The following is a 56,595-nucleotide window of genomic DNA, read 5'->3' on the forward strand; positions in this document are numbered from 1 at the left end:
GCCCGACACCCCGTCACGCCGGAGCACGACGAACTGCCGAGTCAGCATCATGACCAGCGGCAGTCCACGTCCGTGCTCGTCATCATCGCCGGTCATCAGGTGAACGAGCGGGGGTTTGTGCGGGGCTTCGTCCCCGACGTCGATGAGCAGAAGATCGTCACGCCGTATCCACTCCACTGTCACCATGCCCGAACCTACGTGGCTGACCGCGTTGCTCACCAACTCGGAAACCACCAGCACTGCGGCATTGATCTGCTCATCGTCCATGCGGGCCGCGCGGCACACGCCGCGAATGTGTATACGGGCCAGCCCCGGCGCTTGCCGCGACATCGGCAGTTTGACCAAGGATGCAGGTTGGTTCGACAGTGCGAACTGCGTGGACATGGCGGGAACTCCCCTTGCTGAATGGTGCTCAGGGCATGTCGAAAAGCGGCGGACGGTGACCTACCGCGCCGATCGAGATGGTCTTGCGTAGGCGGAGATGTGCGCTCCGTCACGTGGTTCAGGTTGGTTCCAGCCGAAGGTTCCAGTCAAGCGCATGCCAGGCATTGCCGGGCATTGCCAAAACTTGCCGGCACAAGCGAACATCCAAGTACGCTCAAGCTGGCCCCGTGATGGGCACGCTAGGAGTGTTCAAGAGATGGGGGACTCCGTGGACGAGCTGGCAGCCGACGGCGCACTCGCCAACGCCAAGAAGCTAGGTCTACTCCTGCGCACTCTTCGTAAGAAACGAGGCTTGACGGCCGCACAGGCGGGCGCGGAAGTGGGTTGCCACGCCTCGCAGATCAGCCGCTACGAGACCGCCACCCGCGTAGTGGGCGTGGCGCACTTCGAAAGGCTGATGGAGGTCTACCGCGTTACGGACGTCCAGCGCGACGAACTGGAAGCGCTCGCAGACCAGGCCCGGGACGCCGAGAAACCGTGGTGGTCGGACTACGGCGATGCCATCAACACGCGATACGCACGCCTACTCGACGCGGAGTCCACAGCCACGAGTTGCTTCGACTACCAAACGGTGCTCGTCACCGGGTTGCTCCAGACGGAGGGCTACACGAGGGCCGTTACGGCAGTCGGTTTCGGAGAGGTGGGCCCCAGTCAGGTTGACGCCCTGGTCGAGGTCCGGATGCGTCGTCAAAAAAGAGTCTTCACCCACGAACGGCCGCTGGAACTCAGCGTTGTACTGACTGAGGCGGCGCTGTGCTTCCGCGTTGGGGGCGCGAAGGTGCACCGGGCCCAACTCGTGCGCCTGATCGAGGCACCGAAGAAGTTTCCGAACGTCACCGTCCGCATCATCCCGTTCGACGCCGGCGAAGACGGAACTCAAACTGGTGCCTTCAACATCTACCGCTGCCCACCCGAGCCTGACGTCGGGTTCAGCGAATCAGTCTCCGGCGGCTCCGTGTTCAAGTCAGGGCTGGACCTACGCCGGATGAACCGATTGTCCAAGACACTGACACGGGTGTCTCTGGAACCCGGAGCAAGCGCTGACTTGATCCGGAAATACCTCTAGAGAAAGATGATCAAATGGAATTTATCGGTGCGACGACCTCGATAGAACCCACCTGGCGCACGAGCACCTATACCGGCAACACCGGGCAGTGCGTGGAGGTTGGACCGCTGCCGAGTGCTGTCGCCGTTCGTGACACCAAGCGGCGGACCGGTCCCGTACTCATGTTCCCCAGCGAGGCGTTCGAGCAGGCTGTGAGGGCTCTGGCGAACTAGCACGCCGTTGCCATCCGGGGTCCCGTGTGTATTCGACCGAGATCCGAAGGCCGTGCGGGACGCGAAAGGAGGCCGCCCCCGGTGAGTGGGGGCGGCGTCCTTCGCCTCACGGTAGTACTCGCATCCGACTCGGAGGGCAAGGATCCAAGAGGCCCCAACCGTTGCAACAGGTGACTTTGGGTTGCGGATTGCGAGCTGATCGTGATTGACGTTCGTGCGTGTCGCCCGTACGTTGCGAAGGAGGGACACCCGTGCGGCGCCCGAGGGGTTCGGTCGCCGTCACCGAGGGAGGCGCACATGGGAAACCGAGGCAAGGGCCCCGCCCCGCTCCAAGAGCCCGTGCCCGACCCGAAGCCAACCGGTCCCAACGACCATCCCGACGGCAACACACCCCCCGGGCCCGGCCGGCATCGCGACGACAAGTGACCGCGCCCACCGGCATCGCACGGTTCCTCGCCGACGTGGACGCCCTTCCCGACGGTTGGAAAGATGCCTTCGAGGGAGTCGACCGCGCGGACTTCGCACCCGATCGCATCTGGGCGTGGGACGGCACCCGGTACACGACCGTCATCGAGCGCACCGAGACCGGCAGCCACGGCCGGGACACCTGGGACGAAGCCGTGCATGGAAACAACGCGCTCGTCACCCAATGGGACGACGGCAACCACACCGGCGACGAGCCCGGGAACAACCCCTCGTCGTCCGCGTCCATGCCGTCCGCAGTCGCGAGCATGCTCGGCGATCTCGACATCACCGGCGGCGAAAACGTCCTCGAGGTGGGCACCGGTACGGGATACACCGCGGCGCTCCTCGCCGCGCGCGGCTGCCGCGTCACCACGATCGAACTCGACACCGACCTGGCCGAACAAGCCCGCAAGAACCTCGCCCGTGCCGGACACCGGGACGTCACCGTCGTCACCGGCGACGGCACGCTCGGACACCCTGAACACGGGCCCTACGACCGCGTACACGTCACCGCCGGGGTACGGCGCACCCCGGCCGCGTGGATCGAACAAACCCGCCCCGGCGGCGTGATCGTCATGCCTTGGGGCACCGACTACTCCACGTACGACTGGACCACAGTGCTGACCGTGACCGACCCCGGCCGGGCATCCGGGCCGTTCACCACGCCACTCGCATTCATGAAGCTCCGGTCCCAGCGTGCCCGTTACCCGCAGTCGCCCTTCCCGCCCGACTGGACGGCGACCGCGCGCACGTCCGAGCCGGACATCGACATCACCGACATCACCGGAGCCCTGTACGATCCCGCCGAGTTCGTCATGGGACTCCACGTCCCGCACTGCGTACCACGGCTCGTCCACGGCGCGGAGAGTACGAACCTGTGGCTCTACGGCGCCGACACCGGCAGGGGCCCGTCCATCGCCGTAGCCGCGTTCGGCGACGGTTACGATCCCCAGGCGCGCGAGACCGGGCCCCGCCACCTGTGGGCCGAGGTCCAAGCCGCCTACCACCGGTGGGACGACGCCGGGAAGCCGAACACGGACCGCTTCGGCCTCACCGTCACCGTGGACGAGGACGGCCGGGTGGAGCAACGACCCTGGTACGAGACACCCAACCGGGAACTACCGTTACGCCACTGAACAGATGGGCGGAGTGGCCTAGAGTCGCCCTGCAGGACGTCTTGAGCCCAGTTGCGGTCACTCTTGCGGGCAGTTGCCATCGCAGTTCACACCGCGTTTGCCCTCGAATGGCAGCGGATCACGGGGATCGGCCTCCAACGTGGGGATTCCTCTGCTGCGATGTTTGCGCCGGGTTTCGACCCCGCCTGACCGCTCCGTGCCGGCATGGTGGGAGCCGGGGACCGTTGTTCGTGCGCCCTTGTGCGCGGTCGCTCTCTACTCGCGGGCTATGGCGCGGTCTGCGAGGCGCCGGCTACGGGTGGGCTCCTACACCTCGAACAGGTGCCAGCCGCCTGTGCGTACGGTCGTGGTGGCGATCATGTCGTGAACGCCGCCGTCCTCGTCCACCACGCGGTGCGACTCCACTCGTGATCGGTTCAGTGCATGATCAACGCAGCGGAGATCATGCGTTCGCCCCCGAGTGGCGCAACCGCAGCTTCGACCGCGACGGCGCGCTCCGAGGAACGAGTTGCGGGGGGCTTCCCCTTGCGACCCTCGCGCCACGAGTCCACGCGCCCCCGCGCACGGCGGTTCGCGTCAGCGGAGGTCGAGGGGGATCACCTTGTCCACCTCCGGCTTCAGGCACGCGTTCGCACTGCACGCGCCGTAGGTGACGACCACTTCGGCACGGTGGCTACCCGTTCGGCGCACCGGCAGGGTGAACGTGACCGGACCGTCCGGGTAGACGGGGAGTTCGGTCGTGAGACCCGTCAGCCGCAGGAGCCGGGTCGAACTCCCGGTCGCAGGCGGGCCGTCGGCGGCGAGGTCGCCCCGGACTCCGATGCGGGTCGGGATGCCCAGACCGTCGATTCCCTCCCCCGGGAGGTCGACGCTGTAGATGTGGAAGCCCGGTTGGGGGGCGAACGTCACCTCGAGTTCGCGTCGGTCCTCGCGTGGCGGGTGAAGCGTGGCGGTAACGGTGACGCCGCTCGCGGCGACAGTTGCCGTGGGCGGGGCTGAGGCCGGGGCCCGCGTCGATCCGCATCCGCACAACGCCACGACCGTCGCCGCCACCCACGCCGACGCCATGGCGGACCGGTGCCGGCGCGGGCGCGTTGTCATTCCCGCCCCGCGTTGCCGGGTGCCCAGCGGGTCAGGAATTCGGCGACCTGCCCCGGGTCCAGCTTGCGGGCGTCGGCCACCGACCCGTCGTTGGTGGCGGTGCGTACGCTCCCGTCGGGCGCGAGTACGACCAACGCGGGGATTCCGCTCGTCGCGAGGTTGACGTAGCGGGCGGCGACATCGAGATTGTGGTCGAACTTGCCGACGTCGACCCGGACGACGACGTAGTTCTTCGCCAGCAGCGGTTTCACCTGCGGGGATCGGAACAGGTTGTGCAGGATCCGACAGTCCGGGCACCAGTTGGCGCCGAAGTCGATCAACACGGCGCGATCACCCTGTGCGGCGGTCGCCAGCGCGGCACGGATGTCGGCGTCCGCGTCGCGTGTGGAGTCGAACCCGTCCGGCACCGTCGGGGTTCCGGGGCGCGGCGTGTTACCGGCCCCGCCGACAGGACCTTTGGATGCCGTCGGAACGGACGTGGACGGGCCCGCCGCGGCGTCGTCCTCGGCCCGTGGGTTGTCGGCGGACTCGTTCGCGCCGCATCCCGCAGTAAAAAACACCGCCGCCAGGACGGCTGTCAGGCATGGACGCAGGCCGCGCACGTTATCCCCCTTGCTGAGATTGTCGCCGGAAACTACCAGTACCACGAGTGGAGTTCGCACCTGGGGCCCTGGCCCGGACGGACGCGGGAGTACGGGACGTCGGGCTCTGGTGGCCTTTTCCCTTCACCGACGCGCCGCGCGTCACAAGAGTCCGGAAGTCCGTCGGGGCTGGGCCGGTGGACCGATGGTGTTGTCGGTCGAGTGGGGCGCAGTGCCGCCGATGTGAACAGGGTCGCATATCGGACTGCCGGCGCCGCGGCGGTCGAAGCGCTCGACGTCGGATACCGGAGCCGACCCAGGCGCAGGACGGCGATCCGGCCGGCCGGCACGTGACCGTCGATCCGGGACGCGGCGACACGGGCACAGCGCGCATCGCCCCGCGTCCAGGTCGGCGCGCAGGTGCGCGTCCCACCAGGCGACGAGCACCGGATCGCGGCGGACGAAGTCGCCGGGGCATCGGGGACCGGGTGAGACCCTTGAGTCTGCGACTTGCCGTTCCGTTGAGCCGGACAGTGCCATCGCCGAGTGGGACGTGTACTTCGAGGATTCCTCGGCCGCAGCCCCGCCGCTTGAGCGGCTCCAAGGGTGGGCGGGGCCTGCGTGGTCGACCGGGCCCGCTGTACCGCCGGCGCCGGTGCCGACGCCCCCGTTCGCGGGGCCGGGCAACTCCTCGCCGAGTGGATGGCCGTGCACCTGGACCACGTCACGTTCGCTGCGGCCGCGTCGCGCTCGTGAGGGACGCGCCGGATGCGGGAGTCGGTGTGGCCGCGATGGTTGACCCGGGGCGTCGGGACTCGCGAGGATCGACCACCATGGGCGGCAATGACGTAGACGCGGCGGTGACTTGCCCCGTGCTGCTGGAGACTCGCCACTGGCTGACGATCGACGGGACGCTCGACAACGAGGTGAAGAGCAGGGCCGACCGCGGTGACAGCGGTGGCGTCGAGTTCGGTCGCGGTATTCGTCGGGCGGGCTGGGAACAGATTCCCGACTGGCCGCGCACCGCGGCGGGCTTCGCGACCTGGCCGGCCGCCGGTCGGACGTCGATGGTGGCCCTGAGCGCCACGCAGTGGGCCCTGGTCGTCTCCGGCCTCGAGTTTTGGGCCGACGTCGACGACAGTCTCGACATCCCCGAACACACCGCCATGGCACAGGAGAAGCGGACCATCGCGGGCCTGGTTCGCGCGCGACTCGCCGAACAGGGATGGTCCTCCCCCTGAGTCGGCCCGGGACTTCCGGCCCGCCTGCTCCCCCGGCCGCGTCGGCAACGTGCCGAAGGCATGCTCACGAGCCGGCCTGCCCGGGTGGCCTCGTCCCGCCGGGCGACGAGAGGGTGTGCGAATCTCCGTGCGAGCGTGGGTACTCGGGTGGTTGACTGGCGTGCACCGGTCACGGCGACGCGAACACCGGGGGAGGAGCACCGGCGGCATGAGGTTCCGTCGGTCGCTCCCGAGAGTTCGCGCACCAGCGGCCCGCGCCACCGCGTCGATGGCCGCAAGGCGGCGGGTATTCGCGTTCGCGGCCGTCTCCCACGAGCGGCCGCTTCCGCCGGCTGCCCGGCGGCCCCAGGGCGCGAACCGGACCACACGACGGTCCCACCGCGATGCCGGCGCGAACACGCCGCACAGTCCCGAACACCGAGCGGGCGCGGCCGCCATGCGGGCGCCGTGCCGCCTGGGCGGGCCGCCGGCTGTTCGTCTTTCGAAGTGTCCCCACGGGAGGAAATGCCAGTGATCGATTGTCCGCGTTGCCGTCGGGTCGATCAGGTCGTCAAGGTCCGGGCGTTGTACGAGAGCGGGGTGACGGTGACCAGGACCCGCGGAACGGCGTCCGTACGCCTGCACGGCCCGCGCGGCATGGAGAGTGCGTCCGGTTCGGTGCGCGGTTCGGGGAGGGCGCAGACCTCGTTGTCGCGTTCGCTGGCGCCGCCGCGACGTCCGTGGGCGGCGCGCGGGTGGCGGCAGGCGATCCTGGCGGCGTTCGTGGTCATGTCCGTGTCGGCGCTGCTGATCAACGCGACCCTGGGATCGGCGGCCTCGTGGGCGGGACTTGCGTTCGCCGCCGGGTTCCTGTTCGCCTACCGCAAGCGGTACCACGTGGCCCATCCACTGTGGCGGCAACGCCGAACGGTGTGGGCCCGGTTGTTCTGCTGCCGCCGGTGCGACGGGGTGTTCCTGCCCTCGGACGACGCCCCGGCGCACCTGCGCGGGCGATTCGTGGAACGCCACGCCATGCCCGCGTTCCTCGCCGAGTGCGCCCCACCGCGATAGCCGCATCGTCTTCGGCCCTTCGGCGATCGTCACGCACGACGCGGCCGGCGCCCCGGGGGAGGGGCGGCCGGCCGCGTTGAGTCGACGGGGACATTCGGGCCCACACACGAACACACCGCGACACCACCCACGATCACCCGTCCGGGCCCGCCGCCCGCCGCGCCGCGCCGGACCCCGGACGCGCGTTCACCCGATGGGGCGCGCCGGCCCCCGCGACCGCGATGTCGGGCAACGGCGTGCACCGGGTGATCACGGTTCGGCATAGGCCTCTTCTCCTGGTGTGGCCGGCGGAGTACTGTTCCCGGTCCCGATCCTGGAGGTCCCGAGTGTGGGTCATCCGTGAATGGACGAACGACGAAGGCCACCTGTGCAGGGCCGTCGTCCGCGAGGAACTCGCCGCGCTGCACGACGAGGAACTGCGCGCGACGCAACGCCACTTCGCGGACCGGGCAGGCGGATGCGTGGCCGCCATGTACCCGATCAACCGTGCCCTGAACACCAACCCGGACGCCTTCGTCCTCGAAGCCCTCGAAGCCCTCGAAGCCCTCGAAGGCCTGCACGCCCACGGCCGGCGCGTCGGACTGAACGACCTGGTCCCGGGACTGCTGCTGCGCCCGGACCTGGACCCGCAGTTGGTGGCGACCCCGAACCGCATGTTCGGCCGCCGGATCGAGACGGTCGCGGACCGGATCAGACACGGCGAACGCTAGGGGACCCGTCCACGGGCACTCCGGTCTCCCCCTCCGCCGGTCGCCCGCGAGACGACAAGGGGCGGCTCCGACCACTACGCGCACTACGCGCGGTCGGAGCCGCCCCGTTCTTTCGCGTCGCGACGCAAGGTCGGACGAGTGGACCGGCCCCGTGAGGGTGTGCGATGCCGACCATTGCGTTCGTATCGGATGCGCTCGGGCCGTGTCGGTGGAGTCGACCAAGCTCGGCCGCCATCCGGTCCCGGGTGGTGGCGTGGTGGGGGAGATCGGGGCACGACCGGTCGTCGGAGATCGGGACCGTCACGCACGAACTCGGCCCGCCGGTGGACGAGGTGCCGTGGATGCGGCAAGGTCGACGACGACGGCGCCGGACTCACACACGCTGGACTGGACCGGAGCTTCGACCCACCCCCGACGTCCCGGGTGTGACGATCTCCGGGCGTACGCCGAGGGATCGGCCGACGATCCGCCGTTCCGAGACCGAGTCGCACATCCCTTCCATCGAGAGGCCGTGCATGGACACGCGGAACCAGCGGACGGTCGAACTGTTGCGGGTCGGGAGCGCGCGGCAAATGGTGGCGGTGCGCGTCCTGCCGGACCCCGTGATCGGGGAACCGACCTGGCGCAGTTTCACCGCGACGGTGTCCGTCTCCAGCGACTGGTTCGACATCGAGACGGACACCAACGTCGACCTGGACGACGACGCCGCCGATACCGACGCCCTGGACTCGTGGGAGACCATCCTGGACCTGCTCGCCGAGTGGGAGGCGTCCGACACGGCAACCGACGTGGCCTTCGACTGGCCGCCCATGGGACCCACCGGCTACCTGCGCGTCAGCGGCACCGGCCGGGACGGACTGCTGTCGATACGCGTCTGCGACGGACCACGCACCGGCATCGGCGTCCACGTACCCCTCGACCCCGCTCCGAACCGGATCGAGGAGAACCGGGCCCTGCCGGCAGCCGCACGCCGATCGCTCGCACGCCGGACGCCCCCTCCCACAGACGACCCCGCGGGGCCGTGACGGACATCGCGTGAAGGCCCGCGACCAGACGTGACCCGGCCGAGCTTCTCGTGGCGCAAGCCCGGGCTCGGGCTCGGCTCGGGCTCGGCCCCGGCTCGGGCCCGGGCCCCGGCTCGCGCCCCGGCTCGGTGACCATGCGGGAGCGTCGGTCGTGTCGGTGCGCCGTCGTAGTGTGTCGAGCCCACTGCTTCCGGACACCGAGGATGTGGCATGGGACTGACCGACCCCGATCCCTCTCCCACCGACCCCGACGAGTGGTTGCGGCGCGAGACCGCGCTCCGGCGGCTGCGTGATCACGGCGTCGCACGGATCCAAGGCTGCGGAGGCGTCCCCGTTTCGGTCGAGACGCTGGAACGCTTCGCCGCGCACCTCGATCTGTCCCCCCGCGAACGCGAGGCGGTCGAACGACGGTCGCTGGACGTCGACTTCGCCCCCGCACCCGTGTCCTTCCGGAGTGCGGATCCGTCGGACGCGACCCGACGGTGACCGCGACGGCGTGCGCTCCCGGCTCCGGATGACGGGGCCGGGCCCGGGGTACGGGCGGGGATGCCCGCCCTCGCGCTCCCCGCCGACGTCGCCCTCGCCACCCGTGTCGACCAAGTCCCCACCGAGCCGGGCCCACGAGGCCACGATGGACGGCCGGCGGGCAACCCTGCGCACCGGTCCACGACCGCGCGTGTTCAGCCGGCCCGGCACCGATCTCATCCGCGCCTTCTCCGACATCGCCGACGCGGCACGATCGCTGGACACCGCCGTGCTCGACGGTGAGCTCGTGGCGATCCTGGACGACGGGAGCGTCGCCTTCGGCCGCCTGCAGACCCGAAGCGGGAAAGGACCCCGACGTGGCGCGGACTTCCGGGTCGTCCTGGTCGCCTTCGACGTGTTCTCGCTCGACGACGCCGACCTTCGCCGACGACCCTACCGGGACAGGCGCGAACACCTGATCGAACTCCTGGAGGGCGCGCCCGGGCCCGTGCTGATCCAGCCGGTGCGGTGGTGAGGTCCTGGCCCGCATCCGCGTCGACCGCACGCCGGGTGGCACTCCTGGACGCGTGTGACCCGTGACACACGTGGCACCTGTCAGGAATCGGGCCGCCGTCTCGCTCAACTCGCGAAGACCAAGCGATCCGATGGGAGCGAGACATGAAGCACCGCATTGTTGTTCTGGGTGCCGGGTACGCCGGGGCCTACGCGGCCGGGACCCTGGCCCGCCGGCTGTCCCCGGCGGACACGCGGATCACCGTCGTCAATGCCGTGCCGGATTTCGTCCAGCGGCTGCGCCTGCACCAACTCGCCGCCGGCCAGGAGATCGATGCTCCCCAGCTCACCGACGTCTTCGTCGGTACGGGGATAGAACTACGCGTCGCCCGGGTCACCGCGGTCGACCCCGCGCGCCGGGTCGTCGCCGTTGCGGATGCCGACGGCGGCGGCGAACTGGCCTACGACACCCTCGTGTACGCGCTCGGCAGCCACGGCGACGACCGCGGCGTGCCTGGTGTGGCCGAGCACGCCTTCGACGTCGCCGCGCGGCCCGCGGCGCTGCGGCTGCGCGGGCGCCTGGACGGCCTGGAGGAGCAGGGCGGCGGGAGCGTGGTGGTGGTCGGCGACGGGTTGACCGGCATCGAGACCGCCACCGAGATCGCCGAGTCCCGGCCGGGCCTGTCGGTTTCGCTGGTCGCCCGCGGCGAGCTGGGGGCGCGGCTGTCCGCGAGTGCGCGCGGCCACCTGCGGCGGGTCTGCGACCGGCTGGGCGTCACGGTCGTGGACCACGCGAGCGTCGAGCGCGTCGAAGCGGCGCGGGTGGTGTGCGCGGACGGCATCGTCCTGGCGTCCGACGCGACCGTGTGGACGGCCGGTTTCGCGGTCGACCCGATCGCCGCCGCAGGCGGGTTGGAGGTCACCGAGGACGGCCGGATCGTCGTCGACCGCACCATGCGCTCGGTCTCGCACCCGGACGTCTACGCGGTCGGCGACAGCGCCCACGCCGTCGGCGACAACGGCCTGCCGCTGCCGATGTCGTGCGCCTCGGCCGGCTACACCGGTCGGCAGGCCGTGGAGGCGATCGTGGGACGCCTGACCGGCCGCAAGGTCGCGACCGTCAAGCTGGGGTACCCGGGCAACCACATCAGCCTCGGGCGCCGGGACGGGATCTTGCAGATGGTCGACGACCGGGCGCTGGCGAGGCCGAAGCACGTGGGCGGCCGCAAGGCCGCGCGGATCAAGGCGGGCATCGTGCGGATGTCGCTGTGGGCCACCGAGCACCCCACCTTCGGCTTGCCCAAGCGCAAGCACCGCATGGCCGCCGCACCGGACGCGGCGCCCGTCGCGACACCGGATGCACCCGCCGAGCAGGCGGCCGCGTAGCCGCCTCCTAGGGTGATCCGCATGGACAGCACCGCCGTCGACGGCTTCGACACCAGCCGGTTCGAGGCCAGCCGGACCCGGCTGGCCTCGCTGGCCTACCGGCTGCTGGGCTCCGCGGCCGACGCCGAGGACGCCGTCCAGGACGCGTTCCTGCGCTGGCAGGCCGCCGACCGGCAGGTGATCCAGGTGCCCGAAGCGTGGCTGACCAAGGTCGTCACCAACCTGTGCCTGGACCGGCTGGGTTCGGCACAGGCCCGCCGCGAACGCACCGCCGGCGCCTGGCTGCCCGAACCCCTCCTCGACGGCGACCCGATGCTCGGCCCGGCCGACACCTTCGAGCAGCGCGAATCGGTCTCCCTGGCCGTGCTGACCCTCATGGAGCGCCTGACGCCGGTCGAGCGGGCCGTCTACGTCCTGCGCGAAGCGTTCTCCTACAGCCACGCCGAGACCGCCGGGATCCTCGACATCACCGAGTCCGCGAGCCAGCAGCACCTCCACCGGGCCCGGACCCGCGTCACCGCCGCACGCCGCCGCGGCAGCGAGGTCGACCCGGCATCAGCCCGCCGGATCGTCGAGGCATTCCTCGCCGCCGCATCCTCAGGGCGCACCGAACGCCTCGTCGCGCTGCTCACCGACGACGTGACCGCGATCTCCGACGGCGCCGGCCTGACCGCCAAGCTGCTGCGCTACGACACCCCGCAGCGCGTCGCAGCAGTCGCACGGGGCGGCTTCAGGCCCTCGGAGGGGAAGCGGCGGCTCGCCGGAGGCGCCCCCGCCATCCACTACGCACTCGTCAACGGCACCCCTGCCATCCTCACCGTGGTCGGCGACCGGGTCGTCGGGTCCGTCACCTTCGACATCGCCGACGGCAAGATCGCAACGGTCCGCGGCATCGCCGCCCCCGCCCGCCTGGCCCGCCTCACCCAAGCGTGGCAGCGGCACGGACCGGACGCGCCGCCCATCGCCCAGTGGTGACCCGACCCCGCCGGCCACCGGCCGCAACACCCGCCGAAGTCAACAGAGCACGGAGGCGATCGTCATCGGCGTGACGGGAGGAACTCCCGGCATCCAGGCGGCGGGTACGCCCGAGGCCACAGGCGAGCACTGCCCGGCAATGGTTCACCGCCGAGCGCGACGGTCTTCAAGCGGCCCTGGACCATGCGGCAAACCAGGGCGACCACGACACCGTCATCACGTTGGCATTCGGACTCGACCCCTACCTCGACCGCATCCGCGACTTCGTTCCCAACCTGCGCAATCTTCACCTTGCGCTTCAGGCCGCAGAAGCCCTGAGCCGTTCCCACGACGCGGCGCAGGCGCTGAGCCGACGCGGGATCGGGCTGCGGGACGTGCGTCGGTTCGAGGAGGCGATCACCGCCCACGAACGCGCCCGCGACCTCTACCAGGCCACCGACGACACCCACCTTCGCGCGCTCGGGGGTCGTGGCGACCTTGTGCTCGGGGTGGAGCGTGCCGAAGCCGTCGTGTCGAAGTTGTGGATCACGTCCCGAACGCGGTCCGGGCCGGTGAAGTCACCTCGGCGATCCCGCCTCGGGCGTGCCCTGCGCGGACAGCAGTACCACCCGAGCCCGCCGCCGGGTCACCACCGACCCGGTGCCTGTGTGGATGATCCTCGGCAATCGCCTGCCCTCGCCGTCCTCGATCTCGCGGACGCCTGCTCGTTCTGCCACCCCCATACCCCGGCGACACCGCGCCGCCCGGACCGGCATCCGAACGGCGCGTCATGTCACACCAGCGGTATCGGCGCCGGCCTCGCTATGCGTTGGGGTCACGCAGGCCGACTGCGTCATGCCGCCAGAACGGCTCCGCATAGACCAGCGTCCCCGTCATCCACGGCTCGTACTTCGGGAGTTCGACGACCTGGAAGGCACCGTCCGGAATACGCAGGGATGGCTTTCGCAAGCCCAGGCCCTCACCGGGAACGAAGCCGAAACGCGAGTAATAGCGCGGATCGCCCTCCAGGAAGACGAGGGGAACAGCGCGCTCGGCGAGGATCCCCAGTCCCTGTCGGACCAGGGCCGAGCCGATACCGTGCCTGTGGAGTTCGGGCATCACGCCCAACGGACTGAGGACTTGGACGTCGACCAGCCGCCGCGGGGCATCAAGGAGACTGCGGGTGAACATGACATGGCCGACGACCTGCCCGTCGTGCTCGGCGACCAGCGAGAGGCCGTCCTCGGGCGCGATGGTGTCCCGCAGGCTATCGACCAGGTCGGCCACGACAGGGCCATGGTCGCCGAACGCCCGCAGGTGAACAGCCCGTACGGCCGGTCTGTCGTTCGGCAGTTCTTCGCGAAGATCCATGCCTGGAGGGTAGGGACCCTCCGGGCGGCTTGCACACGGATTTGGAACCGGAAGGACACGCGGTCGGGGGCCGCCCGGCTGCACACCGGACCAGCAGCCGAACGCCCGTCTTGCTCCGCCGCGCCGCTCGACTGCGTGGTGACGTGACCCCAACTGCCCTGGACCACGGACGTGTTCCGTCGGCAACACGAAAGCATCCGAGTTCGTCGCGCTCCCGGGCGTCGGTGGTCCCGGCCACGTGATGGACGCGAAAACGCGTTGGCCGGCTGCCGCCGATGTGCGAGGATCGGGGCTGTTTCCCAGGCGGAGGGCCTTTGTTCGAACGCCGGGCGGTTCTCAGGAGAGCGGCCAGTTGCGTAGGGCGGCGTCAGCCATCTCCTGGAGTTCATCGCGGCCGACACCGCTCGCGGCTTGCACGGCGATGCCGAATGCCAAGGTGGTGACGTAGCGGGCCAGCAGCCCAGGATTGGTTTCCGGAGGCAGGTCGCCGTCGTCGACGGCTCGTTGGAACCGCTCCCGGACGCAGGAGCAGCCGTTGGTACGCCAGGCGACGAGTAGGTCGCGGACTCCATGCGCGGAGTCGCCGGCGGCCAAGGCGCCCTGGACGCCCAGGCACCCGTGAGGGTGGGCCGGGCGGGTGGTGGTTCGAACGGTGCCGGCCAGAATCGCGGTGGCGACGCCGAGGGCGGTCGGCTCCTCCAGGGCCCGGGTCAGGTATGCGCCCGGGCCTTCGGTGTAGCGCTCCAGGGCCTTGCGGAACAGCTCCTCCTTGTTGCCGAAGGTTGCGTACATGCTGGTGGTGGAGATGCCCATCGCGTTGGTCAGGATGGCCAGGCTGGCTCCCTCGTAGCCGTGCTCCCAGAAGACCAGCACGGCGCGCTCGAGAGCTTCGTCCGCGTCGAATCCTCGGGGTCGACCGATCGGGCCGCTCTTCTTGGTCTCCACTCGCGCAGTCTACCTCTTCCGCATCGATCGCTACAGAAGTGCTACGTTCAACTTCCGCATCGATCGATGCGGAAATCGAAGGAGGCTGATCGCATGGGACTGCTCGAGGGTAAGACCGCTCTCGTCACCGGGGGCGGCACCGGAATCGGCCTGGCCAGTGCCGTACGGCTGGCGGCCGAGGGCGCGCACGTGTTCATCACCGGCCGGCGCAAGACCGAACTCGACGCGGCCGTCGACGTGATCGGTTCGGCGGCCACCGCCGTGATCGGCGACATCTCGAACCCGGCCGACCTGGACCGGCTCTACGAGACGATCCGCAGCCGGGGACGGGGCCTGGACGTACTGTTCGCGAATGCCTCCGTCGCCGCGTTCGTGACGCTTGAGCAGGTCACCGAGGAGCACTTCGACACCCTCTTCGATATCAACGTCCGGGGCACGCTGTTCACCGTGCAGAAGGCGCTGCCGCTGCTCAACGACGGCGCCTCGGTGATCTTGAACGGCTCCACCAACGTGGACGTCGGCGCGGAGGCGTTCGGCGTGTACGCGGCGACCAAGGCCGCCACCCGATCGTTCTCCCGGACCTGGGCCAACGAACTCAAGGGACGCGGCATTCGGGTCAACACCATTACGCCCGGCCCGACCGATACCCCTGGTCTGTCGGGGCTCGCTCCCGACCCGGAGCAGGCGGCCGGACTCAAGCGGCAACTGGCCACGCATGTGCCGCTGGGCCGGCTCGGGCGCCCGGAGGAGATCGCCGCCGCCGTGGCCTTCCTCGCCTCCGGGCAGAGCAGCTTCATCACCGGTTCGAGCCTGTACGTCGACGGCGGCCTGAACCAGATCTGAGTTCCATGGCCGCGCATCCGGCGAGGATGGCGGCGCCCGGCCGGCCGTGCTCGCTCGGACGGGCGGGCCCGGCGGCCTCTCTCTCCGATCGGGGCGACCCGTCACCCTGGTCGGCGAAAAGTACCGACCGCGCACCCCGGTTGCGGCGTCCTCGCTCGACTCGTACGACACACGAGCGAATCCACGCCGGCCGACGACGCGACAGTCTCACCAGAGGTTGAGGTAAAGGACCCATGCCAATAATCGGCATCATCGGCGCAGGAGAGGTCGGCAGCCAGATCGCGCGTGCGGCGATCGCGCAGGGCTACGACGTCGTTATCGCCAATTCACGAGGACCCGAGACCTTGCGGGACCTCATCGACGAACTCGGCCCGTCGGCGCGGGCCGCAACCGCCGCCGGCGCCGCTGCCGCCGGTGAGTTCGCAGTCGTGGCAGTCCCCCTCAAGGTGGTCAACGACATGCCCGCGGAGGAGTTGGCGGGCAAGATCGTGCTTGACACGAACAACTACATGGTCTGGCGCGATGGCCATATCCCGGTCGTCGACTCGGGTGAGAAGACAGTCCACGAGCTACGCCAAGAGCACCTTCCGCACTCCAAGGTCGTCAAGGCCTTCACCCACATCCAAGCTCCCCGCATCACCACCGCGGGTAGCGCGGCGGGCACCCCCGGCCGACTGGCGCTGTCGGCCTCGAGCGACTTTCCCGAAGCCGTGGAACTCGTGACGCGACTGTATGACCGGTTCGGATTCGACACCGCCGACAACAGCCCGCTCGGCGAGTCGTGGCGCAGCGGGCCCGGTCAACCCGCGTGGGTCGCGCACGAGCACCAGACCCGTGCCGAGCTGATCGCCAACCTCGCCAGGGCGCGACGGATCGTTCCCGCCGCCACTGCCACTGCCACCGCCGAGGTCGAGGGCGGGTAACCGCGCTCCACCCGCAAGCCCACCGACACGACCGGCACGGTCTGGGACGACCCGTCCGGCTCGCCCGCGCGGCGGGCGAGCCGCTTCGTCACCGACCCGAGCCGGCGCGGGCACGCGGGCCGTACGGCCGGAGGCGTCCCGGGACGAGAAGGAACGCTCTCGCCCGCCCCTCGTGAGCGTCAGCCGGGGCTTCCGGGACTGCGATGGCCGAACCGGGTCAGGTCGGCGGAGCGTTGTCCGGGGGGTTGGAGGTCGGCGTAGGGGTGTTGGAGTGCGCCGGTGCCGTGGACGAGGACGCGCCGTGGTTGGGCGGGGGTGGGGTGTGGGGTGGGGGCGCCGAGGAGGTCGAGTGCGGCCTGGGGTCCGTGGTCGCGGCGGAGGGTGGCGATCTCGTCGAGGTCCCAGGCCATGGTGCCGACGACGGTGCGCCGGCGGCCGCGGACCTGGACCTTGCCGCGGACCAGGAGCAGCCCGGAGTGGAAGACGGTGTGGGCGCAGGCGGGGTGGGAGTCCTCGAAGAAGGCGAGGTCGACGAGGCCGGAGCCGTCCTCGAGGGTGACGAAGATGACGCGTTTGCCGGAGGCGATGGGTGGGGTCTGGGTGGAGGCGCGGACGCCGGCGACCAGGACCTGGCGGCCGGGTGGTTGTTCGGCGAGGTGTACGGCGTCGACGGCGCCGATCTCGCGGAGCAGTCGGTGGTGGTGTTCCATCAGGTGCCGGGAGAGGTCGATGCCCAGGACGTGGAGTTCGGCGCCGACGGCTTCGCGGGTGGTCATCTCGGGGAGGCCGCTGGGGGCGGTGGCGTCGAGTCGGCTGTCGGCGAGGGGGAGTTGGCCGTCGCCGACCCTGCGGGTGCGGCGGTGGAGCTCGGGCAGTTGCAGGAGCAGGTCGCGGCGGGTGAGGCGTCCGTCGTGGAGACAGTCGAGGGCGCCGATGCGGGCGAGGTGTTCGGCGGTGGGCAGGGCGGGGCGGGCGCGTTGCCACAGGTCGGACAGGGAGGTGTAGGGGCGGCCGGCGTCGATGCGGGCGCATTCCTCGTCGGTGATGCCGCGCACCGCCGACAGTGCCAGCCGCACCCCCCACGTGCCGTCGCCGGTCTGCTCGATGGTGTGGCCGGGGCGGGAGTGGTTGACGTCGACGGGCAGGATCGGGACCCGGTGGCGGCGGGCGTCGGCGACGATCACCCGGCGCGGCCACATCCCCGGATCGTGCTCGAGCAACCCCGCGTACAGCGCGGCCGGATGGTGGGCCTTGAGCCACGCACTCTGCAACGCCGGGACGGCGAACGCGACCGCGTGTGCCCGGCAGAAGCCGTACGCGCCGAAGCTCTCGACGATGCGCCACACCTCGTCGCGGACGTCGGGGGTGTAGCCGCGGGCGGCGGAGTGTTCGTGGAACCAGTCGCGGACCTGTGGCATGCGGTCGCGGTCGGACAGGGCGCGGCGGGCGACGTCGGCGAGCGCGAGGTCGCAGCCGGTCATCGTGGCCAGCAGGCCCATGATCTGCTCGTGCCAGATGGTGACGCCGTAGGTGTCGGCGAGGACCGGTTCCAGGTCGGGGTGGGGGTAGGTGGGGGCGGCGCCGTGTCGGGCGGCGATGTACTGCTCGGGCATGCCGCCCGCGACCGGCCCGGGTCGGAACAGGGAGATGTCGGCGATGACGTCCTGGACGTCGCGCGGTTGCAGGCGGCTGAGCAGGTCCTGCTGTCCGGGGCTCTCCAACTGGAACATGCCGATGGTGTCGGAGGCCTGGATCATCTTGAACGCGAAGAAGTCGTCGAGCGGCACCCGGCGCGGGTCGTCGAGGTCGATGTGGGTGCCGGTGGTGCGTTCGACCTCGGCGACCGCGTGCGCCATCGCGGACTGCATCCGCACCCCGAGCACGTCCAACTTGATCAGGCCGAGGGCCTCGACCTCCTCCTTCGCCGCCTGCACCATGGGGAAGGCGTCCCCGGGCGTGGGCTGCACCGGCAGCCGGTCCAGCAGGGTGGCGTCGGTGATGATGACCCCGCACGGGTGCATCGCCATCCCGCGCGGCAACGCGTCCAACCTCTCCGCGAGTTCGAACAGCGGCCCGTACCGTCCCGCCTCGGCCGCCAACGACCGCAACTCGGGCAACTCCGCCAGCGCCGCGATGATCCCCCGGGCGCGGATGTGCGGGAAGGACTTCGCGATCCGGTCGATGTCGGGTACGGCCAGGCCCAGGGCCAGGCCGACGTCGCGCAGCGCGTGCCGGGCCCGGTAGGTCTCGGGCATCGACGTCACCGCGACCCGCTCGCTCCCGAACCGCTCGAAGATCCTTCGGTAGACGTCGAGGCGCCGGGCGGACTCCACGTCGATGTCCACATCCGGCAACGACGACCTGCGCTCGGACAGGAACCGTTCGAACAGCAGGCCGTGGTCCAGGGGATTGGCGGTGGCGATGTCCAGCGCGTGGCACACCATCGACCCCGCTCCCGACCCGCGCGCCGCCACCCGCACCCCCATCTCCCGCACATCCGCCACCACCAGGCCGACCGTGAGGAAATAGGTGTCGCACCGCAGCCGCGCGATCACCTCCAACTCCCGCGCCAACCGCCCCATCGCGACCTCGTCGCGGTCCAGACCGCGCCGGACCATCCCGGCCTCGCAACGCTCGCGCAACACCCGCGCCGCCGAGTCGGCCGTGGCGCCCACCACCACCGGCTCGGGGAAGAACGTGCCGCCCAGACCCAGGTCCCCCACCGGATCCACCCGGCACTCGTCCGCGGTCGCCACGGTCCGCGCCAGCAGTGTTCGGGCACGGTCGGGCCCCGCCCCGGCGGCGTCCGCGACGCGCGCCGCGATCGCGGCCATCGCCGCCGGGTCCTTCAACCAGCGTTCGCGCGGATCGAGACGCTCCGGGCGGTGGAAGCGGATCGGGCGCAGCAGGCGGGCGGCGTCCAGGACGTCGGCGACCTTGTGCTGGTCCGGGTCGGCGTAACGCACGGCGTTGGTCAACACCGCCGCCGCCCCGACCCGGTCGGCGAGCTGCACGGTCCGGGCGGCCAGACGCAGCGAACCCGGCCCGGTCCCCGACGACCCGTAGTACAGACACTCCAGGCGCAGCGCGTCCCCGAACAGTTCACGCCACGGGGCCAACAACCGCTCCGCGATGTCCGGGCGGCCGTCCGACAGCGCCCTCACCGGTTCCGAGATCGGGCCGAGCAGCACGATCAGCCCCGGCCCCGCGTGCTCGCGCAGCGCCGACCACGGCACCACCGGCGGCCCTTCGACGGCGTGTGCGGCCGAGACCAGGCGGCACAACCGCGCCCAGCCCTCGCGGTCCCGGGCGAGGAGGGTCACGCGCAGAGGGGGTTGTTCGACGTGGGCCCCGCCGCGGACCGGTGTACGGCGCCGCCCGGCGCGAGGCGTGTCCGGCGTGGTGGGGGCGACGGCGACGTCGACGCCGAAGATCGGGCGCACCCCGCGCTTCGCGCACGCCTGCGCGAAGCGCACCGCGCCGCCGACGGTGTCGCGGTCCGTCAGCGCCAGTGTGGTCATGCCGCGCTCGGCGGCCCGCGCCACCAGGTCCTCGGGGTGGGAGGCGCCGTACCGGGCCGAGTAGCCCGACGCGGCGTGCAAGTGCGCGAAACCGTCCACCGCGCACCTCCGCCCGCGTCCACCCCCCTGTCCGAAAACCACCTCTCATTCGGACAATAGTTCGAATAGATCAACTTTGCCAACCGTCCTCCTTGTGACGACGACCGATAGATGGCCATCTCGATTGCCGGTTGGCCGGTCGTCGGCATGCGAGGCCCCGGACCGCCCCGCGCGGACCGGGGCCGCAGGCTTCCCCGCCCGCAATCTATCGACTATCGTCGATGGACGATGAATGAGAACGCCGTGCGGCCCCGGCCGCTGGACGCCGACACCGCCGCCACCTACGCCGCCTGGTTCAAGGCGCTCGCCGACCCGACCCGGGTCCGGCTGGTCAACCTGCTCGCCGTGGAGCGCCGCCCGATGAGCGTCGGCGAGATCGTGGAGCGCTCCGAGGTCGGCCAGTCCACCGTGTCGCACCACCTCAAGCAGCTCGCCGAAGTCCGGTTCGTCATCGCCGAGCGGCGCGGCACCTCGGTGTTCTACCGGGTGAACGAGAACTGCCTGTCCTGCTTCCCCAGCGCCGCCGACGCCGTCATGGGCCACCCCGCCCCCGACCCGGCGGCCGTCCCCTGCCAGGAGACCTGACATGAGCGACGACAGCACCGTCAAGGCGGAGGTCGTGGAACGCGTCCGCGACCGCTACGCGGACGCCGCCACCCGGGCCGCGTCCGGCCGGACGCTGGTCGACCCGTGCGCGACACCGGTGTTCGGATTCGGCCTGTACGACGGCACCGCCGCCATCGCGGACATCCCGGTCGGGGCTGCCGCGGCGAGCCTGGGCTGCGGCAACCCCCTCGCCGTCGCCGACCTGCACGAAGGCGAGACCGTGCTGGACCTCGGCTCCGGCGGCGGCATCGACGTCCTGCTCTCCGCGAAACGGGTCGGCCCCACCGGCCGCGCGATCGGCCTGGACATGACCGACGAGATGCTGGACCTCGCGCGCCGTCACGCGGCCGAAGCGGGCGCGGACAACGTCGAGTTCGTCAAGGGCCGCATCGAGGACATCCCGCTGCCCGACGCCTCCGTGGACGTCGTCATCTCCAATTGCGTCATCACCCTGTCCACCGACAAGCCGGCCGTCTTCCGCGAGATCTCCCGCGTCCTGAGGCCCGGAGGCCGACTCGGCATCAGCGACCTGGTCGCCGACACCGACGCCACCCGCACCCTCGACGTCGACCCGACCGGCTGCGGAACCACCGCCGTCACCACCGAGGAGTACACCGCACAACTCGCCGCAGCCGGACTGACCGGGATCGCCATCACCGCGACCCACCAGGCCGGCCCCGGACTCACCGCCGCCGTCGTCCGAGCCCGGCGCCCCGGGCGGGAGTGAGAGGACGACCCACCGCTGCCCGGCCCCGCGGCACACCGCACGTGGCGCGTCAGGTGCCGCGCGGCGCGTACATGATGACGCCGACCCCCACCAGGCAGATCAGCGCGCCGGCCACGTCGAACCGGTCGGGCCGGTAGCCGTCCAGGGCCATGCCCCATGCCAGGGAACCGGCGACGAACACCCCGCCGTACGCGGCCAGGATCCGCCCGAAGTTCGCGTCGTCCTGCAACGTCGCGACGAAGCCGTAAGTCCCCAGCGCGAAGACCCCGGCGCCGATCCACGCCCAGCCGCGGTGCTCGCGGACGCCCTGCCACACCAGCCACGCGCCGCCGATCTCCAGGACGGCGGCGGCCAGGAACAGGGCGATGGAACGGAAGATCGTCACGGGCGCGAGCCTACCGAGACGTCGATGGCGGACCCGGCAGCGGCGGTGTTCCCGCAGCCGCACGACGACCCGGTGCACCCGTGCGCGGCCTCGGTGGACCGGCGGCGACGCCACCAGGCCCGGCCGACGAGCAGGACCGCGGCCACGGCGAGGACGACAGCGACGGTCGGCAGCCACGCGGCGACCGCGAGCGCGCCGCCGCCGAGCAGTCCGGCGGCGACGAGCTTGGTGGCGGCGAGTTCCTGGAGCCCGGCCTCGGCGCGGCGGCCGGCGCCGTGGTGGTGGCCGCCGGCCTCCAGCAGCTCGGCGACCTCGTCGAGGGTGAACCCGAGCCGCTGGGCGGCTCCCTCGAAGACCCCCAGGTGAGGGTGTGGTTCGACGGTAAGCCTGTACCCGGGTACCGGACGCAAGCCCTTCAGGTCCTCGGTTCCAGCGCGATGCCCGCGTCGCGCAGCAGGGCGGCGAGGTCGTCGGGGACAGGCATGGGGGTGGTCAGGCCGGCGCGCGTGCGGCCGGTGTTCCCGCTCGGGTACCTGCCTGCGGCCGAGCCGGGGGCGGCGACCAGCAGGCGCACCACCTGGCCGAGGATCTCGCGCGCGTCGCGGTCGCGGACCGCGAGGCGCAGCATCACCGCGTGGGTGCGGGTGTGGGGGCCCGGCCAGGGCTGGGACAGGATGTGCGCGCGCTCCGCCGCGCGCCACGGGTCGGCCGTGGGGCCGGATGCGCGGGCGGCGGCCATCTCGGCGTCGTAGACGGCGCGGAGCCTGTCGGGCATGGCGCGCATGCGGGTCTCCTCGAATCTTGAGTTCACGATTCCTTGGATTCAAGCAGACGTGTACTCTCGTGGCCATGCCGCATCTCGCCGCCGACATCGACGTCCTCGCCCGGTTCGGGCGCGCGCTGGCCGACCCGATCCGCTGCCGCATCCTGCTGAGCCTGCGCGAGGCGCCGGCGCATCCGGCCGACCTGGCCGACGCGCTCGGCGTCTCGCGGACGCGGCTGTCGAACCATCTGGCGTGCCTGCGCGACTGCGGCCTGGTCGTCGCCGTCCCCGTCGGGCGGCGGACCCGCTACGAACTCGCCGACGCCCGCCTCGGCACCGCGCTGGACACCCTGCGCGCCACCGTCCTCGCGGTCGCGGAGGACCCGACCTGCCCGGACACCGACTCCCAGGGCTGCTGCCGATGACCGCCCCGATCTCCCTGTCGCCGGGCCCCGGTCCGGCCCGGCGTGACGCGCCGGTCCGCCGCATACGGCTGCTGGTCGCCGCGACCATCGCCTACAACGTCGTCGAAGCCTTCGTCGCGCTCACCGCAGGGACCATCGCGTCCTCCACCGCGCTGGTCGGGTTCGGCCTGGACTCGGTCATCGAGGTGTCCTCGGCCACGGCAGTCGCCTGGCAGTTCTCCGCCCGCGACCACGCGCTGCGCGAGGCGCGCGAGCAGCGCACCCTGCGCATCATCGCCGTCTCGTTCTTCGTTCTCGCCGCGTACGTCGCCGCGGACGCCGCCCGCGCACTGGCCGGGGACGGCGAAGCGGACCGGTCGATCACCGGCATCGCGCTTGCCGCGCTCTCCCTGGCCGTGATGCCGTTCCTGTCCGCCGCGCAACGCAAGGCCGGCCGCGAGATCGGATCCGCGAGCGCGGTCGCCGACTCCAAGCAGACATTGCTGTGCACCTACCTGTCCGTCGTCCTGCTGGTGGGCCTTGTGCTCAATGCCGCCCTCGGATGGACCTGGGCCGACCCGATCGCCGCCCTGGTCATCGCCGCCGTCGCCATCAAGGAAGGCGTCAACGCCTGGCGTGGGGAGGGCTGTTGCGCCCCCACCCAGGCCGGCACCGCCCGCACGACGGACAAGGCGAGCGGCGACGCGTGCGGGTGCGCGGCGGGCTGTTCCTGCTGCTGACCGCTTTCACGGAGCCGGATCGACCGGCCGGTGCGGGAGCTGGCGGCGGTTCCGGTGTGGTGCCCGAGCTTGGGCACCCCGGCCCCTCCACCGTCCGAGCGCGAGAAGCACAGAGGCTTTGGCCTGTCCGGTGCAACGCAGGTCAGCGGCGGGGTAGCACGCCCAGGAGGGTTGCGGTCAGGGCCGGCTTCAAGGAGTCCTTCAGGTCCAAGTCCAAGCTCGCCAACCTGATGTTCACGTACGAGCTGCAGCGCCGGCTCGCCACGCACGGCACCACCGTCGCGGTGGCCGCGCACCCCGGCATGTCCAGCACCGAGCTCGCCCGCAACACCCCCGCGGCCCTCCGGCTTCCGCTCACCTGGCTCGCGCCGCTGATCACCCAGACGCCGGCGATGGGCGCGCTGCCGACCCTGCGCGCCGCCACCGACCCCGCCGCACTCGGCGGCCAGTACTACGGCCCCGGCGGACGCAACGAGGTCAAGGGTCACCCCCGGCTGGTCACCTCCAGTCCGCAGTCGCACGAGGTAGCCGTCCAGCAGCGGCTGTGGGGCCGTATCCGAGGACCTCACCGGGGTGAAATTCCCCGTCGATCAGTCCAAGCAGAACTCGATTCCCTCCGGATCGGCCATCACGATGTAGCCCACCATCCGCGGTTGTTGCCCCTGCCGGCCCCGTACCGGGGCGGCGGCGACCAGGCCACCGCACCCGAGATCGCCCGCAGACTCCCGGACACCGCACCCGACGTCCGCCTCACGCTGCCCGCCGCCGCCGAGACCTCCAGCCACGGCGCGGCGATCCGCTGGGCCTGGACCGGCACCACCCCCGCCGGCACCCGCATGGCCGGCCTCGTGTCACGGCCGCCGACGTCCTGGAGGACATCGCCACCGCACGGCGGCGTTCGCCTCTGGTCGACGTCCGCCCGTGGGCGGACCCCGACCTCGAAGCCCTCCTGGACGCGGCGATGGCGCTCGAACCCGGCGAGCGCACGACCGCCGGCGCGCTTGCCCGCCTCGACCCCCGGCACGTCCTCACCACGGGCATGGATGCCCACGGGCCCCGGTCGAGAACGACCGGGGCCCGTGGAAGCAGAACAGCGTGCCCGACGCTCCAGCCCCTGATGGTCACACTCCTTGTGACGTCGACCGATGGGTGGCCGTTTTGATTCCTGGTTCGCCAGTCGAACCCGGTCGATCACGTGACCTGTGGTTCTGCCGGCGGAAGGGGCCGCTCCAGAACCCCCGGGTGGCCATCCATCGGTCGACGTGATGGATGACGAAGGTAGTCGGACGACTACAAACGGATACCTGTTGTTTCTGCGGCAGCTTCGGGAAGACCGGGCCATCTCCGGTTGCGGCCATGGACCGCCCGCAAGACCTTGGAAACAGGGGCCGTGTCTCAGACCACGCTGCGGAGGCAACCGTGACCGTGTCCGGTGGCAAGAGGAAGCTGACCGAAGAGCAACAGAAGGTCGTGGACGACGCCGTGACGAGTGTCGCCGAGGCCTACAACGACGCGCGGTCCCGGGTGCGTGCGGCGGGCGTGAACCCCGACGGGGGTGGCGGGACGCCGTGCCGCCTGTGCGGCTGCGCCTCCTTTGTCCTCGGCGGGGATGGTCTCGACGAGTGCAACCGGTTCTCCCCGACCCGATGCGGCCACGACTGGGGGGTCCACGACGTCTTCTGACCTCCCGGTGGGAATCGGGAGCGACTCCCGCTCCGATCTCCGACACGACCCGGCCGTGGGGACGATCGCCTGGACGACGCTGCCGAGATCCACAGCCTGGGCGCCGCGTACCGCTGGGCCTGGACCGGCCGCAACCCGGCCACCACACGAGGGATGGAAACCGGCGTCGACGCCCGCGACATCATGGAGGGCATCGCGACCGGCCGACACCGCGTCCCCCGGCTCAGGCACGCCCCTGGCCGGCCCCGGAACCCGAAGGCCGAGGCGACGTACACGGACACCCCCCCGTTCTGAATTCCGAATGTCGAAGGACTGCGGTGCGGCGACCGTCAGGACTCGGAGATCGTCTTGAGTCCGGTCAGCCACTCCTTCAGTACCGTCCGCAGTTTGGTGTTGTCGAAGATCAGGATGAAAAGCGGGCCGCCCATCGACTCCTCGGTGCGGACTTCGGTCGCGCCGTCCTCCAACTCCCGGAGCAGGTGACGGTGTACGGCGTTGGCCCCCGCCGCACGGCCGGTCCAGGTGATCTCACGCCGGGGATCGACGACCGCGAACCGGGACCTCATTCGCGCTCCGCCCTTCTTCCACGTGAAACGCGTATCGACGGCGACGGGACCCTCGAGACGAACATCGTTGATGCCCGGGTCGAGCGACGCCCACGTCGAGGGATCACTCAGCAACCGCCATACCCGCTCCACAGGTGCTTCGATGCGCACCGTGAAGTGCCCGGTGATCGGCGCCTGATCGTCGAGCCGACCCTTCTTTGCGTACTCCTCGTGCAGCACATCGATCGAGGGTCCGCGATACAGCAAACGGCTCGCCATGGCGATCCTTCCGAATACCGGCCGCCGTCCTGGCCTACCAGGGGCGGCTTCCGCCGACGAGTATCCCGACCGGCGCGCCGTGCGCGCCATGCCAGGATTCACGTCCCACCCGTGAAGAATTCACAGTGCGACGTGTGAGCTGCAGGGGAGAATCCCAGGGCCTCGCTCCGGACGGGTGGCCACCCGCAACGACATCATGCGGGTGTTCCGCGGAAACCCGGGTCGGGACACGGCCTTTGCGCTCCGAGCCACTCGGCGCGAGGACGAGGACCGCATCGGGTCGGATCGTTCGGTGGCCGCAGCGTGTGCCCGAGCGCGAAGTCCGAACCGTCATCGCGCTCGCGAACATGAACGAGCTGCACCGGGGTCGCCCTCGCCCGCACAACTGCCGCCGCGATTCGGCGGACTTTCCGGCTCTTCGGCGGGGTGCGCTCGCCCGCGCCGGCGGGGCGGGCAGGCTGCTGCGAGCCCCGCTCCAAGGCGGACCGACGAGACGACGGCCATCGTGGCGATCGGACCGCGCCAGTCGGCGGGGACCGCTCCAGCCGGGCGGCCGACCCCGGCGTGGTCCTCACCCGCAACCCGCCGACGCTTGGCCCGCGACCCGCCGTTTCCCACCCGGTGCAGGATCGAGGTCGTTCCGTTGCCGGGAGGAAGACGCTCAGTCGACGCTCGATGTGAGGCGCACCCCGTGCAACGCGCGATGGCCGGCCAGCAGCGACGCACCCCATGCGACTGCGGTGCAGACCGCCGTGACAACCAGGACCGGAGCCCACGGCAGCACCACGGTGACCCCGCCGATCGCGCCCTCCAGCGCGAACCACTGCGCGGCCGAAACGGATGCCGTGGCGAGCGCCGCACCGATCGCGCCCAGCAGGACGACCAGCGCCGTCTCCGCGGCGACATAGCCCAGGATCTGGCGGCGGGACGCTCCCACGAGCCGCAACGAGGCGAGTTCCTTGCGGCGGGTGGTCGCGCTCATCATCAGCATGTTCGCAATGGCCAGGCACGAGTAGACGAACGCGATCCCCACGATCGTGTACGTGGCCAGCCGGCTCTCGCGTCGCTCTTCGGCACGCATCCGCGCGCGGTCCTCGGCCGCGGACACGACTTCGGCAGCCCCCGGAGTGACCGCCGCGCGCAGCGCCGCGCCCACGGACACGGCGTCGGCCCCCTGCCGCACACGCACGTCGACGCGGTCCGGCAACCCGCCCGCGGCGTGGCGCCCGGAGATGAACGTGGTCTCACCGGCCAACGCCGTACGGACCACGGCGGACACGCGCAGCGGGACCCGTGCGCCGTCGGGCAGCCACCCGGACAACTCGTCCCCGACGGCGATTTCGGCGCTGCGGGCCGTCTTCTCGTCGACGACGACGTAGTCCGAGGCGTCTTGTCGGGGAAGCGAACCATCGACCAGCGGGAGTCGTCGAACGGCCGACAGTTCGGATGGTTCCACGGCCCGGGCGGCGAGCGTGTCGACGATGCGACCGGTGTGATCGGCCACGTAGATGCGGGTGGGCACGAAGGTGGCGACATCCACACCGGGCAGCGCGCGGATCGCGGCCACGGTCCGCGCCCCGATTTCGCCCGTTCCGGCGGGCCGGACCACGAAGTCGGCGGTCGAACGCTGCCGAGCCTCCCTGTCCTTGGCCTGACCCACGGTCGCCTGCGCGGACAGCGCCGCGGCGGCGAGCCCTATCGCGACGACCACGGGGGCTACGGTGGAGGCCGTGCGCCGACCGGCCCCAGCGGCATTGCGGCGGACCAGGGTGGGGCCGAGACCGCTCCGGGGTATGCGGGCGAACGGCAGGGTGACCAGCCGGGCCAGCGGCGCCAGGAGCACCGGCGCCAGCAGCGCGAACGCTCCGACGAAGGCAAACGGGACGCTGACGAACTTGCGCAGGTTCGCGGCGTCCAACGGACTGTCGGCGGTGATCACCGACGCCGCGCCGACACCCGCCACGGCCAGGCCCAGTCCGATCAGCCACCGGGACGTCGTCATGGCACCGGTCTCGACGACGGCCTCGCGCAACGCTTCGATGGGACGGACTCGGGCAACGCGGACCGCGACCGCCGCGACGCCCGTGACGGCCGCCGCGATCCCGGTCAGCCATGCCACGAGTAGGGGCAGCGGGGCGAGTTCGATGCGGAACCACTCGGGTACCGCGCCCTGGTCGATCAGCCAGTCGTCGACCGGCGCGGCCACGAGCGCCCCCAGGAGGCATCCCACGAGTGAGGCCGCCGCGCCGATCAGGGCGGCCTCGGCCAGGAGCATCCGGCGCAGTTGACCCGCCTCCACACCGATCGCGCGCAACAGGGCCAGTTCGCGGCGACGACGTCCGGCGACGAAGGAGAACGTGCCGACGACGACGAACAGGGTGACCGAGACCACCGCGGCGGTGGACGTCGCGGCCATGCCGCGGACGGCGGTGAGCGCGTCGCGCCCGCCGGTGGGGTCGGGTTCGGCACGGACCCGTTCCGCGCCGGTCAGTACCTCGACGCGGGGTAGCCCCGCGACGGCTCGGCGGACGACTCCCGCGTCCGCGTATGCGACGACGGCATCCACCCGTGGGGACAGCCGCGCGGCCTCGGCATCGGTGAAGAACACCGGCTGTTCGAACCATCGGTGAGCGGTCACTCCGACAACGGTGTACGTCTCCTGCCCGTCGACCCCGGCCGGCCGAACCCGGCGGTTCAGCAACTCTCTCGCTCCGCCGACCACGACCTCGTGATCGGCCATCGGCGCACGGCCGGCGACCAGCCGATGGGGCGCGAGGGCCGCCGACGACCAGCCGTGCCCCTTGCCCGTCGGTCCGTCCACGAGGGCGACGGCGAAGCTGCGGTCGACGACCGTACGGCCCGTCGCGGCCAGCCGGCCGACCACTTCGTGCGACAGGCCGCCCGGTCTCGTCAGCGGGCGGTCGTCCTGGCCGGGGATTTCGAGCGTCGGCGTGACGACGACGGGTGCCGCGGCGAATCGTTGCGGGCCGGGAAAGGGGGTACCGAACGTGGACGCGAGGGTCATCGCCATGAGCGTGATCACGCCCACCCCGAGCGCGAGGGCGGTGAAGGCCCCCATGAAGGTGGCCCATCGAGCGCGCAACCCCGCGATAGCGATCTTGAACATGTTCCCGCTTCCCGAACGACTGTCGTACACGAAACTCACGAGCGAGCCGGGTGTCGGTCATCCCGTTGTCGCACCCCCGGGGTTCCGTCACCGAACAAGGTGGGCGCTTGGGCCACAGACGTGGCCGGCCGGGATTTCCGTCGTCTCGCCGCGTCCCACACCAACAGCGTCAAGGCGGTCCACACCATGGCGAACCCGGCCCAGCGCCCGCCCGACATCGGCTCGTGGAACAGCAGGACGCCGAGGAGGAACTGGATGACGGGCTCGATGTACTGGAGCATCCCGACAGTCGACATCGGCAGCCGTGTGGCGGCCGCCGCGAAGCACAGCAGTGGCATGGCCGTGACCACGCCGCCCGCGACGAACAGCAGCACGTGGCCCGGGTCGTGGACGGTGAAAGTGCTTTCCTTCCGCCAAGCCAACCACGCCAGGAACCCGGCTGACGGCAGGAGCATGAGAGCGGTCTCGATCGCGAACGACTGTGTCGCCGGGAGTGGTACCGCCTTCTTGACGTAGCTGTAGAACGCGAACGTGGCGGCAAGAGTCAGCGCGATCCACGGCGGCCGTCCGTGCTCGACGACCAACACCGGGACGGCGATCAGGGCGAGCCCCACGGCGATCCACTGGACCAGGCGCAGCCGTTCGTTCAGCACGACGACGCCCGCCGCGATCAGCAGCAGAGGGTTGATGAAGTACCCGAGTGAGGCCTCGACGACCTGGTCGTTGTTGACGGCGTGGATGTAGACGGCCCAGTTCACGCTGATCGCCAGCGTCGCGGCGGTGATCTTCAGCAACTTCACCGGTTCGCACAGCAGTTCCCGAAACCATCGACCCTGCCGCGACACCGCGAGCAGCACCGTCACGAACACGAGCGACCACACCACGCGGTGGGCGAGTATCTCCACCGCGCCGGCGGGTTCGAGGAGCGGCCAGTACAGCGGGAAGAGCCCCCACATCGTGTAGGCGGCGATCCCTTGCCGGTAGCCCCTCCGGCTTTCGCTCATCGCCACTCGAAAGTGCGGTGTCCGGCGGGAGCGGTTCGCCGCGCCCGTGGCGTTTCGCATGCTCTTCGGCAATCGGGCATGCCCTCGCCTCCTGGTCCGCACGATTTCCGAGTCCTGACCATCGCCGCACGACGAAGGTGTTTCCCTGACCGCAGGTGCTCTCGCGGCGTCGTCTTCGTTGCCTGCGAAGGCAAGCCGATCCCGCCGTGCAGGTGAATCGACGTCGTCCGGGAGATATCGACCGTGCCGGTCGAAACCGCGAGCCGGGTCACCTCGGCCGGCCCGGAGAGGGCGTGTTCCTCCGAGCCGGCCGAGGTGGTGAACCGATTGCGCGACCCCATGGGAAGAGCTGTCGCGGATCTCTCGTCGTTCGGATCCGTCAAGGGGGCGAGGCTTTCGCAGACGGCCCGACTGCTGTCACAGCACACCGGGCGTATCCAGCGGTCACGTGCGCCGCGTCGACTCCGGCCATTCGTTCGCCATGGGGCGCATGCGCACCGCTTCGCCGGCTTGGCCCGAATCCCGCGGCGCGTCGGGGACGGACGCCCGAGCAGGCAATTCCCGTGCATCCACCGCACGTTCGGCCCGCGAACGGGACTTGGCAGCTCGCAGGACCACGACCACGCACGCGAGGAACGTCGCATACGCCACTGTTGCGATCGTCAACCAGGTCCACACGGTTTCCTCCCGGCGTGATCTGCGCACGTTCCTTGGAGCGACGCCCACGCGCATGACGGGGCCGTCGACGGATGCTTCCGGGCGGATGTGAGCACCGAGTCGCGTGGTCGATGGGATCCCGTGTGCGAGGAGTCCGCGCCGCGGCCGGTGCCCTTCGCCGAAGGGAGGGCGTTGTCGGCGCGACGGGGTCAGGCCGGGACCTTGTCCAGGAAGCCGCTCACACTCTTGAAGCGGTTGTCGCCGTCGAGGACCGCGACGTCGAAGCCGATGACCGGCGCGTCGACGCCGGCGGGGCCCAACTCCCACGTGAAGCGGACGATGTCGTGGTGCGCGTCGGGAGTGCCGAGGAGGCGGAAGGTGAAACCGGGGAACCGGTCCTGCACGCCGGCGACGAGCGCGTCGAGTTGGTCGTGGCCCGCGATCGAGGCGAGCGGGTCCACGTACACGATGTCCGCGGCGAAGACCTGCTCGATCGCGGCACGGCGGATCGACGGGTCGGTCTCGTTCCATACGGCGAGGTAGCGCTCGACGGACCGGTGGATCTCGCTCATGGTGTCCATACCTTTGTTCTCCGTAGGGGTGGTGGTTGGTGACGTCGCCCAGTCTTCTCGTCACCGGAACCCTGCGGCAGTGTGGATGATCATGACCTCGAGGTGAAATATTCACGTCCCTCATCGCGATGGTGGGACGCCGACACACCACGTGCCGCCGCGCGTACGTCGTCCGCTCCGCGACGGGCCGCCTCGATCGCCTCGGCCAGGTGGGCCGCCGCCGCTTCCGACCCGATCGCGGCACCCTCGCGGGCGCGAGCGGTCGATCGGGCCACGGCGAACAGTTCGGAGCCGAGCCGGTCGCGCAGATCCCGACCGAAACGCAGCCGTTCGGCCATGACGGTGGCGCGAGCCAACTGTGCGCGAGAGGCCCCCAGTTCGTTTCGGAGCTCGGCGAGCACGAACAGTATGAGAAGCAGGAACTGGACGTACAGACCCTGCAACAGATCGGAGCAGAACCAGCCGACGAACTGATCCGCTCGGAATGCCTCCCAGAACACCCCCTCGACGGTGACGACGCCGAACAGGACGGCCGTGTCGACGACGGCGCAGACCGCGAAGATCACGACCGCGAACGGACGGCGAAACAGGAAGAGGACCGACGTGGCCAGAGGATGAAAGGCCGGGAAGTACCACTGCCAGCCCAGGAGTACGGGAACGCACGCCAGCAGCGTCTGCACCACGAGCGCGGACCTCATCAGGCCGGGGCGCGCCCCGTTCGGTCGGGGGCGGCACAGATGAAACAAGACCACATGAGCCGCGCACGTCAGCAGTATCTGCCGGCCCACCGCGGCGGAGGGGATCAACGACCAGAACGCCGGCCGAATACACAGCGTCGTCACGAACACCGCCAGAACGGCACCGAGCCAGACGGTACCGTGTGTGGCATATCCGCCGAGCCGGCTCCCTCGTGTCGGTGGCACCCGGGCCGACACGCGGAACAGGCTCCCGTTGCGCTCCATGCGAACGGTGCCGCCGACGGCGGCGAGCCGTGCCTGCAGACCTGTGAGCCCCGATCCTTTCGACTTTGCGTCCGACGAGCCGCTCGTGCTCTCGACGGAAGCAACGGGGACCGCGTCCACCCGGGCCCCGGATACTTGCCAAGGTGCGAGGTGTTCGCCGCCCGACCGGTCATCGGGTGGGCCGTGCCCGACACCGTCGTTGTCGATCGTCAGGACGACCTCGGCGCGCGGGCGCGTGGCGGTCACCTCGCAGCGGGTGGCGGTGCTGTGCCGCAGTACGTTGGTGATCGCCTCGCGCAGCACCAGGGCCAGGGCGGCGTCCGTGTCCGGCGGCAGCGTGCCGCATCCCACCGTGAACACCGCGTCGACACCGGCCCACGCGAGCACCGAGCGGGTGGCCTCTATCTCCGCCCCGAGCGTCGTCAGGCGTTCCCCGGCCGTGACCGCACGCACATCGGCCAAGGCACGGTTGGTCTGCGCCCACACCGCGTCGATGTGTTCCGTCGGGCATCGACCGTCGACGACCGCGCGCCGGGCGAGTTCGAGCCGCAGGACGATCGCGGTCATGCTGAGCCCCAGGACGTCGTGAATGTCGCGGCCCGCCCGCAGCCGTTCGACGGCGAGCGCGGTCGTCGCCGCCTGCTGTCGGGTCTCATGGAGCAGAGTCAGTACTTGGCCGAACCGGGTGATCGCGTAGACCTCCACGCCCATCGCGACTCCGACGACGGCCCAGGTGACCACCTCGGCGCCGGGGTGTCCCAAGCCGGTGGCGGGTGGGAAGCACCAGTTCACCCCGGCGACAAGCCCCAGTTGGGCGGCCACCAACAGCCAACGCAGACGTCCGCCGATCAGGATGAGCGTACTCGCCAGCGGGAATCCCACGCTCGCCTGCAGGTGGAGCGGCGTCACCACGGGGGCGTACACGATCAGCAGGTCGAGCACGAGCAGCCGGCCGCCGTATCGGGCGCGGACGTGGGCGAAACGGGGCAGGGATATCAGGATCTGGAGGGCGGGAGCGAGGGACATCGCGGAGATCCAGAACAAGAACGACGCGGATGACCTGTCCATGCCCGGGAAAGGACCGCTCAGGAGATTCCCGAACAGACTGAGCGCCCACAGAGCGGCAAGATTCGCCAGGACGAGGAACTCGGCGGTTCGCGGCGTCGCGGTCATCCGATGGTGTCGCGTGCGCACAAGGACTCCCTGATGTGCCGGATTGCCGGGGCCGGCCTCTCAGCGGTTGACGGCCCGCGCCGGTGAGGTCCGCGCGGCCCTTTGTGAGGAGTCGTCAGATCCAGTCGGCCTCGCGCGCGATGCGTATCGCATCCACTCTGTTGCGGGCGTCGAGCTTCATCAGCACCGCGGTCACATAGTTGCGTACGGTGCCCGCGGACAGGTGCAACCGGCCGGCGATCTCGCGTGCTTCCGCGCCCTCGGCGAGCAGACGCAGGACGTCGACCTCGCGTACGGTCAACGGGCACGGCGGCAGGTTCAACGTGGCGGCCGCGAGCGCGGGATCGACGACCCGTTCCCCGGCGGCGACGCGGCGGATCGACTCGGCCAGACGCTCGGGCGGCGAATCCTTCAGGACGAATCCGGCGATCCCGTCCGCGATGGCCCGGCGCAGGACTCCGGGCCTGCTGATCCCGGTGAGGATCATGACTCGACATTCGGGTAGCCGAGCCATCACCTCGCCGGCGGCCATCAGGCCGTCCATGCCGGGCAGATCGAAATCCAGGACGGCGACGTCGGGTCGATGCTCGAGCGCGGCGGCCAACACCGCGTGCCCCGTCGCCACTTCGGCGACCACCTCGATGTCGGTCTCCTCCGCGAGCAGCCGGATGAGGGCGCCGCGGACCATATGCATGTCCTCGGCCAGCAAGACGCGCAGCACAGTGCCCCTCGATCCATCGATCCCGCACATGTCGGCCCGCTGATTGAATCAGTACGCGGAGGTCTTTCCGCCGGCAGGGCGTCGCCAGGGGCGGATGCGCCCGATCCAGGGTGGATCGGCGAGAGGCCCTCCACCCCGGCCCGGAAGGCGCTCGGCGCAACCGGCTCCCGGCCGATCCTGGACGCATCGAGTAGCGGTTTGCCGCGAGGTAGCGCCGAGGCCGTCCGCGTGGGGCGGGGCACGCGGTTCGTTCAGAGAGCCGGAAGTATCGGAAGCGGGGAGCCCGGCGTCATCGAGTATTCGCACCAGCGGAATCCGAGCTGTCCTGCGCGGGTCAGATTGTCGGGCCGGTCGTCGATCAGCAGACTGCGGCCGGGGGTGACGGTCTCGGCGGCGATCTCCAACAACCCGCGCCCCGGGCTGCTCTTCTCGACCCCCCAGTGATGGGAGACGAAAACGAACTTCGGGTCCACGTACCGATCCAGGCCGAGCGCGGACCACTGCTTGGCGAACCAGAACGTCGTGTTGTTCGAGGCGATACCGATGCGATATCCGGAGTCCCGCGCACTGTCGAGGAGTTGCCGGGCATGCGGATTGGGGCGAAACAATGCGCTCTCCAGCGCCGCGACATCGTCGGCGTGCACCCGGACGCCCAGCGCCCGGGCGAGATCCTCCCAATAGCGCTTTTCCGTGGTTTCGGTGAGGCTATAGCGCCGCCACAGTGCGGTACCTATCTCGGCCACGCGCCCGCGATCGAGCCCGTACCGATCGGCCAACCCGTGCTCCGCCGTGAGCAGCAGCGTCTCCCACGGGTCACAGAAGAGCACATTGCCGATATCGAACAACACCACAGGGGAATCCACGCCTCGGGCATCCTCGTCGTTCACGTAGGGGCCGACGCCGCGACCGATGCCGGTGAGCCGTGCGAGCATAGAGCGCCCCTCGGTCGGTCTGTCAACGAGCCCGCCGGATCGGGGAGGGCGGCGGTCCTCGACGACGCCGGGATCTCCCGGTCGCGTGTCGGCACCGGCGTTCCGTCCCGGTCCTCCGGATCGAGAACCCACGGTCGCCACGGCCGGCCGGGCCCGTCGCGGTGGGGTAGACGCGGTCGATCCGGCCAGGGCGGTCGCGCCGGCCCGCTGCGCCGCACCGAGGGGCATGAATTTTTCACCCCGAGGTCGTGATCGGCCGTACTGCCGCGGGATTCCGGTCGCCGGAAGACTGGGCGGTGTCACCAGCCACCCCCCCGACTCGGGAGACGCCATGCGCGACATCGATCAGACCGTCAAGCGCTATCTCGCCCTGTGGAACGAGACCGACGCGTTGATCCGCCGGGCCGCGATCCACGAGATCCTCGCCACCGACATCGTGTACATCGACCCGCTCGCGTCGGTCGTGGGCCACGAACAATTCGACGCGCTCATCACCGGTGTGCAAGTCCAGTTCCCCGGCTTCATCTTCGGGCTTCTCGGTGTGCCCGACGCGCACCACGACATCGTCCGCTTCACGTGGGGACTGGGCCCCGCAGGCGTCGAGCCGCCGGTCGTCGGTTTCGACGTCGCGGCTCTCGATTCCGACTCCCGGATCAAGCACGTGAGCGGCTTCCTGGACAAGGTCCCGGCCTGAACACGAGGCAACACCCGGTCGCCCGCATTCCGTTACACGCCACCGCCTGCTCTGACGCGCCTTGCCGGAACGGCCCCGCCCGGTTGCCTCGCCCGCTCGACGCACGCGTACGGCACTCGTTCCCCGGATCGCCACCACGACTGCCGGCGAATCTGCGGGACGAAGCGGATCGCCGATCGAGCATTGATTCGCCCACAGCGCGGGGTGCGTCGCGTCCTTTGTGTCGAACCAGGCCCGTGCAGACGAATAACCCCCCAAGAGCACCTGATCAGGAGACATCATGTCGGTTTACGCGATCGCCCAGCTCAACGTTCGCAATCAGGACCCCGAGATCCAGGAGTACATCGAGCGGATCCAGGCGACGATGGATCCGTTCGAAGCCCGGTTCATAGTCCACGGCGGCAAGCAGGAAGTCGTCGAGGGTACGGGGCCCGACTACATCGTCGTCCTCGAATTTCGTTCCATGGACGACGCGCACGCGTGGTACGGATCGGATGCCTATCAGGCGATCCTCCCGTACCGCACCAACCACATCGACGGCAGTGTCGTGTTCGTGGAGGGGGTACCGGACGGCTACCGCCCCGGTTCCTGATCGTGCGTCACCAAGCCCTAGCGATCCGGTCGTTGCATGCCACACCCGATCCCGGCCGGACGCGTCACGATCGGCGGCCGGGATCGCCAAGTGGGGGCGAGACGGTGAGGATCGTGCGTTCACGGACGAGAGCGCTCTTTCCGTTTTTGCAACCATTCGCCCATTCACTTTCCATCACCCGTGTTCGTGACGGCCGACGGTGAGGGCGGCAATGCCAAAAACACTCTGTAAACCAGTTGGATTCGCTGTGGCGGGGACGCCACCCGATCCCGAAGCCACGCCTGGGAGACCCCGGTGCAGGCGCCGGTGGAGGCCGTCGCCCGCCGCCCGCCACAGCGGATTGTTGGTGGCGTGCGTGGCACTCGCCGCGTACGTCGGGTTCCGGCCGCCGAGCGCGTGGACCGCCACGTTGCAATCCATCTCGTGGCAGGACGGGTTCCATCGGCGATTCGTGGTGGGGACGGTCCTGCGCCCGCTCGCCGAGTGGTCGGGATACGCCTACGGCGTGTTCGCCGCCGCCTCCTACGCGGTGCTGGCAACCCTGGTCGCGGTACTGGTGGTGGCGGCGGTCCGCACCCGGGTGCCGGCACGCCGGGCCCTGGTCGCCGCCTGGTTCGTGTTGCCCACCGGCGGCTACCTCTTCCACGAGGTCGGCTACTTCGAACAAGTCTTGTTCCTGGCCTTGTTCGGCGCGTGGTGGCTGGTGGCGCGCGGACGTTGGGTCACAGCCGCCGCGGTGATCGCGATCTCCGTGTGTGTGCACGAGATCGCACTGCTGACCGTGGTGCCGCTGTTCACGCTGATCGTGCTGCGAGCGCTGCCGCTCCGGCAGGCCGTGGCGGCGGTCGTGCCCTCGGTCCTCGTGGGTGCTCTGGTCCTGACCCTGCCGCCGACGACGAACGGGGCCACTCGGCGGCTGACCTTGCGGATGAGCGGCGCGGATTTCCCGGCCCGCTCGGACGTACTGGAGATCTTCGACCGCTCCCACGCGCAGAGCATGCGGATGTACGCGCCGTTGGACGTGCTCTCCTTCCTGGCCCCGTCGGGGCTGCTGCTCGCCGCCGCGTTGGCGATCGCGTTCTCCCCGATCGTGGTCGCCGGCCTCCACCGACTGGCGGCGATCGGCGCCGCCACCGCACCGGTGGCGGCTGCGTTCGCAGGCTGGGACGTGCACAGATGGGCGTTCCTGCTCATGGCGAACTCGGCCGTGGTGGTGTGGTGGTGGCTGGGCGTGGAGGCCGCCGGGGCGGTACGGCCGGCTGTGCGCTATCGGGTACTGGTAGCGGCGGCCATGCTGTCCGTCCACGTCCCGCTGACCTACTTCGACGGCTTCACGCCCCGCGGGCTCACCGGCACCCAGGTGAGCGCGTTCGTCCAGGACGCCACCTCCGGCGACCTCCTGCGAATCCCCCGACGCTGACCGTGAACACGACCGGGACCGAGATCGTGCCCGGCGTCGTCCCCGGCGAAAAGTTCGTCACCGATCTGATCGCGGCCCCCACCGTTGTCGAGACCGGGCGGCTCGCTCAGTCCGAGATCCACCGTGCGACGGGCCGATACGTCGCTCTCATGCTCACCACCGGGGATCCGCGTGAGATGAAGAGGGTCGCCCTCTCCTTGGTGCACTGGTTCCGGTTGCACCCGGAGATGGAACTCGACTGGTTCTGGGTGAAACCGATGGAAAGGGACCAAGCGCAAGCCTCCTATGGCTCTACCACCCAAGTAATCCTCAATGCCCATCTCTTCGGCGCCGGGCGACCCACTCGGGAGCGGGGCTCGCGGCGCCTGGGACGAGAGCCGCGGAATCCGCGACCCGGGGAACCCTATCGCCGGGCCGGGCAACCGAAGCGGTACGAGGACACGACAGGACCGGCCGTGCGCATGGACGCCTTCGGTGACTCGGCGACTCCCCAACCTCGCGGGTCGCCCGCCGGACGCGCAGGCCGACGGCGAGGGCGATATCGCCACGGCGACGGCTGCGGATCCTGGTGATCCCGCGCGCCGACTTCATGGACGCCGCACCGAGCCGTCCGCGCCCGGGCCCCGCGCTCAGGCGCGGGGCGACGCTCCCGCTCACCCCCGTGACCCGGGACCGACTGCACGCGGTGAACACCGAATCGCCCGCCCGCGTACCGGCCGTCGACTACACCTCGACTCGCCGTCGGGCGGCGGTCCCTCGCGTGGGACGATCACTGACGTTTGCGAGTCACACGGGGGGTTCGAAGTGAGTACGAGTCGCGCGATTGAGGGCGGCGCGGGTGCCGGTTGCGTGCTGTTCGTCGGATGGCCGCTGATGGCGGCCCGGTGGTTGTTCAGTCCACGCACCGAGCCCGACCGGGAGATAGCCGCCCTTCAGTACGTGCGCGCGGTGATCGGGCTGCTCGTGTCGCTGACGGTCTGGTTCCGGGAGGGGCATTTCGAGCTCGACCTGGACGCCGCCCTGTTGAAGATCGCGAACGGCTTGCTGTTCGCGGTTCCCATCTGGGTGGTCGTGACGGTGTTCCTCGTTGCCGCGTCGTCGGGCGACCGCATGGGGACCTGTAAACGCCTGGCCGCCGGCTCGGGCCTGCCGCTCGCGGTGCTCGGCGTGATCGTCTGGTACTTCCTGTACGCCGGCGACCCGTTCGGCGGGCTCGGCGGGGGCGGCGGCACTTCGTGGTTCATCGCCGTTCCGCTCTTCGTCGGCGGGTTGGTTCTTCCGCTCTGGGGCGTCCTGTTCGCCCTGGGGGCCGCGTTCTTCGCGTACAAGAACATGTTCAACGCCAACGACGGGCATCCGCTGCTGCCCGCCCTGCTCGCGCCGGGGTTCGCGATCGCCTCGACGGGATACGAATTGTCCGCTCCGACCGGCGGCGACCACAGCCCGTTGTCGATCGGCTTGTCGGTGACGGGGTGTCTGGCGGTCATCGGCTGCTCGATCTTCGAATACCGCTTCGTCGCCCGCGTACATCGGGTCGGCCTCAAGAGCGGTCCGCCCCCGCGTCGACCGGCCTCCGAGCCCGGTCGATTCGTGTGGGGCGCCCACTCGGACGATGTTTCACCCTGGGCTCAGGCTCCGCCTCCGTTCTATCCGCCGCCGCGTCCGGTCGACCCGGCGCCCTGGACGCAGGTGCCGCCGCCCCCGTCGTTTCCGCCGCCCGGGCCTCCCCGTCAGGACAGGACCTGACCCTTCGTTGGCCATTTACGGCGAGTTCGTCACGGTTTCCGCACGGTTTCCGCACGGTTTCCGCACGGTTTCCGCCCGGCTTCCGCCCGGCGCACCGTTGCCGCCCGGTACTGCGTCAACGCGGACTACGCCGACCACGCCGTCGAATTCTCGGCGCGACCGGCGTCCCGGACGACGGCCGCCCCGATGTCTTCGACCGGTGGCCAAACCGCCGACTCGCCGATCCGGCAACGGCGTTCCGGAGCGAGGCCGAGCACTGGTCCCCGTCCGCGCGACGGGGGCACACGTCACCGGGCTCGTAGCCCCGGTCGTGGGCCGATCCTGTTCCGGGATCGTCCTCCCGAGTCGACCATGTGACCACGACCGGTAGTTGCGAAGGGACCCCGGTTCCCTTGTCCGGGAAGCGAGGGTGCTCGGCGTAATCGGGAGGCGATACGAGCGGGGAGGCGGAACACTTCTCCGAGTGATCACGATGCAGCCGGTCCTGGAGATCCACACCCCTGACGGCTTCGACCTGTGGCCTGTCGCCCAGATCGAGCCGTTCGGCTTCCTGGCTCTCGGCGGTGGGCTCTCACCCGCCGAGGTCGGAACGGCCGTGATGCGCATCGCGGGTTGCAACGACATCGACCCCGACGGCGATCGCCCGGCTCGTCCGGCCGATGCGCTCGGCTCGTTCCTTCACGGACTGCTGACCTTCGACCACCTCTTCGCGGCCGGCGGCCTGCGGGTCACCGACGACGCCGCGGGTGTCACCTTCCTGCCCGGTTGCTGCGACGGGCTGGAGGACTGGCGCGACTGGCACGGGCTTGTCGACGGCAACGCTCTACTCGGTTTCGGTCACGACCCCGTGTCACCGGTCGCGGAGCGCTTCGGCGACACCGTTCGGCTCACCGTCGACGCCGAGATGAGCGACAGTCCGGTGATCGAGCTGTCCGTCGCGGAACTCCGCCACCTGCTCGCCGGTGCGGAACGCGATATGGCCGACTTCCTCGCGCTTGCCACCGATTGGGCCTCCGGGCACCTGCCCGGTCGGCGCGCTGCCGTCACAGCCGCCCTCGCCCGCGTTCTCGACCTGCCCGCGCCGGCCATATCGCCGAGGTTGTAGGACGGCGGGCCCCATGCTTCGACGGCCGTCGCGCACAGGCTCCGCGCCTTCGCGGTGTAGCGCGGCGACCAGCTTGCCCCACGCCCACGACCGCACCCAACTCGTCGTCCTCGCCCACGAATCCGGCCTGGTCACCGCACGGACATCCTGAGCTTCCAGGACCCGGCCGACCGCCCACGAAGGCCGCTTTTCTCCGGGACCGCAAAGGGCGGGCACCCCGTTGCCATGGCCGTCGTCGACGGTGCGTCGTGGGGATGCGCGGCGCCGGTCCGCGCCGCGCTGCGTGCCGGTGGGTTCGCGCGAGCACGCGGTGGGCAGTTGTCCGACAGCCTGTCCCCGCTTCCCGGTTCTGCGAGGCAACGGACACAGTGTCGCGCGCTTGCCCGATCTTCTGACTCATTGTCGGTTGTGAGCCGACTCGATTCGGCGGGAAGCTGACGGCCCGTCGGATCGCGTTCGTCCTGTTCAACGAAGAACCGGAGAACAGGCGTCCGTCAGACGTGGCGTGCCGTTTCCGGCCGCACCCTCAAGGAGGTGGGATGTCCACCCAGCAACAGCCCCTCGACAGTGCCGAGGTCGACGTGGCTCTGCCGGTTCCCGGCGAACAGGTCAACCGGCTCAAGGCCAACTCCGTCGGCCTGGTCGGCGTCGTCTTCATGGCGGTCGCCACCGCCGCCCCGATCACCGCGATGACCGGCAACCTGCCGATCATCGCCGGGTCGGGCAACGGCATCGGGGCCCCCGCCGCGTACCTGTTCGCCACCCTCGTGCTGACCGTCTTCTCGGTCGGATACGTTGCAATGGCCAAACACATCACCGCCGCCGGCGCGTTCTACGGCTTCATCTCGCACGGCCTCGGCCGCGTCGCGGGCATGGCCTCGGGCCTGCTCGCGGTCCTGGCGTACGTCGTCTTCGAAGCCTCGATCATCGGCTTCTTCGCCGCCTCGTTCAAACAACTCGCGAGCGACCAGTGGGGTCTCGACCTGCACTGGGGCTACTACGCGATGTTCGGGCTGCTGGCCATCGCGGCGATGGCGTTCTTCGACATCCACCTGACGGCCAAATTCCTCGGCGTCGCGCTGATCCTGGAGATCGCGGTCCTCGCCGCCGTCTCCTTCGCGGTGTTGTTCACCGGCGGGGGACCGGACGGCATCGTCGGCGAGGCGATCGACCCGCTCAAGGCCTTCGACGGGATCAACGGCAGCATGGGCGCCGCCGGGCTCGGACTCTTCTTCGCCTTCTGGTCCTGGGTCGGCTTCGAGTCCACGGCGATGTACGGGGAGGAGTCCCGCGACCCGAAGAAGGTGGTCCCCAGGGCCACCCTCATCTCGGTCGTCGGCGTCGGCCTGTTCTACATCTTCGTGTCCTGGATGATGGTCTCCGCCGCCGGCAAGTCCGGTCTGGCCGAAGCGGCCTCCGAGGGCACCCTGTTCTTCGCGCCGCTGGGCGAGCACTTCGGCGACACCTCGGTCAAGATCTTCCAGTGGCTGGTGGTCACCGGTTCCTTCGCCTGTGCGATGGCCTTCCACCAGTGCGCCTCGCGCTACCTCTACGCCATCGGCCGCGAAGGCTTCATCCACCCGGCGCTCGGCAAGACCCACGTCAAGCACGGCTCGCCGTACATCGCCTCCTTCGTCCAGTCCGTCATCGCGATCGTCCTCGTGGTGGCGTTCATCGCCGCGGACATGGACCCGTCGGTGCACCTGTACGGCCTCCTCGCGCTGCTGGGCACGATGGCGATCCTCATCGTCCAGACCCTGTGCTCCTTCTCCGTCGTCGGCTACTTCCACGTACAGCACAAGCACCCCGAGACCAAGCACTGGTTCGCCACCCTCACCGCGCCGATCGTCGGAGGCGTCGCGATGGCCGCCGTGGTCGGACTGCTCGTCTACAACATGGACACGGCGGCGGGCGCGGCCGCGGACACGCTGCTGTTCGAGCTCATCCCGTACATCGTCGGCGGCTTCTTCGTCGCGGGCATCGCCCTCGCCCTCTACATGAAGCACCAGCGCCCCGAACGCTACGAGCGCATGGGCCGCATCATCCTCGAGGACGCGGCCGAGCGCTGATTCCTCCTTGTGCGGATCCCGCCTCGCGTGATCTCGCCCCCAGGCCCCGGGCACCACGTACTTCCTTCCTGGTTCTGCGTACCTCCCGGGGCTTTGGCGTGCGCACCTCTTGTTCCGGCCAGGAACCGACCTCTTCCCAAGGAGCGCCACAATGAATCGCACCCGTGCCATGGCCGCACTGCAGCGCACCGTCGCCGACCACCGAGCCGCCGCGGCCTTGCGGATGCCGGTCGGCGAGTACCGGGACATCCGTGACGAGGCCGTCGCCGATCCCGCCGGGCCGAGCCGGCGTGCGTTGATCAAGCGTGCCGGAGTGCTGGGGATGGGCCTGGGCCTGGCCGGCACCGCGCTGAGCCGCCCGGCTCTGGCCGCGGAGAGCGCGCCCAGACCCCCGGTGAACCCGGGGCGGGTGGTCATCGTCGGCGCCGGCATAGCCGGGCTGACGGCGGCGCTGACCCTGGCCGACGCCGGGGTGAAGGCCACCGTGTACGAGGCGAATCCCACCCGCGTCGGCGGCCGGATGTTCTCGCAGAAGACCTACTGGGGCGGCGGCCAGACCTCGGAGATCGGCGGCGAGCTGATCGACACCGGGCACAAGAAGATGCTCGAACTGTGCCGCCGATTCGGGTTGGCCACCGTGGACTTCGCCGGCTCCGGGCCCAGCGGCGCCACCGAGACCCTGTGGTTCGACAACACCTACTACTCGCGCGCTCAGGCCGACGAGGACTTCAAGGCGATGTACCAGGCGGTCCGCCGGGACTACCAGGAATGCGGCGACGTCACCTGGAACCGGACCACCGCCACCGGCACCGCGATCTCGAACATGAACCTGCGCGACTGGATCGACTCCCGAACCCCGGGCGGCTCCTCGTCCACGCTCGGGCAGTTCCTCGACGTCGCGTACAACGTCGAATACGGCGCGGAGACCGCCGACCAGTCCGCGTACGCCGCCGTGTGCATGCTCGGCTGGCAGTCCAACCCGGGACACTTCAACATCTGGGGCGGCTCCAACGAGCGCTACCACGTGGTCGGCGGCAACGACCAGGTCCCACACGCCATCAACGCCGCGCTGCCGTCCGGCACCGTGCGAATGGGGCACAAGCTGCTCGCCGTTCGGGCGAACGACGACGGCACCCAGACCCTCACCTTCGACGCCAACGGCACGACGACCACTGTGACCGCGGACCACACGATCCTGGCCGTCCCGCTGCCGATCCTCAAGGGTCTCGACCTGACCCGGGCCGGGTTCGATCCGCTGATGACGAACCTGCTGCGCGACTCCCGCATGGGCCACGTCTCCAAACTCAACATGCAGTTCAGCAAGCGCACCTGGCTGGGCGCGAGCGGCAACGGCCTCGGGCCCTGGCCGGGCGTGGCGGCCGGCGACGCCTTCACCGATCTGCCGTTCCAGCAGACCTGGGACACCACCAAGGGCCAACCCGGAACCAAGGGCGTGCTGATCCAGTACGGCGGCGGCACGATGGCCTCCACCCTCAACCCGTCCGGCCCGTTCAACACCGCCGAACAGGACGCCTACGTCGTGAATTTGGCGAACACCTACCTGACGCAGATCGACAAGCTCTTCCCCGGCACGAAGGCCCAGTGGACCGGGAAGGCCCAACTGTCGGCCTGGACCAAGAACCCGTACTCGCTGGGCGCCTACTCGTACTGGCCCGTCGGCTACCTGCACCGCTACGCCGGCTACGAGGGCACCCGGCAGCGCAACGTGCACATCTCCGGCGAACACACCTCCTACGACTTCCAAGGCTTCATGGAAGGCGGCGCCACCGAGGGCGAACGCGCCGCACGGGAGGTCCTCGGCCTGGCCTGAGCAGGCCTCCGAAGGACGACCGGACCGCCGGCGTGGTCGAATCCGGCGTGGGAGTCAGCGGCGGGGGAGTCGGCACCCTCGCGGATTCTCGGGACGGTCCCGGTCCCGGTCGCGTGCTCGGGTTCTCGTTCGTCGCGGACACCCGGCGAGACCCGCCGAGCCCCAGGAGGCCTGGCGCTCGGCGGGTTCGAACACCTCGTCCGACACACGCCGGTGGGCACCCGGCGGGCCGGCGAAGCGCAACGCGTCCGCCCGCCGTCCACCCGTGCACGACGCCGGGTCGGGGTACGGCTTGTCGGCGTCCGTCACCGCGCGGCCCGGTTCTGCGGTCACGGGCGCCTCCCCGGCCTCGGCACGGCGGTGGTCGGGGCCGCGCATTTCACGGTCGTTCCGCCGTCCTGCCCGGACGCCGGTTTCGTGCCTGCGTCGGGGGTTCCCGGGTTCCGGGTTCCCGGGCGTCACCGGCGTCGACAGCCGTGCCCCGACCGCAATCACGAACATCCCCGACGACACCGAATCCCCGCACGGCCGCGTGGTCGTGCTCTTCCGCCACTGACAAGGACAGGTGTACTCGGGCGGGATGGGGTTGTTCGCGGTCGTGCCGCGGCCGTGTTCTGATGGATGGGTGAGCGAAAACGGCTCCATGCGCTTGTTCGTGGCGCTCGTGCCGCCCCCCGAAGCGGTGGCGGAATTGCGTCGTGCCGTCGACCCGGTCCGCTCCCGGTACGACGGGCTGCGCTGGACCGGGCCCGAAGGTTGGCACCTCACTCTCGCCTTTCTCGGCACCGTGGAGCCGAAAACCCGGATCGAGTTGGAGACCCGGCTCGCCCGCGTCGCCGCACGCCATCCGCCGCGGAACCTCGCGCTCACCGGCAGCGGCCGTTTCGGCGATCGCACCCTGTGGATCGGGATCCGGGGCGATCGACGGGCGATGACTGCCCTGGCCGTGGCCGTACGGCGCGCGGCCGGCAAATGCCATATCCCGGTCGAGGACCGGCCGTGGCACGGTCACGTGACTCTGGCCCGCGTCGCCCAAGCACGCGGGGCGGGCGGGCGGCGCCCTCGGGGCGGTGCGCTCACCGCCCCGGCGGCCGATCTCGCCGGATTCGACGGGGCGGAATGGACCGCGGCCCGGCTGCACCTGGTGCGGAGCGACATCGGCAACGGACCGGCCCGGTACCACGACGTGGCGACGTGGCCGTTGGTGGGCAGGCTCTCGTCGCACGTACGCGCGGGAAAGCGGGATGGTGCCGAGGAGTCCTGTTCGACGTGAGCGCCGCCGTTCGAAGTGAGCGCCGCCCGAGCCGGCCGGCGTTCGCGCGAGGCGCTCCCGCCGGATCGAACGTCATCGTTCCCATGCATTCCGATGCTTCGGGGAGTCGCTGGGCGACCCGGCGAAGGTTCCCGTGAGAGGCAACTTTCGGAGACGTCCGGCCTCGACGCTTGCGACGGCCGTTCACGAGTGCCGTGCACCCGGCGGAGCAGGGCGAACGTCTGTCCGGTTTCCCGTGGGGGATGAGATCGTTTCCCGGGCGGGTTCGTCCGCGAGCAGGAGCGGGGCGAGCGCCGCGTACGGGGAGGGCGCGCCTTGACGGAAGAACACGTGAGCCGGCGGCGAACGGTGCTGGAGGCGTTGGAGCCCGGTGAGGTCCGGCGTGGAATCGTGTCCGCGGTCGTGGACTTCGGGGTCTTCGTGGACATCGGCGGGCTCGACGGGATGGTGAGCGCCGCGAACCTGGCGTGGGCACGCTTCGATCATTTCTCCGAGGTCGCCCGCGTCGGGGAGTCGGTGACCGTCGTCGTGCTGGACATCGACCCGGATCGCGAACGGGTGTCGTTGTCGTTGAAGGACCTGGAGCCGGATCCCCTCGTTGCCTTCGCCCGGTCCCGACTCGGCGAGGAGGTCTCGGGGACCGTGGACAGGATCATTCCGCCCGGGGTGGCGGTCCGCCTGGACGCCGGGGTCCATGGGCTGGTGCCGGCCGACGACCCGGGCTTGGCACGGTTGGCGGCGGAAGGCCGCACCTGCGCCGAGGGCGACGTCGTGGCGGTGAACGTCTGTGCCATCAATCTGCATCGACGGCAGGTCCGACTCCGAATCGTTGACGTGGTGCGCTGACGCTCTCGGTTGGTGGCACCGTCGGGTGCGGGCCGGTGACGGTGTAGCCGCCGGTGTAGGTGCTGCCTCGATTGTCGCGGGCCTCGTCGTAGCGGCCGTCGGGCAGTAGCTCCTGGCGGATGAAGCCGTCAGCGGTTGCCCACAAGCCGAGGTGGGGGTGCGGGGCGCGGGGCGTGATGCCGAGGTGGGGGTGCGGGTCGCGGGGCGTGTCGTTGCCGGTCATGGCTTGACGATCGCCGCGGCGGCGGCCGGTGGTAGCCAGGCCGACGTCTCCCGAGGTGAAGGCTTCCTGGGTGTCGGACACCTGGGATGACGGCGGCCTGGTTCCGATTCCACCGCGCGACGAACCTGGTGGTCAGGCAGCCGCTGTAGCTGCCGAACTCTCGCCTCGGACCCTTCCCCCGATCGCCCATCCTCCCGGCCCTCTCCGCCGTACGAAAGGAAGACCTCTCATGGACGTCCACGACACCACCAGCGCCGCCGTGCTCGAAGAGCTCCGGCGTCGGCCCGCCGACCGGCGGCGCATCCTGTTCACCGGCGCGACCGTCGTCACGATGGACTCCGTGCTCGGCGTCATCGGCGGCGGCGACCTCCTCGTCGAGGGCGACACGATCACCGCGGTCGGCCGCGACCTCGACGCCGGCGATGCCGTGGTCGTCGACGCCACCGGCACGATCCTCACTCCCGGCTTCGTCGACACCCACCGGCACGCCTGGGAGGCACAGCTGCGCCGGATCATGCCGGACGTCGACGACCTCGGCGGCTATGTCATGGCCACCCTGGCCGGTTACGCCACGGTCTACCGACCCCAGGACATGTACATCGGCACCAGACTGGCCGCCCTGACCGCGATCGACAGCGGCATCACGACCATGCTCGACTTCTCCCACAACTCCCGCACCCGCGAGCACTCCGACGCCGCCATCGGGGCCCTCGTCGACACCGGCATCCGCGGCGTGCACGCCTCGATGGGCCCGCACTTCGGCGCGTGGGACCGACAATGGCCCGGCGACCTGACCCGCCTCAAGGACCGGTACTTCAGCAGCGACGACCAACTGCTCACCCTGCGCCTGGCGGCCCTGGCCACCGACGAGATCGCCGGACCGGCACTCGCATACGGCCCCGAACTCGCCCGCACCGCAGCAGAGTTGGGGATCGGAGTGAGCGTGGACGCCGTGTTCGGCACGTCCGGCTCCGAGGCGGTTCTGCGCTGGGCCAAGGACGGCTTCCTCAGCCCCGACGTCACCCTCATCCACTCCACCGGACTGACCCCCGAGGCATGGAAGGCGATGGGGGAGACCGGCACCACCGTGGCCCTCGCCCCGACCTCCGACGCGCAGATCGGTCTGGAGACCGCGATCCCCGCCGTCGACGAGGCACTCGCCGTCGGCATTCGCCCCGGACTGAGCATCGACGTCGAAGTCGCCCTGGCCAGCGACATGTTCACACAGATGCGGGCCCTGCACGCCATCCAGCGGATGCGCGCGGTCAACACCGCCTACGGCACCGACCGGCAGCCCTCCCGCATCACCACCCACGACGTCCTCGACTTCGCCACCCTCCAGGGCGCCCGCACCAACGGCCTGGCCGCCGTCACCGGCTCGCTCACCCCGGGCAAGAAGGCCGACCTGCTGGTCGTCCGGGCCGAGGACCTCAACAACATGCCGCTCAACGACCCGATCGGCACCATCGTGTTGGGCTCGGACGCCCGCAACATCAGCGCCGTCCTGGTCAACGGCGAGCCCCGCAAGTGGGACGGCCGGGTTCTCGACGTCGACCTGGCGGCCCTGCGCAGCGAGGTACACGCCTCGCGCGAGTACGTGCTGAATACCCCGGCCGCCTGACCGATTCGACCTTCGTCCCCCGACCGTGCCGCCACGGCCGGGGGCACCCACCGCACCCCGGTCGCCCATCGGCCGATCCGGGCGCACGAGAAGAGCCGGGCGGCAACCGGACGCCCCCTTTCGGACTTCCCATGTCCCGCCCCGCTCCCGCGACTTCCCCCAGGCCCACAGCGACCGCGCCCAGCATTTCGGGACAGCCGACTTCCCGGGCCGGCCGCGCCGACGATCGCGCCGACCAGGGCTGCACGTGGCAGTCCCTGCCCGTTCACGCATTGATGGTCAGGAGTTCTGCGAAAGACACAGATATTCACCACGGGCCACTTTGGCGTTTTTGTCCGGAGCGCGGCCTGCGAGGGTGTCTCGCTCTGTTATTGCGCGTACCGTGAAACCCGCCGTGGCGAGCATGTCGGCGAGCTGCTCGTGGGTGCTGCCCCAGCGAAATGCCTCGTTGCGTCGACGAAGCCAGCCTTGCATGGGAGTACGTTCGTCTACAAACGACGGTCGACCCGAGAAATCGAGGCCCATAAAAGAAAACGCACACCACGTAGTACCCGATGGGCGGACACCCAGCTCACCGAGCAGTACGGTGACCTCTTCTGCTTCCAGGTACATCAACACACCTTCGACAACGAACAATGTCCGCGCTTGCCGAACATACAGTGGGCAACGTGACAACTGATCCTCGACCCCGCCGCGCGTGAGGTCGCCCTCGACCAGCGCATGATTGCTCTTCAGGCCGCCACCGTAGCGCTCATACGCTGACCGCTTGAGATTCAAAGACGGGCCACGGTCGAATTCGATAAAGCGGGTACCGGGAAATACCTCGGAGAGCTCCAGAGAGAGCGTATCGAGCCCTGAACCCAGAACTACGACTTGCTCCACCCCTTCAGAAATGGCTTGGCGTGTCCACTCCCGCAGCAACTGCTTGCGCAGCGCTTGGTGCGTAAAGAGCCCGGGGAGAAAGATACGCTCCAGCCCGTGCAAGGGGCCTCGTGTAATTCTCCATCGCGTCGCGGCAGCAAGCAAATTCCATGGGAATGCGGCGTTCCCCAGGGCAGCCCGCAGGAATGCCTGTGCCTGCGGACCGACCAGCGGGCGCCATGTCGGATCCTGCCCGACGAGTAGCTGCCCTCCTGCAACGACCAGAGCCGTCGCGGAAACGGTCACCATGTTTGTGCCGTTTCGAAAAGGTCCCTGTGGTGACGGTACCAGTCGCTGGTGAAGCGTTCCTGCGGGTCGTGGGCGCGTTTGAGGGTCAGGAATTCGCTGAACTTCGGGTGGCAAACTTCTATCTGCTCGCGAGTCGCGTGCCGATGGTAGGTGAGGTAGAAGCTACCGTTGTGCGTGATGGCCAGGTCGATCAGGCCACGGAATGCCGTGCCGGCCTCTTCGTGCCCCGTGGCGTCATGGCGCACGTGGAGATTGAAGATGATGCACGCGTAGTCGGAGCGGGCCCAGGCGAGGAAGGTTTCATCGTCGCGCTGGACAAGCCGTATGGTGCCGTAGATGAGCTCGACGTTGTTGCTACGCAGGTAGTCAGCGGCTGCTGCCAGGTATTCGGTGAGTCGAGAGCGGGGAACGAAGATTTCGGTAATAACCTCGGAGCCCCGATGGCCGAGTACCTCGTCGACCGCGAGGTGGTAGTCGTCAATGTACGTGGCGAATTGATGGCCGTCGGACCAATAAACCTGACCCGAAGTGGCCAGGTAGTGCTTGGCATAGTGATCGAATGCCGCCGACTTATCCGTATGGGCAAGCAGCAACAGGCGACGCCAGTCATCGGGAGTTAGAATGCGCTGATCCTCGGGAATGTCCGCATCACTGCCGATCGGCTGGTAGCACGAGAACACGCCGCGCTGCAGAAATGTATCCGCGACCGGGTCGATGTCGAACTGGAAGTCCCCGTACGTGAAGCCCTCGGCGATGCGCCGGTCAAACGATTCCTGCAGATCGTCGATTCGACCAATCTCCACCACGCGGCGCACCTTGTACCGCTCCGTGAGACGCAGCGTCACGTTCCCTATGACGCCGAAAAGACCGTACCCGCCGATAGCGAGGGCGAACAGGTCTGCGTTCTCCTCACGGCTGCACCGCTTCACCTCACCTTGCGAACCGACAATGGTGAAGCTCTCGACGTCGCTGACGAACGGAGGCAGAGTCAAGCCGCGGCCGTGTACGTTCGCCGCGAGGCAACCACCGATGCTCAGCCGGTTGGCGCCTGTCTGCTTCTGCCGGAACGTCCATACCTTCTCGACTCCGGTCTGATTCGCCAGGAGCCATTCATGCAACTCTTGCCACTGGATTCCGGAATTTACCTCGACCAGGCCACGTTCGGCATCCAGAGAGACAACGCTGTTGAATTCTGCGGTGTCGACAAGTATGTCGTTGCTGGAAAATTGCTGCCCGCCCATGGCATGGCGGCCTCCGCATATAGCCACCCCTCGTCCTGTACGTGTCGCCTCCTCGACGGCGGCACAGATATCCTCGGTAGACCTGACGGGGACGATCTCGGCAACGTGTGTGGGGTTCAGTGCGGAATGCTTGTCGTTTACCGTAGCGGGGTTTCGCGGAGCGCCTGCAGGCATTGTGGTCCTTGCGATTGATCTCGGTGAATGCCAGTCAATGATTGAAGTCTCGGCGAGGTGTGGGAGTTGTCTGCCCGCCAATCGTGGATTCGCCGAAGATGGGTGGTGCCAGTGAGCGCAGTCGCCATGCTCTTGTCCTGGGAACCGGTGTCGTCATCTGTATGGTGAAGCCGGCCGGTTGGATCCGCCTGAGTACCCGTACTCAGATGGGCACGGTCGTGCCCGCTCGGGTGACCCAGGAATCGACCCGAGATCGTCCTGGCCGACAAGGCACGTCCTCACGAGCCATCCGCGATCACCCGAGCAAGCGCGGTGTCCGGGCGGTAATCCCCGTCCCGGCGGACAGTTGGGCCACCGGCTGCGGCGAGGCAGCCGGGGTGGCCGCACCAACCCGCCCCTCGGCGCGGGCGGTTCACGCTTCGCGCGGCCCCCGGTGACCGAGTTGCACCCCCGAGTGAGACACGGCGGTCCCACCCCGGCGCCACCGGTGCCGGGCGGGTGGTGATCGCGGCGACCGCGCCCACGATCGACACGCACGTTTCCCGTGAGGAATCCGCGAAGGAATCGCCCGGGATTTCTCTTGGCGAAACCGGCCCGAGTGGCTCGGGCACCATGCGGCCGGCCGGACAGGCGGGCAAGCCCTGTACGCGGCACCTTGCGCGGACGGGGGCGAATGCCGGCACGTAGGGTGGGTTGGGAAGGGCTCTCGGGCCGTGGCCGATTCCGGTGTTCCGAGGGACCGGCCGAGTCCGATGCCGAGGGGCCGGGGAACGCGATCGCGGGGGCGGGGAAGTCTTGTTGACGCTGGTGGGTGTGAGCCGTCGTTTCGGTGGGCGGGAGGCGTTGAAGCCCCTGGATCTCCAGGTGACCCGCGGCGAGCGGGTGGCCTTGATGGGATCGAACGGATCGGGCAAGTCGACGCTGCTGCGCCTGGCGTGCGGACGTGACCGGCCGACGACCGGTTCGATCCGATTCGACGGGCTGCCCATGAGCGAGGACGACTCGCGGGTGCGATCTCGGGTCGCGGTGGTCGGAGAAGCGCTCAGTTGCTATCCGGATCTGACGGTCCGACAGCACCTGGAGTTGGTCGCGGTGGCGCACGGTGTCGCGGACTCCGAGGCCGTGATCGAGCGGTGTCTGGACGAGCAACGTCTGCTGGAACACGCGGACGCGCTGCCCGGTTCGCTGTCCTCCGGGCAGACACAGGCCATGCTGCTCGCGGCGGCGTGGGTGCGTCCGCGAGATCTGCTCGTGCTCGACGAGCCCGAGCAGCGGCTGGATCCCACCGCGCGGGATCGCCTCGCGGACCGGTTGCGCGCCGAGGGGACCCGGGGCACCACGATCCTCTTCGCGACTCATCACCGAGAGCTCGCACGGGCGGTGGCCGACCGCGTGCTGACGCTGGAGGACGGCCGGGTGGTCGCGGAGTGCACACCCGACGACCTGCCGGCGAAGCCGCACCGGTGAGCCGTACCGCGCCCGGCGTCGAGGCCGCCCCGAAGGCGCCGTCTCGCGCGGACCCCACGCGCCGGACGATCGCGTGGTTGCGGACCCGGCGCGGGGCGGACAGGATGCGCCGATTCGGGTACGCGGCGTACGTCGTCCTGCTCGTGCCGGCGAGCTGGTACGGCGTGTACGTGGCCGGTGCGATCCACGGCGTACGTCGCGGACGGCCGCTCGCGGCGCACGCCGACGTGTCGGCGGCGGTGCTGCCCTCGGTCCTGGTCCTCGTCGCGTTCACTGCCCTGCTCCTCGCCGCGTGGGACGCATCGTGGCGCGGTCCGGTGACGCCGCCCCGCGCCGAGGTGGACTGGTTGCTTGCGCTTCCGGTGCGCCGGGGCGCGGTGCTGCTGCCCTGGTTCGCGCTGTCCGCGGGCATCTGGATTCTGGCGGCGGTCCTGGCGGGACTGGCCGGCGCGTTGGTGATCGCCGCCGCCGGTCTGGGAGGTGTCGGCGTCGGGTTCCTGGCGTTCGCGATGTTCGGTGCGGGCGTCGCGGTGCTCGCGGTGACCGGCGCGGTGGCGGTCGAGCGTTCACGATCGGCAGTCGATCGGCTGCACCGGCTCGGTCCCGCCCTGGTGTTCGTGCTCGCCGTCGGTACGGTTCAGGTCGCCGCAGCCGCTCGGGGGCACCGCTGGAGGACCCTGGAGACCGTCGAACTGTGGTCCGGCCCGTGGGGGTGGGCATCCCAGCCGGTGCTCGCCGCCGCAGGTGAGCCGGTACCGCTGTGGCCGGTCGCGCTCGCGCTGACGGTGCTCGCCGTGTCGGCCGCTCTCGTGGCGGTTCCGCGACTGGTCGCGAGTATCCCCGCCGCCGAACTCCGGACACGCGCACAGGCATCCGCGGGGGCCCTGGCCGGAATTTGGGCATTGGACCTGCGGGCCGCCAGGCTGTCCGCGGCCAGGGCGGCGGGCACGCGCCGGCCGGGGCGGACACAGCGATGGGCCGCCCGACTGCGCGCACCGCGTCGGGCCGCCCTGCTGATCGTCTGGCGCGACTGTGTGGCCCTGCTCGCGGCACCGCGACGCGTAGGTCTGATGGTGGTGCTCCTGGCGCTTTCGGGCGCGACCGCGACCGCGGCGGTGGAGGCCGCGGGGACCGCGGCGACCCTGCTCACGGCCGCTGCGGCGTTCCTGGGGTACTTTGCCGCGACGGCGCTTTTGGAGCCTGCCCGGCTCGACGGCGACGACGTGCGCCGCGCCGCGTGGTTGCCGCGGCCGTTCGAGCGCGTGGCTCTCGAACACGCGCTGGTCCCGATGGTGTCGCTGGTGTTGTCGGGCTGCCTGATGGCGTTGCCCGTGATGGTGCTCGCCCACCCCGGGGCGCCGCTGGTGGTGCTCGCGTCGGCACCGGTCCTGGTCGCGGCGGGACTGGTCGGCGCGTACCGTCCTCCGGCTCCGGTGTGGATGCTGTCCCACCCGGCGCTCGCGGAGTTCGGTCCGCCGATGGCCGTCCTGTGGTACGGGGTCGGTCCCATCGTCGGCATCACGGGGCTCACCGTGCTGCTCGGTACACCCTTGTCGGTGTCCTCCGGCGTGACGGCGTCGGTCACCCGCCTCGCGGCGTGTTGGACGCTGGCCGCGCTGATGTTGTGGTGGGCCCGCGGCCGTGCTCGGGCACGCTCACGCCGATGACCCCCCGCGCGCGAAGGGGCGCGCCCGGGTAGCGCTCCTTCCCGCAACGGGTGGCGCGGCGCAGCCCGGCCCGGAACCTGGGACGCGGTGGAGTCCGAGGCTGGGTGGGGTACTTGGGCGGCGCTGCGCCGCACCCGACCGAGCCGCGCCCGAGCTGTGGCGTGCGGTCCTCAGGTGCCGCGCGGGGCGTACATGATCACCGCCACGCCGGTCGGGCTGATCAGGGCTCCGGTGACGTCGTAGCCGTCGGGGCGGCGGCCGTCCAGGGCCATGCCCCAGCCCAGGCGATCGACCCGGCGATGAACACGCCGCTGTAGGCGGCGAGGATGCGGCCGATGTTCGCGTCGTCCCGCAGGGTGGCGACGAATCAGTAGACGCCGAGTGCGAACGCCGACGCCGATCCATTGCCGATCCATGCCCAGCCGCGGTGGTTGATCTCGGCGAAGTGGGGGCAGCGCTCGCACGGTTCCTTCAGTTGTCGGCGGGCGGGCGGGACGTCCGGCCGCGACGAGTCGACGGGGACGCTGGGGCCACACCCGAACACCGCCCGGACACGGCCCGGACGCCGTGCGATCGTGTCGCTGGTGGCACCGATGGCGTGCCTGGGTCGGCCACACCGTCCGATCGCAGGACCGGCCGTCTTCGGGTGTCCGACGTCGTCGGGCCCGGCGTGCGTTGCGAGCAGGTCCGGCGACCGGGGCCACGCCCTTGGACGGGGCCGCGGGCGTGACCGGGACGAGTCTTGGGAACGGGTGCGGATGGACGGCGATCTCGACGTCAAGGCGTTGCCCGGGGCCTGGACCGATTCGTCACCGGAGGCCAGGCTCGGTGAGCCGTTGTCGGAGGCTTGGTCGGAGCAGTGACCAGCGAAACGGGCGATCTGCTGTGTAATCGGGGATTACAGTGGGCCGGCGGAGCTGGTCGGATCGTCTCTTCTCGGGCGGTAATCGGCCGGTGTCGCCTCGCCGCTCGGATGATCCGCGAGACCAGAGCCTTCTACGAGGCTACTTTGCGCATTCTGACGCAACTGTAGGCGCGGCTATAGTCCTCCCAGTAGGCGTCGGACATGTTGCAGATCTCGAACCAGACGTCCTCGACGTCATACCAGTGACGCGTTTCATCGGATCCGGCTTGCCCGTCGAAGCTCCGCCCGGTCGCAATAATCCAATTTCCGGATCCGAGTTGGTACATGTCCGGTGTGGTGAGACCTGCAGCATCGGGCATCCGACGCCCCGTTGACCGAACTATCGGGGGTAGGGGCCGGGTTCCGCGTGTCGTCTGAGCCGGGGTGCCGCAGCCGGGTGAACTGCCGTGGTGTTCCTGATTGTCAGTGCGGGTATCGGGCTGGATCTGCTGTCATCGCGTGTCGTTGAGTTCGTCGGCACGCGGAGGATCGGATGGCGGACGTGGGGATCAGCAATGTCGCGGAGTTGAGGGTCGAACGGGTGGGCCGGGTCGCGGAAACGAGCGATCCGTTGCGCCCGTTCGCGCTTCTTGACGAGCACGGTGTCGAGGTCGCCGCAGTAAGCGAGTTCCTGCATCGCGGCACACATCACCATCGCCGGCGAGCCGCTCGAATGGCGGCCGCACGACTTCCGCAGAATCTTCGTCACCGATGCGCTCCGCTCCGGCCTCCCGCCCCACATCGCCGCCAAGGTCTGCGGGCATGCCCTGCTCGACACCACGATGGGCTATGCGGCGATCGATCCCGGGGACGTGATCACCCTCCACCGGGCGTTCATCGCGCCGCCGGGCGGAGCGGCCCAGCGAGGAATACCGCGACCTCACCGCCGCCGAGTGGGCCGAGTTCCTCGCCCATTTCGAGCTGCGGAAGGTCGCGCTCGGAGTCTGCGGCCGCGACTACGGAACCCCTTGCGCGCATGAAAACGCCTGCGTGATATGTCCGCTCCCGCGGGTTGACCCAGCTCAAAGGCACCGGCTCGAAGAGATCCACGCCAACCTGATCGACCGCCTCACCGAAGCGAAGCAACAAGGCCGGCTCGGCGAGGTCGCCGCAATCGAGACCACCCTCGCCGCCGCCGACCAGAAGCTCCCGGCCATGAGGGACGCGGCCTCCCGCACGACCGTCGTCAGCCTTGGCATGCCCGATATCCACCGATCCGCT

Annotated in this window: 52 protein-coding genes and 4 pseudogenes (1 of these 56 only partly in view); 32 read left to right on the top strand and 24 right to left on the bottom strand. The window is 70.0% G+C overall.

All coding sequences use genetic code 11. The features are described from left to right. A protein-coding gene (locus tag ACWCPW_RS34545) for an ATP-binding protein (RefSeq protein WP_449765517.1) crosses the window boundary here: on the bottom strand, positions 1-384 show its 5' portion. It extends 81 nt beyond the left edge of the window; only the first 384 of its 465 coding nucleotides appear in the window; it begins with the start codon at positions 382-384; the stop codon falls past the left edge of the window. Positions 385-652: 268 nt separating this feature from the next. Here ACWCPW_RS34545 and ACWCPW_RS34550 point away from each other — a divergent pair, with 268 nt between their 5' ends. The 3 genes from ACWCPW_RS34550 to ACWCPW_RS34560 all read left to right on the top strand — a co-directional run bounded on the left by ACWCPW_RS34550 (position 653) and on the right by ACWCPW_RS34560 (position 3,323). Then, positions 653-1,510 carry a helix-turn-helix domain-containing protein gene (locus ACWCPW_RS34550; RefSeq protein WP_449765518.1) on the top strand — a complete coding sequence of 286 codons (858 nt, stop codon included), beginning with the start codon at positions 653-655 and terminating at the stop codon, positions 1,508-1,510. Between the two features lie 14 nt (positions 1,511-1,524). Then, the gene (locus ACWCPW_RS34555) at positions 1,525-1,722 is read left to right on the top strand and encodes a DUF397 domain-containing protein (RefSeq protein ID WP_449765519.1); all 198 of its coding nucleotides are present in this window, start codon (positions 1,525-1,527) and stop codon (positions 1,720-1,722) included. A 422-nt stretch (positions 1,723-2,144) separates the two neighbouring features. Further along, positions 2,145-3,323 carry a methyltransferase domain-containing protein gene (locus ACWCPW_RS34560; protein WP_449765520.1) on the top strand — a complete coding sequence of 393 codons (1,179 nt, stop codon included), beginning with the start codon at positions 2,145-2,147 and terminating at the stop codon, positions 3,321-3,323. A 576-nt stretch (positions 3,324-3,899) separates the two neighbouring features. Here the strand turns inward: ACWCPW_RS34560 and ACWCPW_RS34565 are convergent. Together ACWCPW_RS34565 and ACWCPW_RS34570 are read right to left on the bottom strand one after the other, a co-directional pair. Next, positions 3,900-4,232: a hypothetical protein gene (locus ACWCPW_RS34565; protein WP_449765521.1), complete on the bottom strand. Its 333-nt coding sequence runs from the start codon at positions 4,230-4,232 to the stop codon at positions 3,900-3,902. Between the two features lie 188 nt (positions 4,233-4,420). Beyond that, a complete protein-coding gene (locus ACWCPW_RS34570; protein ID WP_449765522.1) occupies positions 4,421-5,071 on the bottom strand; it encodes a thioredoxin family protein in 651 nt (216 codons plus the stop codon). A 767-nt stretch (positions 5,072-5,838) separates the two neighbouring features. Between ACWCPW_RS34570 and ACWCPW_RS34575 the strand changes: the two genes are divergently transcribed. The 8 genes from ACWCPW_RS34575 (at position 5,839) to ACWCPW_RS34610 (ending at position 12,370) form a co-directional block, all read left to right on the top strand. Beyond that, a complete protein-coding gene (locus tag ACWCPW_RS34575; protein WP_449765523.1) occupies positions 5,839-6,246 on the top strand; it encodes a hypothetical protein in 408 nt (135 codons plus the stop codon). A gap of 510 nt (positions 6,247-6,756) precedes the next feature. After that, a complete protein-coding gene (locus ACWCPW_RS34580; RefSeq protein WP_449765524.1) occupies positions 6,757-7,296 on the top strand; it encodes a hypothetical protein in 540 nt (179 codons plus the stop codon). A 326-nt stretch (positions 7,297-7,622) separates the two neighbouring features. Continuing rightward, a complete protein-coding gene (locus tag ACWCPW_RS34585; protein WP_449765525.1) occupies positions 7,623-8,006 on the top strand; it encodes a hypothetical protein in 384 nt (127 codons plus the stop codon). Between the two features lie 515 nt (positions 8,007-8,521). Beyond that, positions 8,522-9,031, top strand: a complete 510-nt coding sequence (locus ACWCPW_RS34590) for a DUF5959 family protein (RefSeq protein WP_449765526.1) — start codon at positions 8,522-8,524, stop codon at positions 9,029-9,031. Positions 9,032-9,241: 210 nt separating this feature from the next. Continuing rightward, positions 9,242-9,517 carry a hypothetical protein gene (locus ACWCPW_RS34595; protein ID WP_449765527.1) on the top strand — a complete coding sequence of 92 codons (276 nt, stop codon included), beginning with the start codon at positions 9,242-9,244 and terminating at the stop codon, positions 9,515-9,517. 103 nt (positions 9,518-9,620) lie between these two features. Beyond that, positions 9,621-10,031, top strand: a complete 411-nt coding sequence (locus tag ACWCPW_RS34600; protein ID WP_449765528.1) for an ATP-dependent DNA ligase — start codon at positions 9,621-9,623, stop codon at positions 10,029-10,031. A 143-nt stretch (positions 10,032-10,174) separates the two neighbouring features. Then, complete coding sequence (locus tag ACWCPW_RS34605; protein WP_449765529.1) at positions 10,175-11,395, top strand: NAD(P)/FAD-dependent oxidoreductase; 1,221 nt, start codon at positions 10,175-10,177, stop codon at positions 11,393-11,395. A 21-nt stretch (positions 11,396-11,416) separates the two neighbouring features. Then, positions 11,417-12,370: a sigma-70 family RNA polymerase sigma factor gene (locus ACWCPW_RS34610; protein WP_449765530.1), complete on the top strand. Its 954-nt coding sequence runs from the start codon at positions 11,417-11,419 to the stop codon at positions 12,368-12,370. A 557-nt stretch (positions 12,371-12,927) separates the two neighbouring features. Here the strand turns inward: ACWCPW_RS34610 and ACWCPW_RS34615 are convergent. The 3 genes from ACWCPW_RS34615 to ACWCPW_RS34625 form a co-directional block, all read right to left on the bottom strand. Continuing rightward, positions 12,928-13,086 (bottom strand): hypothetical protein, encoded by a 159-nt coding sequence (locus ACWCPW_RS34615; RefSeq protein ID WP_449765531.1) that lies wholly within the window; start codon positions 13,084-13,086, stop codon positions 12,928-12,930. Between the two features lie 85 nt (positions 13,087-13,171). Next, the gene (locus ACWCPW_RS34620) at positions 13,172-13,720 is read right to left on the bottom strand and encodes a GNAT family N-acetyltransferase (protein WP_449765532.1); all 549 of its coding nucleotides are present in this window, start codon (positions 13,718-13,720) and stop codon (positions 13,172-13,174) included. Between the two features lie 336 nt (positions 13,721-14,056). Beyond that, a complete protein-coding gene (locus ACWCPW_RS34625) occupies positions 14,057-14,665 on the bottom strand; it encodes a TetR/AcrR family transcriptional regulator (protein WP_449765533.1) in 609 nt (202 codons plus the stop codon). Between the two features lie 93 nt (positions 14,666-14,758). On the opposite strand from ACWCPW_RS34625, the gene ACWCPW_RS34630 reads away from it, so the two are divergent. Both ACWCPW_RS34630 and ACWCPW_RS34635 read left to right on the top strand, forming a co-directional pair. Then, positions 14,759-15,508 carry an SDR family NAD(P)-dependent oxidoreductase gene (locus ACWCPW_RS34630; protein ID WP_449765534.1) on the top strand — a complete coding sequence of 250 codons (750 nt, stop codon included), beginning with the start codon at positions 14,759-14,761 and terminating at the stop codon, positions 15,506-15,508. Between the two features lie 233 nt (positions 15,509-15,741). Further along, positions 15,742-16,431 carry an NADPH-dependent F420 reductase gene (locus ACWCPW_RS34635; protein ID WP_449765535.1) on the top strand — a complete coding sequence of 230 codons (690 nt, stop codon included), beginning with the start codon at positions 15,742-15,744 and terminating at the stop codon, positions 16,429-16,431. Between the two features lie 179 nt (positions 16,432-16,610). Here ACWCPW_RS34635 and ACWCPW_RS34640 read toward each other — a convergent pair whose 3' ends face one another. After that, on the bottom strand, positions 16,611-20,051 hold the full coding sequence (locus ACWCPW_RS34640; protein ID WP_449765536.1) for a DNA polymerase III subunit alpha: 3,441 nt from the start codon (positions 20,049-20,051) through the stop codon (positions 16,611-16,613). A 228-nt stretch (positions 20,052-20,279) separates the two neighbouring features. Between ACWCPW_RS34640 and ACWCPW_RS34645 the strand changes: the two genes are divergently transcribed. Beyond that, positions 20,280-20,636 (top strand): ArsR/SmtB family transcription factor, encoded by a 357-nt coding sequence (locus ACWCPW_RS34645; protein WP_449765537.1) that lies wholly within the window; start codon positions 20,280-20,282, stop codon positions 20,634-20,636. 1 nt (position 20,637) lies between these two features. Next, positions 20,638-21,384, top strand: a complete 747-nt coding sequence (locus tag ACWCPW_RS34650; RefSeq protein WP_449765538.1) for a methyltransferase domain-containing protein — start codon at positions 20,638-20,640, stop codon at positions 21,382-21,384. 49 nt (positions 21,385-21,433) lie between these two features. Here the strand turns inward: ACWCPW_RS34650 and ACWCPW_RS34655 are convergent, their stop codons facing one another. Genes ACWCPW_RS34655 through ACWCPW_RS34665 form a run of 3 tightly spaced genes read right to left on the bottom strand, consistent with a single transcriptional unit; the run spans position 21,434 to position 22,553 of the window. After that, positions 21,434-21,769: a YnfA family protein gene (locus ACWCPW_RS34655; RefSeq protein ID WP_449765539.1), complete on the bottom strand. Its 336-nt coding sequence runs from the start codon at positions 21,767-21,769 to the stop codon at positions 21,434-21,436. Beyond that, the gene (locus ACWCPW_RS34660) at positions 21,766-22,179 is read right to left on the bottom strand and encodes a hypothetical protein (protein WP_449765540.1); all 414 of its coding nucleotides are present in this window, start codon (positions 22,177-22,179) and stop codon (positions 21,766-21,768) included. The genes ACWCPW_RS34655 and ACWCPW_RS34660 overlap by 4 nt, the downstream gene beginning before the upstream one ends. A 5-nt stretch (positions 22,180-22,184) precedes the next feature. Continuing rightward, on the bottom strand, positions 22,185-22,553 hold the full coding sequence (locus tag ACWCPW_RS34665; protein WP_449765541.1) for a DUF3703 domain-containing protein: 369 nt from the start codon (positions 22,551-22,553) through the stop codon (positions 22,185-22,187). A gap of 65 nt (positions 22,554-22,618) precedes the next feature. Here ACWCPW_RS34665 and ACWCPW_RS34670 point away from each other — a divergent pair, with 65 nt between their 5' ends. From ACWCPW_RS34670 to ACWCPW_RS34680, 3 genes and pseudogenes are all read left to right on the top strand, one after another. Next, positions 22,619-22,957: an ArsR/SmtB family transcription factor gene (locus ACWCPW_RS34670; RefSeq protein WP_449765542.1), complete on the top strand. Its 339-nt coding sequence runs from the start codon at positions 22,619-22,621 to the stop codon at positions 22,955-22,957. After that, the gene (locus tag ACWCPW_RS34675; protein WP_449765543.1) at positions 22,954-23,676 is read left to right on the top strand and encodes a cation transporter; all 723 of its coding nucleotides are present in this window, start codon (positions 22,954-22,956) and stop codon (positions 23,674-23,676) included. The genes ACWCPW_RS34670 and ACWCPW_RS34675 overlap by 4 nt, the downstream gene beginning before the upstream one ends. 209 nt (positions 23,677-23,885) lie before the next feature. After that, a pseudogene (locus ACWCPW_RS34680) lies at positions 23,886-24,315 on the top strand (short-chain dehydrogenase); the annotation flags it as partial. Here the strand turns inward: ACWCPW_RS34680 and ACWCPW_RS34685 are convergent. Continuing rightward, positions 24,305-24,700: a hypothetical protein gene (locus ACWCPW_RS34685; RefSeq protein ID WP_449765544.1), complete on the bottom strand. Its 396-nt coding sequence runs from the start codon at positions 24,698-24,700 to the stop codon at positions 24,305-24,307. The pseudogene ACWCPW_RS34680 and the gene ACWCPW_RS34685 overlap by 11 nt on opposite strands. A gap of 395 nt (positions 24,701-25,095) precedes the next feature. Here ACWCPW_RS34685 and ACWCPW_RS34690 point away from each other — a divergent pair, with 395 nt between their 5' ends. Continuing rightward, positions 25,096-25,359 (top strand): DUF6422 family protein, encoded by a 264-nt coding sequence (locus tag ACWCPW_RS34690; protein ID WP_449765545.1) that lies wholly within the window; start codon positions 25,096-25,098, stop codon positions 25,357-25,359. A 329-nt stretch (positions 25,360-25,688) separates the two neighbouring features. Here the strand turns inward: ACWCPW_RS34690 and ACWCPW_RS34695 are convergent, their stop codons facing one another. From ACWCPW_RS34695 to ACWCPW_RS34725, 7 genes are all read right to left on the bottom strand, one after another. Beyond that, positions 25,689-26,273, bottom strand: coding sequence for an SRPBCC family protein (locus tag ACWCPW_RS34695; RefSeq protein WP_449765546.1), 585 nt, complete (start codon positions 26,271-26,273; stop codon positions 25,689-25,691). Positions 26,274-26,844: 571 nt separating this feature from the next. Further along, positions 26,845-29,310 carry an ABC transporter permease gene (locus ACWCPW_RS34700; RefSeq protein WP_449765547.1) on the bottom strand — a complete coding sequence of 822 codons (2,466 nt, stop codon included), beginning with the start codon at positions 29,308-29,310 and terminating at the stop codon, positions 26,845-26,847. A 35-nt stretch (positions 29,311-29,345) separates the two neighbouring features. Beyond that, positions 29,346-30,314, bottom strand: coding sequence for an EamA family transporter RarD (gene rarD, locus ACWCPW_RS34705; protein WP_449765548.1), 969 nt, complete (start codon positions 30,312-30,314; stop codon positions 29,346-29,348). A gap of 866 nt (positions 30,315-31,180) precedes the next feature. After that, positions 31,181-31,543, bottom strand: coding sequence for a nuclear transport factor 2 family protein (locus ACWCPW_RS34710; RefSeq protein WP_449765549.1), 363 nt, complete (start codon positions 31,541-31,543; stop codon positions 31,181-31,183). A gap of 89 nt (positions 31,544-31,632) precedes the next feature. Continuing rightward, positions 31,633-33,699, bottom strand: a complete 2,067-nt coding sequence (locus ACWCPW_RS34715; RefSeq protein WP_449765550.1) for a histidine kinase — start codon at positions 33,697-33,699, stop codon at positions 31,633-31,635. Positions 33,700-33,793: 94 nt separating this feature from the next. Then, a complete protein-coding gene (locus tag ACWCPW_RS34720; protein WP_449765551.1) occupies positions 33,794-34,399 on the bottom strand; it encodes a response regulator transcription factor in 606 nt (201 codons plus the stop codon). 251 nt (positions 34,400-34,650) lie between these two features. Then, complete coding sequence (locus ACWCPW_RS34725; protein ID WP_449765552.1) at positions 34,651-35,331, bottom strand: HAD family hydrolase; 681 nt, start codon at positions 35,329-35,331, stop codon at positions 34,651-34,653. Positions 35,332-35,662: 331 nt separating this feature from the next. Here ACWCPW_RS34725 and ACWCPW_RS34730 point away from each other — a divergent pair, with 331 nt between their 5' ends. The 9 genes from ACWCPW_RS34730 to ACWCPW_RS34770 all read left to right on the top strand — a co-directional run bounded on the left by ACWCPW_RS34730 (position 35,663) and on the right by ACWCPW_RS34770 (position 46,907). After that, on the top strand, positions 35,663-36,025 hold the full coding sequence (locus ACWCPW_RS34730; protein ID WP_449765553.1) for a nuclear transport factor 2 family protein: 363 nt from the start codon (positions 35,663-35,665) through the stop codon (positions 36,023-36,025). 280 nt (positions 36,026-36,305) lie between these two features. Continuing rightward, entirely contained in the window at positions 36,306-36,617 is a 312-nt protein-coding gene (locus tag ACWCPW_RS34735) for a DUF1330 domain-containing protein (protein ID WP_449765554.1), read from the top strand. A 355-nt stretch (positions 36,618-36,972) separates the two neighbouring features. Beyond that, on the top strand, positions 36,973-38,037 hold the full coding sequence (locus ACWCPW_RS34740) for a hypothetical protein (protein WP_449765555.1): 1,065 nt from the start codon (positions 36,973-36,975) through the stop codon (positions 38,035-38,037). Between the two features lie 804 nt (positions 38,038-38,841). Further along, complete coding sequence (locus ACWCPW_RS34745; RefSeq protein WP_449765556.1) at positions 38,842-39,783, top strand: hypothetical protein; 942 nt, start codon at positions 38,842-38,844, stop codon at positions 39,781-39,783. Positions 39,784-40,255: 472 nt separating this feature from the next. After that, a complete protein-coding gene (locus ACWCPW_RS34750) occupies positions 40,256-40,888 on the top strand; it encodes a hypothetical protein (RefSeq protein WP_449765585.1) in 633 nt (210 codons plus the stop codon). Positions 40,889-41,427: 539 nt separating this feature from the next. After that, entirely contained in the window at positions 41,428-42,957 is a 1,530-nt protein-coding gene (locus ACWCPW_RS34755) for an APC family permease (RefSeq protein WP_449765557.1), read from the top strand. A 151-nt stretch (positions 42,958-43,108) separates the two neighbouring features. Beyond that, positions 43,109-44,788: an FAD-dependent oxidoreductase gene (locus ACWCPW_RS34760; protein WP_449765558.1), complete on the top strand. Its 1,680-nt coding sequence runs from the start codon at positions 43,109-43,111 to the stop codon at positions 44,786-44,788. Positions 44,789-45,413: 625 nt separating this feature from the next. After that, positions 45,414-46,061 (top strand): RNA 2',3'-cyclic phosphodiesterase, encoded by a 648-nt coding sequence (thpR, locus tag ACWCPW_RS34765; protein ID WP_449765559.1) that lies wholly within the window; start codon positions 45,414-45,416, stop codon positions 46,059-46,061. A gap of 330 nt (positions 46,062-46,391) precedes the next feature. Next, the gene (locus ACWCPW_RS34770; protein ID WP_449765560.1) at positions 46,392-46,907 is read left to right on the top strand and encodes a S1 RNA-binding domain-containing protein; all 516 of its coding nucleotides are present in this window, start codon (positions 46,392-46,394) and stop codon (positions 46,905-46,907) included. A 25-nt stretch (positions 46,908-46,932) separates the two neighbouring features. Here ACWCPW_RS34770 and ACWCPW_RS34775 read toward each other — a convergent pair. Beyond that, positions 46,933-47,130, bottom strand: a pseudogene (locus ACWCPW_RS34775) (Atu4866 domain-containing protein); the annotation flags it as partial. Positions 47,131-47,359: 229 nt separating this feature from the next. Between ACWCPW_RS34775 and ACWCPW_RS34780 the strand changes: the two are divergent. Beyond that, positions 47,360-48,751 (top strand): amidohydrolase family protein, encoded by a 1,392-nt coding sequence (locus tag ACWCPW_RS34780; RefSeq protein ID WP_449765561.1) that lies wholly within the window; start codon positions 47,360-47,362, stop codon positions 48,749-48,751. A gap of 279 nt (positions 48,752-49,030) precedes the next feature. On the opposite strand, the gene ACWCPW_RS34785 is transcribed toward ACWCPW_RS34780, so the two are convergent. Both ACWCPW_RS34785 and ACWCPW_RS34790 read right to left on the bottom strand, forming a co-directional pair. Next, a complete protein-coding gene (locus ACWCPW_RS34785; RefSeq protein WP_449765562.1) occupies positions 49,031-49,921 on the bottom strand; it encodes a class I SAM-dependent methyltransferase in 891 nt (296 codons plus the stop codon). Then, a complete protein-coding gene (locus ACWCPW_RS34790) occupies positions 49,915-51,336 on the bottom strand; it encodes an FAD-binding oxidoreductase (protein WP_449765563.1) in 1,422 nt (473 codons plus the stop codon). The genes ACWCPW_RS34785 and ACWCPW_RS34790 overlap by 7 nt, the downstream gene beginning before the upstream one ends. An 804-nt stretch (positions 51,337-52,140) precedes the next feature. Between ACWCPW_RS34790 and ACWCPW_RS34795 the strand changes: the two genes are divergently transcribed. Together ACWCPW_RS34795 and ACWCPW_RS34800 are read left to right on the top strand one after the other, a co-directional pair. Next, a complete protein-coding gene (locus ACWCPW_RS34795) occupies positions 52,141-52,803 on the top strand; it encodes an ABC transporter ATP-binding protein (protein WP_449765586.1) in 663 nt (220 codons plus the stop codon). Positions 52,804-52,907: 104 nt separating this feature from the next. Beyond that, positions 52,908-54,470, top strand: coding sequence for a DUF6297 family protein (locus tag ACWCPW_RS34800; protein WP_449765564.1), 1,563 nt, complete (start codon positions 52,908-52,910; stop codon positions 54,468-54,470). Between the two features lie 170 nt (positions 54,471-54,640). Here ACWCPW_RS34800 and ACWCPW_RS34805 read toward each other — a convergent pair. Further along, a pseudogene (locus ACWCPW_RS34805) lies at positions 54,641-54,900 on the bottom strand (YnfA family protein); the annotation flags it as partial. A gap of 814 nt (positions 54,901-55,714) precedes the next feature. Continuing rightward, positions 55,715-56,083 (bottom strand): hypothetical protein, encoded by a 369-nt coding sequence (locus tag ACWCPW_RS34810; protein ID WP_449765565.1) that lies wholly within the window; start codon positions 56,081-56,083, stop codon positions 55,715-55,717. Between ACWCPW_RS34810 and ACWCPW_RS34815 the strand changes: the two are divergent. After that, positions 56,073-56,117 (top strand): annotated as a pseudogene (locus ACWCPW_RS34815) (hypothetical protein); the annotation flags it as partial. The gene ACWCPW_RS34810 and the pseudogene ACWCPW_RS34815 overlap by 11 nt on opposite strands. Before the next feature lie 91 nt (positions 56,118-56,208). On the opposite strand, the gene ACWCPW_RS34820 reads toward ACWCPW_RS34815, so the two are convergent. Beyond that, the gene (locus ACWCPW_RS34820; RefSeq protein WP_449765566.1) at positions 56,209-56,586 is read right to left on the bottom strand and encodes a hypothetical protein; all 378 of its coding nucleotides are present in this window, start codon (positions 56,584-56,586) and stop codon (positions 56,209-56,211) included. Positions 56,587-56,595 lie beyond the last annotated feature (9 nt).

It is taken from the genome of Embleya sp. NPDC001921 (assembly GCF_053594475.1).

Excerpts from the sequence above, each read along its gene's own strand:
- ACWCPW_RS34555 (WP_449765519.1), top strand. The coding sequence starts at position 1,525 with ATGGAATTTATCGGTGCGACGACCTCGATAGAACCCACCTGGCGCACG.
- ACWCPW_RS34575 (WP_449765523.1), top strand. The coding sequence starts at position 5,839 with ATGGGCGGCAATGACGTAGACGCGGCGGTGACTTGCCCCGTGCTGCTG.
- ACWCPW_RS34590 (WP_449765526.1), top strand. The coding sequence starts at position 8,522 with ATGGACACGCGGAACCAGCGGACGGTCGAACTGTTGCGGGTCGGGAGC.
- ACWCPW_RS34595 (WP_449765527.1), top strand. The coding sequence starts at position 9,242 with ATGGGACTGACCGACCCCGATCCCTCTCCCACCGACCCCGACGAGTGG.
- ACWCPW_RS34605 (WP_449765529.1), top strand. The coding sequence starts at position 10,175 with ATGAAGCACCGCATTGTTGTTCTGGGTGCCGGGTACGCCGGGGCCTAC.
- ACWCPW_RS34610 (WP_449765530.1), top strand. The coding sequence starts at position 11,417 with ATGGACAGCACCGCCGTCGACGGCTTCGACACCAGCCGGTTCGAGGCC.
- ACWCPW_RS34620 (WP_449765532.1), bottom strand. The coding sequence starts at position 13,720 with ATGGATCTTCGCGAAGAACTGCCGAACGACAGACCGGCCGTACGGGCT.
- ACWCPW_RS34630 (WP_449765534.1), top strand. The coding sequence starts at position 14,759 with ATGGGACTGCTCGAGGGTAAGACCGCTCTCGTCACCGGGGGCGGCACC.
- ACWCPW_RS34635 (WP_449765535.1), top strand. The coding sequence starts at position 15,742 with ATGCCAATAATCGGCATCATCGGCGCAGGAGAGGTCGGCAGCCAGATC.
- ACWCPW_RS34645 (WP_449765537.1), top strand. The coding sequence starts at position 20,280 with ATGAATGAGAACGCCGTGCGGCCCCGGCCGCTGGACGCCGACACCGCC.
- ACWCPW_RS34650 (WP_449765538.1), top strand. The coding sequence starts at position 20,638 with ATGAGCGACGACAGCACCGTCAAGGCGGAGGTCGTGGAACGCGTCCGC.
- ACWCPW_RS34665 (WP_449765541.1), bottom strand. The coding sequence starts at position 22,553 with ATGCGCGCCATGCCCGACAGGCTCCGCGCCGTCTACGACGCCGAGATG.
- ACWCPW_RS34670 (WP_449765542.1), top strand. The coding sequence starts at position 22,619 with ATGCCGCATCTCGCCGCCGACATCGACGTCCTCGCCCGGTTCGGGCGC.
- ACWCPW_RS34675 (WP_449765543.1), top strand. The coding sequence starts at position 22,954 with ATGACCGCCCCGATCTCCCTGTCGCCGGGCCCCGGTCCGGCCCGGCGT.
- ACWCPW_RS34695 (WP_449765546.1), bottom strand. The coding sequence starts at position 26,273 with ATGGCGCGCACGGCGCGCCGGTCGGGATACTCGTCGGCGGAAGCCGCC.
- ACWCPW_RS34700 (WP_449765547.1), bottom strand. The coding sequence starts at position 29,310 with ATGTTCAAGATCGCTATCGCGGGGTTGCGCGCTCGATGGGCCACCTTC.
- rarD (WP_449765548.1), bottom strand. The coding sequence starts at position 30,314 with ATGAGCGAAAGCCGGAGGGGCTACCGGCAAGGGATCGCCGCCTACACG.
- ACWCPW_RS34710 (WP_449765549.1), bottom strand. The coding sequence starts at position 31,543 with ATGAGCGAGATCCACCGGTCCGTCGAGCGCTACCTCGCCGTATGGAAC.
- ACWCPW_RS34725 (WP_449765552.1), bottom strand. The coding sequence starts at position 35,331 with ATGCTCGCACGGCTCACCGGCATCGGTCGCGGCGTCGGCCCCTACGTG.
- ACWCPW_RS34730 (WP_449765553.1), top strand. The coding sequence starts at position 35,663 with ATGCGCGACATCGATCAGACCGTCAAGCGCTATCTCGCCCTGTGGAAC.
- ACWCPW_RS34735 (WP_449765554.1), top strand. The coding sequence starts at position 36,306 with ATGTCGGTTTACGCGATCGCCCAGCTCAACGTTCGCAATCAGGACCCC.
- ACWCPW_RS34750 (WP_449765585.1), top strand. The coding sequence starts at position 40,256 with ATGCAGCCGGTCCTGGAGATCCACACCCCTGACGGCTTCGACCTGTGG.
- ACWCPW_RS34755 (WP_449765557.1), top strand. The coding sequence starts at position 41,428 with ATGTCCACCCAGCAACAGCCCCTCGACAGTGCCGAGGTCGACGTGGCT.
- ACWCPW_RS34760 (WP_449765558.1), top strand. The coding sequence starts at position 43,109 with ATGAATCGCACCCGTGCCATGGCCGCACTGCAGCGCACCGTCGCCGAC.
- ACWCPW_RS34780 (WP_449765561.1), top strand. The coding sequence starts at position 47,360 with ATGGACGTCCACGACACCACCAGCGCCGCCGTGCTCGAAGAGCTCCGG.
- ACWCPW_RS34785 (WP_449765562.1), bottom strand. The coding sequence starts at position 49,921 with ATGGTGACCGTTTCCGCGACGGCTCTGGTCGTTGCAGGAGGGCAGCTA.
- ACWCPW_RS34790 (WP_449765563.1), bottom strand. The coding sequence starts at position 51,336 with ATGCCTGCAGGCGCTCCGCGAAACCCCGCTACGGTAAACGACAAGCAT.
- ACWCPW_RS34800 (WP_449765564.1), top strand. The coding sequence starts at position 52,908 with ATGCGCCGATTCGGGTACGCGGCGTACGTCGTCCTGCTCGTGCCGGCG.